Source organism: Streptomyces sp. NPDC057249, assembly GCF_042669245.1.
Taxonomy (GTDB): Bacteria; Actinomycetota; Actinomycetes; order Streptomycetales; family Streptomycetaceae; genus Streptomyces.
Window position 1 is genome coordinate 1 of record NZ_JBHUXS010000032.1, and the last position, 54,081, is coordinate 54,081.

Consider the following 54,081-nt stretch of genomic DNA (forward strand, 5'->3'; position numbering starts at 1 on the left):
CCTCATCGCTGCGCGATGAGCAAGCGAAGCGCCGCGCTTCGCTTGGCGCGCCCCGTCCGCTTCGCTCCAGGGGCTGTGGGGCCGGCTCGCTTCGCTCCCCGGTCCGCGCAGAGCGCGGGCGTTCCCTCCGCTTCGCTGCGTGAACGCAGTGAACGGGCCTCGCTTCGCGATGCCCTGATGGGCGGCCACTTCGTGGCCGCCCATCAGGGGTTCCGCTTCGCTCCACCCCCGACCCTTCCGGCTTCGCCTCCAGGGCCAGAAAAAGGCCCGCTGCCGCGGGCCTTGCTGGCTATGAGGGTGAGTGTGGCGGCTCCCTGGGTATGTGACGGGTCGTGATCACACCCGTCCGTGTATCCCCGGGGCGGGTCTTCCCCTTCCCTGCACCATCTTTCTCTAGCCGATGCCTTCGGCGTTCACAACAGTTGTCAGGTACCGCATCGAATCCGGTGAGCACCCGACCAGCACCACGGCATCACCATCGCGACACTCGGCCACCTGCCAGCCGTACTGCACCAACCTCGAATCCGTACGATTCTTCGACCGGACTCGAACCAGCTCCCACTGCTCTACGGGAAGCGGACTGCGATGAAGATCCCTGAACTCCGTCGGAGTGACATGAAGCGTGGAACCCTCAGCCCAGAGGTGAACCAACGCCTCATCCCGGCAGTACGAACGGTCACCCAGCACACAGGCCACGAAACCCACCTCCGCCCCCTCCGCGAAGCCCCGAGCCTTCTTCCTGGCCTTACGCCTCCCATCACCCCAGCCCAGCGCACCACCGACAACAAGATCTAGCAAGAAACCGAACACACGCCACCCCCGACAACCCAACCTTCCCACCGCAATCCAAACAGGAGCAGGCAAAGAGCACACCCCTTCCGAGGGACGGCTCATAGCCCGGTCCGGCTCTCAACGCGAAGGATGGCTCCGGTCGCGTGCGGATTGCCGATGCCCCGCGGATCGATTGGCTACCAGGAGGCACACCCATACAAGGACATGCGTGCCAGCCACCACGACCTGACCGGTTCCGGCGCCGTAACCCACCCTCCATGCAAGTAACCCCACGCTGATGCCCAGCATCGGCCAGTAGACCCATCGAGCCCACCGCCGGCCTGGCCTGGACCACTCAAGTGGGTTACGAAAATCAGAGCTCTGTCTCATAGTCACCTCCCTCATCAAGGCACGTTCCCCCTGCCGCCCCGAGCACCCCCCTCCTCCTCCCGACCGCTCATCCGCAGCCACCATGCGAGTTGGCTTAGCGGGAGGACCGAGGCCGCGTATGCGAGTGCCGACTGACTTCAGAGCGGCTTCGTGTGCTTCATTCATGAGACGAGATTAGCTATGGACTCACAGCACCCCAGCGCTCATCGCTCCGGAAGTGGGGTTGTCGCGGATCAGTGAAACTGCGCAGTACTCAAACCAGTCTGCGTAGCGCACCCCTGCTCCCGGTCTTTGTAGACGGCGAGGTGGGCGAGCTTGTCGTCGATGGCTTCGCTGTCGAGCTGTTCTTCGAGCCCTTGGACCCACGGTGCGCAGGACGAGGGCCCGCTACCGCGGGGAGGAAGTATGGGGGTCGAACTGCTCCGCATCGGCAGCGGCAAGAATCATGTCGGCTACCACCTGGCCGCCCACCTCGCCCTCCACCAGTACTTCACCGCGAACAGCCGGCCCGTACCCCGCTTCCTCATGCTCGACCAGCCGACCCAGCCCTACTACCCCTCCGACATGGCCAAAGCCCGAGGACGGCTCGAAGACCTCGCCCTGGACGAAGACCGCGAGACGGTCACCCGCCTCTTCCAGCTCATGCGCCAGGTCGTCGCCGAACTCGCCCCCGACTTCCAGATCATCGTCAGCGACCACGCCGACCTGCCCCACACCTGGTACCAGGCATCCGTCCGCTACAACTGGCGCAACGGCGAAAAACTCATCCCCACCACCCAGGGCGGCGTCGTTCAGTGCGTCTGTCCGGTTTGATCACATCATGCTGAGATTGGGCAGGGCTGGTTGGCCTCGCGAGCGTGGTGGCGGAGGCTGGCGGTACTGCTGATGTGTTGGTTCAGGTCGGGGCTCCTTCAGCCAGGATGCGCAGTCAATGCCCAGGCGGAACGCCGGTCCCGCGGGGTGTGACAGACGGACTATGAGACAGTCGCGGCACGGCTCACCGATCGTCACCGAGAAGAGGGACTCATGGGAACGTTGCCCGTTGTCACTGACCACGATGAGTCTGATGCCTTGGTTGTCAGGACCGACTACCGCGACGACCAAGCGTGGCAGGACGTGGTGGCGGCACTGATGGAGCCTTGGGGAGACAGGCAGTACGAGGCTCAGGTCCACTTCATCAACGATCCGGCCTGGGGGGAGGCGACCATCGACGAGGTGCTGACTGCGGTCAGCAGTGACGAGAAACTGTCCGTTGTCTTCATTGCCGACCGGGTATGCATGCAGGCCGAACTCCACCCGCTGCTGGCGGTCACCACGCTGACGCGGGAGGACTGCGTCGACGATGAGGACTATGACCGACTGACCGAGTACGGACGTGAGTTCCGCGCCGCCCCCGCAGGGGTCCACCAGGTCTACGCGAACCTGAGTATCGCCAACCTGGGCTTCGAGGAGTTCGCGGCATGGGCCCAGGATGATCCCGAAGGGGTCTTCCGGCCCTTCTGAACGGAGCGAAACTCACGACTACGTCGCTCAGACAAGTGAATCTGGGCTGATGGGGCTTCAGCAGCCTGGGCAGGGCCATGAGGTTCTCGCCAGGGCTGAGGCGGAGACAGGCACGCCTTCTGGTGATCATGAGGTGTCGAGTCCCTGATCACCACAGCGGAAGACCGTGTCTGCCCGCTCATCTTCGCTCATCCCGAGCCCTCTGGGGCAACTCACCGACGCCGCGCCGACCGCCCCCGATGATCTCCCCAGTCTGTTGACGTGCCTGGCTCAGGTGCCCGACCCTCGCCGGGACGAGGGCCGGCGCCACCCACTCGCCTTCGTCCTGTCCCTGGCCGCGTGTGCGGTCCTGGCAGGAGCGAAGTCCCTGACCGCGATCGCGGAGTGGGCAGCCGACGCCCCGCCACACGTCCTGGCCCGGCTCGGCGGTCCGTGCCGGGAGCCGGACCGAGGCCCCGTCGCCCCGGCCGAGGCTACAGTGCGCCGTGTTCTCCAGCGCATCGACGGAGACGCGCTGGATACGGCCGTCGGAAGTTGGCTCGCCGGGCGCGAACGCACAGCCGGACAGGAGAACGAGGACAGCGACCAGCCCTTGCCCTCCCTCGCGGTGGACGGCAAGACCGTGCGTGGTGCCCGCCGCACCGACCGCACCCAGGTCCACTTGCTCGCCGCGATGACGCAGACCGGCCTGGTCACTGCCCAGCGCGAGGTGGACGGCAAGACCAACGAGATCACCGTCTTCCAGCCCCTGCTAGCCCCGCTCGACCTGCACGGCACGGTCGTCACCTTCGACGCCCTTCACTCCCAGACCGCCCACGCACGCTTCCTCGTCGAGGACAAGCACGCCCACTACATCGCACTGATCAAGGGCAACCACCCCACCCTGCACCGGTGGCTGAAGGTCCTGCCATGGCGGGAAGTACCACTACAGGACAAGGCCCGGGCCACCGCACACGGCCGCGACGAGATCCGCCGGACCAAGGCCGCCACCGTGACGGGGATCCCGTTAAAGCAGGTTGAGCGCTTGCTCAATTACGAGAGAAAGAGTGATAACAGCCACGAAAGATCCCCCTGCCCAACTGGCTGCCACAATACGACTTGCGGCCAGATTCAACGCGATTCGGTGTGCCGCTTGGGCTACAGAGACTCCTAGAAGAAGAGAAATTACAACGCTCATTACCGGAACGGCCACAACTGCTACAGCGGCATCCACGATCTCAGTCCCCTTGCTGTGATGTATGGACGCTTCTATGCGCCCTACACGTTAGACGGCCGACGGAGAAATATATTTCCACCCCTCATGGAGCTATAGATCTCCGCGCACTCAGATGCGGCGACCTGGTGGAATTTTCGATGTGGTGCAGCGCCCGGTGGTCAGGAGAAGGAGGGAAATAAATCTTGGAGCTGTGCGTCAGAGAGTTGGGGGCCAGAGCCGGCCGATGGTGCTTGATCTTCGAACGAGGCTGCATCGGTAAGCCGTCCACACCTGGATCGAGGTTGAAGCCGTGGCGCTTCGGTCCCTGTGTAGCTTGATGCACCACCAGCTCGACCAGCCGACAGTCCATGGCGCTGCCCCCGGTGCCCTGGGGGAGAAAGAAGTGAGGGCGTAGCGCGTCCTACTACATGAGGACATCGCAACACCTCGCCCGCGGCTACGAAAGGATCTAGGAAGGCAATGGAACGAAGTCCCACGAACCCAGGTGTGGGCAGCAAGGCGGCCTCTACCACGAGCCGTCTGAGTCCTGTGCTTGAGGCGGAGCTGGAGAGGCTGCTCAGAGAGATCAGGCCTAGCCTGGTCCGCACGGTTTTCCGGATTAGTCATGATCACTGCCTGGCCGAAGATATGGCTCAGGAAGGATGTATCGCGGTAATCCAGGCTTTCCGTTCAGGCGAGAACCTCCGTAGTCCGATAGCCTATGCGACTACAGCAACCAGAAATGCGTTAAATTCGTATTTCCGATTGCTTCGCACCAAGATGGAAAAGCCTGCCGAGGAGTTTCCCGAGTTCGTGTCACCGTGGCCTCACAGTCGGGATGAGTACAATCCTGCAGCTTCATTGGAGTATCTCGAAATGCTCGCCGCAGTTGAAAAGGCAATCGGTAACGATCGTCAGTTCTTCGTATGGGAGCACACCCATGTGTGGGGATTCACCGGGGTCGAGATTGCCGAGAAGCTGAAGATCTCGACCGCAACGGTCAGCAAGGATCTTACGAAAGCAACCAAGAAGGCTTCCAAGATCCCGAAGTAGTAAGTGGGTTGCTATCCACGTCTCGGGATCACGGTCTCTGCTGGACCAGCTGTGCCCGTGATCCTCGGGTCGGGACACGCAGTCCCGGGCCCTGCGCGTCTAGCGGGGTCAGGAAGGAGCACCACATGAAACCGTGCCGAAGACTCTATTAGCGCGGCTCAGGTGCCGGGGCAAGAAGCTGAAACTTCGCCCCGGCATCTGGACCGATTACATCCGTTCGAAGGAAGAAAGGACATGACTGTGTACGAAAGTACTCCTGCGGCGTCACCTCATGGGCGGTTGCTTGCCCACTTGCATGAGGGCGACTCTCTTTTGGCTGACGCCCAGGGTGACAACTCCCCCAGGTGGGAGAACCTGTACCGCAGGGCGGTGACCGCCGCGGATACCAGAGATCTCGAAATTCACGAAACGGATGTCGCGGGTCGAATCTCATCTCACGCCGCTCTCGGTGCGGCTCTGGGTATTCCTCTCGTTTTCCTGACGCTAGTCCTCAGCTTTTTGCTGGGGCCCTTGGCGGGTGGCATCGTTTGTGCCGTTGTGGCTGCGGGGGTAGCTGCAACGGCAATGGCCTGGTTGCGGTCAGGGGGGAACAAGGCCACTACGGGGGATAGGCGCTTGCCGATCGGTCCCAGGCGTACGGCAGAGGCCAGACACTGATGTACGGGTAGTTGTGGTCCCGCCGTTCGGGGGTTTCGGCGGGACCACAAGCTCGTCATCGGGTGCCAGAAGGGCGGGTGTCAGAGGCGCTGGGGCGGTGGTTCGTCCGACCGGCGTCGCTCCTACCCCGAGGACGCTGGCCACGCCCCAGCACCGCGAGCACCCGCGGGTACGGAGGCTGGGCCATGCACGGCGACCTGGTCGCATTCCACGTCCGTGAGGCCCAGCGGGCTGTCGAGACGTGGCTCGCCTGCCGCCGCGAAGGAGGGCTCGACGAACTCGTCGAACCGGAAGTCACCGCCAGGGCGTCGACGATGCCGTGAGTGCGGGCGGCGCGGATGTCGTGGACAGCGCCCGGCAGGGCAGCCGAGGCCCGCAGCAGCCGCCCGAACGGGTCGGCGATGACCTGTACGTTCATCCCGTGCCTCTTGTGTTTCCCGGAGTAGTACGGGCGGTCGGCGGCGACGCGGTCGATCGGCAGCAGCGTCCCGTCAAGGCCGGCGCCACCGCGTACCGAGTTGCTGGGGCCGGGCCGTCAGCAGACGGCCCAGGAACCGAAGGGTCGAGCTGGACAGCTCCAGCCCCGATGGGTAGACAAGCACAAGCAGCTCCAGGCGGACAGGTTGCTCTTGGTCGACAACCCGTCTAGCAGGGGCTTCATCTCTCTGTCAGCCCAACTGGCCACACGTGTCGGAAAGTTAGAGATTGCTCCGTGTTCGATGCCTATAGGAATTAGGAATGAGGAAAGCATGCGCGACGGAGGGCCCGTTCCGAACAGCATGCTTGTATCCGGAATTACAGTATTCGTGCTCAACTTGCTGGTTTTGGATGGAATAGGCTCTCTTCTCGTGTTCGGGTGGGAGTTCGCAGGAGCGGCGACGAATTGCGGTCCGCGTATCGGTGTGCCGTGTCCAGCCGGCACCGGCTACGCTCTGGCGGCGCCGTGGGTGGCGCTGTTCGGGGGTCTGGCACTGCTCAGCCACGCGTGGCGGGAGGGCGTTCGCGGGCCACTGCCAGCTGCTGTGGCACCTGTTGTTCTGGGCGCCGTCCTAGGAACCCGCTTTCTTTGGTCCGCGGTGTTCGTTGCCGACACGATCCAGAGCCGGGTGGTCATGGCCGTCATAGGCCTGTTGAGCGCCTTGCTGCTTGGCGTGCTGTACGGGCGTTGGCTGTTCCGCGCTTGGGGTACGGACTTGTTGCTGTGGTGCGTACGGCTCGACCGGGACGGCACGGTGGCGGCATCGGGGCCCGATCAGGTGCGCGCACGTAACGTTCTTCTCGCCCTGAGTCTGACGGGCGCGGCACTCGGCTGCTGCGCCGGGGCGGCATTGGTCTGACACGCGAGTCCGGTCCCTGTATCCCACCAGCAGGTTGGAAAGAGCCCAGTAGCTCGCGGTCCGGCCCTCGAGAGCTCGAATGCAAATGGGTGGCCAGCACCCGGATTCGAACCGGGGTTTCCGCATCGGGGCGAACCCGAGTGCGGTGTCCTTGGCCGCTGGACGATGCGTAGCCAAAGGCAGCGTACGTGCCCTCAGGCCGGAGAACACACTCGTTTTCGCAGACCGTGCCACGCTCCCACCCGCCACACGGCGGAGCAGCGAGCGAGCCTCGCCGAGGTCGTCCGGCCGGCGGGCTCAAGCTCCCTTGCGCTCTGCTGCTGCGGGCCGGCCGACGGCACCGGGCCCCCTGTCGCGGATCGCGGCACGGGACCCGGTGGCCCGGTGGGCGCGCCGTACTCACGGGTCGAAGCCTTGCTCGCGGTCAGCTCCGGACGCAGGAGTGGAGGCAGCCGTCCGGGCCGTCGGCCCGGCCGTGGTGCAGGTCGGTCAGGCCCTTGCGCAGCGCCATGGTGACGTGGCCGGGCGTGCCTCGCCGATCGTCCAGTCGCCGTCCCGGTCGCGTACCCGGCCAGCCGGCGTGATCACGGCGGCGGTGCCACAGGCGAACACCTCGGTGATGGTGCCCGAGGCGCACTCCGCACGCCACTGCTCCAGCGAGATCCGCTCCTCGTCTGCCCGGTACCCGAGCCGGCGGGCCAGGGTGGTGCGCCGGTACGCGAGTTGCTGGGCGAGCGGGCTCTGCGGGTCGTCGGCGTCGCCCGGCAGTTCGTGCTGCCAGAGGGTGTGGTCGGTGTACTGGACCGGCAGCGGTTCCCCGTCCGGTGCTGCTCCGGCGCCGGTGCGGGCGGTGTAGGCGGTGTAGGCGGTGGCCAGGTCGCGGACCAGCGGGCCCAGGGACCAGCCGTCGGTGGCGATGTGGTGCATGACCAGCAGCACCTGGTCCTGCGGGCCGACCTGGTACAGGTGGGGTGAGGTTGCAGGCGTCGGCGAGCGCGTGTCGCAGGGCTGCGGCGTCGGGATCGCCGTGCAGTCGCAGCGCGTAGGACAGGTTGTAGGCCGAGCTCCGTCCCTCGATCTGCTCGTGGAACCACAGACGGGCCTGGGCGTAGGACAGGGGGATCACGGGCTCTTCTCCTCGGCACACGGAACCTGACGTCGCGTCATGTGCGTTGCAGGGCCGCCGGGCGGCGGCGGCGTAGCGCCGGGCGGGCCGGCAGGAGGATGCCTGCGGCCACGGTCGCGACGACGATCAGGATGATGGCCCCGGCCTGGACCAGCGGCAGGTAGGGCAGCGATCCGGTGACGGACAGGCTGAACGCGGTGAGGGGGATCAGGGCGGCGAGCGCGCCGACCACCAGGCCGGTGACGATCACGATCGCCGCCTCGGCCCGCAGCATGCGCCGGACCTGGCCGCGTCCCGCGCCCACCAGCCGGAGCAGGACCAGTTCCTGGCGGCGTCCGATGACGATCAGCACCAGGGTGCTGAGGACGGCGATGACGGTGAACCCGCCGACGACGGCGACGGCCACGGTGCTGAGTACCTGGTTCACGCCCCGGTCCTCGGACTGGAGGTGCTCCGGGCTCGGGTGCGCGGTCACCCGTACGCCGAGCACGGCACCGGAGAGCGCCTTGTCCACCGCCTCGCGCACGGCCTTCCGGTCGGCGTCCGGGGCGACCCGGGCGAGGATGCGGGTGTCCAGCGGCGTGGTCACGTGGTGGGCCAGTGCCTCGCGGGCGAACAGGAAGTCGCCGAGGGCGAGGGACCGTTCGTAGACGGCCACCACCCGCAGGGAGGTGGTGACGCCGTCCCCGTAGCGGAGCCGGACCTTGGAGCCGACCCCGGCGTCCAGCGAATCGGCCCGGGCCGCGCCGATCGCGACGGTGCCCTCGCGCAGGTCCCGCAGGGAGCCGGAGGTGACGTCGGGGTCGAGCGTGGCGGGCAGGGCGCCGGGCGTGACGCCCACCACCGGGAGGCGTTCCAGGACGGGGTCGCCGGCTTCCTTGCCGGCGAGGACGACCGTGCTGTGGAGCGCGCCGGTGGCGGCCTCGACGCCCGGCACGGCGGCCACCCGGCGGGCGGCCCCGGCGGGCAGTCCGGCGGCCTCGGTGGTCACGACGAGGTTCGCGCGCATCGCTTGCCGCGCCTGGGCGCTGCCCTCGTGGTCCATGGTGGCGCCCGCCGCGAGCTGGACGCCCACGAAGGCGACGACCAGGACGACCGGGGTGATGGCCGCCCCCAGCCGGCGTGAGTTCGCGGTGGTGGAGGCGGCGGCGAGGTAGCCCCCGGCGCCGCAGAGCCGCCGGGCGGCCGGTGCGAGCAGGCGCATGGCGCCCCGGGCGATCCAGGGGCCGAGGAGCGCGCAGGCGATCACCAGGGCGAGGGCCGCGCTGCTCGCCGCCATGGCCGCGAGCTCGCCCGACTGCAAGGCCGCGGTGCCCGCGGAGCTGAGGCCGGCGAAGAGCACGACGAGGCCGGTCACGGTGCGGCCCCGGCCGGGCTGCCCCGGTTCGCCCTGGGCCTCGCCGAGCGCCTGGGCGGGTCGGATCTTGGCGATGCGCCCGCAGGCCAGGGCGGCCGCGACCCGGGCCACGACCAGGGTCAGCACGGCCGTCAGGGCCGGGGTCGCGAACATCCAGGGCAGGACGGGGAGGTCGAGTCCGACGGGGACGGCGCCGCGGTCGCGCAGCATCCACAGCAGCATCAGGAAGACCGGGGCCGCGCCCACGGCGCCGACCACGGCCGCCGTGGTGGCGATGCCGGTCACCTCCCGTCCGACCGTCGCCCGCAGCTGCCGGGGGGTCGCCCCGACCGCGCGCAGCAGTGCCAGCTCGGGGGCCCGTTGGTGGACGGCCTGGGTGACCGTGCCGGCCACCACGAGCACGGCGATCATGAGGACGGTCGCGCACAGCATGGCCAGCAGGTTGAGCAGGCCGGCCCGGCTCGGTGCCGCGTCCAGGAACTCCGCCCGGCCGCGCCCGTCGCCGGTCAGGACCCGTAGCAGGGAGCTGTCCTGCGGGTCCCGGCTGCCGGCGACGGCGTCCCGCGCCGGATGTGCGCCGGCCAGGGCCTCGCGCAGGGCGGGGTGGAGCTCGTGCACGCTCACGCCGTCGTCGGCGACCACGCCGATCGCGTCGACGGTGCCGGGGTGGCCGGACAGCCGGACGGCTTCGTCCTCGGTGAAGAAGACCGTGCCCTGGTGGGCGAGCCCCGTGCCGTCGGCCTCGCCCTTCGGGGCGACGATGCCGGAGACGACGTACTCGGCGGGTGCGCCGAGCGTCTGGAGCCGGAGCCGGTCGCCGGGGCGTACGTCCGCGCGTGCGGCCAGATCGCCGTCGACCGCCACCTGGCGGGCCCCTGCGGGCGTCTTGCCGGCGCGCAGGGTGAACGGGGCGAGTGCCGCCGCCGGCCAGCCGTGGCCGTATACGGGCGCGGTCCCGGAGTCGCTGTCCGGTCCGGGCACGCGCCGGCCGTCGGGGCGGGCGAGCGTGACCGGGAAGCTGCGGTCCGGGACGGCGGCGCGCACGCCGGGCACGTCGGCGAGCCGGTCCACGACGTCGGCCGGGACGCGGACGCGTTCGGTGAGCGACTGGGTGACGGTGGTCATCGGGTCGCCCCAGGGTTTGGCCCGGTAGCGGGTGGTCTGGTCGGCGGCGACGACGGCGGTGGTCGCGGCGTACCGCTCGACGTGGGCGTGGCCCACGAACGCCGACAGGGTGGCCAGGGCGAAGCTGCCGAGGAGGAGCGCGGTGAGCACCAGGGCGGCGAAGACGGCGGCCCACGCCTTGCGGTGCAGCCGGATGGAACGGCGGGCGAGGAAGCGGGCGGTGCGCCGGTCGCGCCCGCCCGGCTCGCCGTGCCGCTTCCGGGGCGTGGTGCGGCCGGCGGGCGGCCGGGTGTCGAGGGCCACGGTCACCGCTCCCCGAGCGCGGCGAGCTGCCGGGCCACGGTCTCCGGTTCGGGGCGGTCCTCGCGGGCGACGACGCGTCCGGCCTCGATGAAGACCGCCTCGTCGGTCCAGGCGGCGGCCTGCGGGTCGTGGGTCACCATCACCACGGTGTGGCCCGACCCGTCCACGGCCTCGCGCAGCAGCCGCAGCACCTCTCGGGCGGTGACCGGGTCGAGCGCCCCGGTCGGTTCGTCGGCGAAGATGACGGCGGGGTCGGTGACCAGGGCGCGGGCGATGGCCACGCGCTGCTGCTGGCCGCCCGACAGCCGGAGCGGGGAGTCGTCCGCGCGGTCGCCGAGACCGACGGCGGCCAGCACCTTCAGGGCGCGCTCGCGCACGGCGGGGTCCTGGGGGTCCATGCCGCGCAGCAGCAGCGGCAGGGCGGTGTTCTCGCCGACGGTGAGCGACGGTACGAGGTTGAGGGACTGGAAGACGAAGCCGATCCGGTCCCTGCGCAGCCGGGTGAGTGATGCCTCGGACAGCCCGGAGAGGTCGGTGCCCCCGACCCGTACCGTGCCGGAGGTGGGCTGGTCGAGCCCGGCGGCGCACTGGAGGAAGGTGGTCTTGCCGGAGCCGGAGCGGCCCATGACGGCCAGGAAGCGGCCCGGTGGCACTTCCATGCTCACGTTGTCCAGCGCGTGGAAGTCCCGCCCGCCGCGCCGGTAGCGCCGGGTGACGGATTCGAGGGTGAGCGCGCCGGTGCCCGCCGCGTCCGCTTGCGCGGGCCCGGGGGTCCGTTTTCTGATGCGCAGTGCCATTGGTTCGCCTTCCGGGTCGTGCTCCTGCCCCGTCTCTGTGGCGACGGTAGGGCCGCGACCAGGGTCGGCACGATGGAGCGTTCACCCGTGTACGGGTTCAGTCAGCACCACCCGGCTTTCGGGTGGTTGAGTCCACTGACCGGGGGCCCTGCCGCCGACTACGGTGCCTTCATGGCGTACCTCTCCTGCCAGTTCCAGCGGTCCTGGCAGGCTTCCTGCCATCTGTTCTTCGGGCTGCCGGTGGCCATGGCCGCGTTTCTGGGCTGCTTCGCGGTTCCCACCGGGGTGTTCTTCACGCTGTTCCTCATCGGGGCGCCGGCGTGGCCGGAGATCGTGCGCATCCTGCGCCGGTTCGCCGGTTACGAACGGGTGCGTGCCGGTGGGTGGCTGGGGAAGCCGATTACGGAGCTGTATCTGCCGCTGGACGGCTCGCCGAGCGACCGGGTGCGCCTGGCGCTCACCGACCCGGGCACCTGGCGTGACGCGCTCTGGCTGCTGTACGCGACCGTCAGCGTCCTCGGCTTCAGCGCGGTCGTGCTGGTGCTGTGGCCGGTGGCGCTGCTCGTCGACGGTACGGCGGCCGTGTTCGGCCGCCGCCCCCGTGTGCTGCCGGTGTTCGAGGACCTGGCGGACGCCCAGGCCCGGTGGACCGCCGCGCTGCTGAAGCCGTCGCCATCGGTGAAACTCGGCCAACGTGTCGCGGAGCTCTCCGAGTCCCGGGCCGGGGCCATGGAGTCGCACAGCGCCGAGCTGCGCCGTATCGAACGCGACCTGCACGACGGGGTGCAGGCCCAGCTCGTGGCACTCTCCATGCGGGTCGGGCTGGCGCGCCAGCAGGTCAGGAGCGACCCGGACGCGGCGACGCGGTGGCTGGCCGAGGCGCAGGAGGAGATCGACGCCACGCTCGCGGCGCTGCGGGGCATCGTGCGTACGGTGCATCCCCCGGTTCTCACCGACCGCGGCCTGGCCGGGGCGGTGCGCGCGCTCGCGGTCTCCGCGGACATCCCGGTGGAGATGAACCTGGCGGCCGTGGAGAACGGCCACCGGCTGCCGGCGGCCGTGGAGGCCGCGGTCTATTTCGTGATCGCGGAGTGTCTGACGAACATCCGCAAGCACAGTGGGGCGTCCCATGCCTCAGTACGCTTCACCAGGGCCGACGGGTCCCTTCAGGTCGTCGTTGCCGACAACGGGCGCGGCGGGGCCGGGGAACGCGGCGGAAGCGGGCTGCTCGGTATACGCCGCCGGGTCGCGGCGCTCGACGGCACGACCGAGATCACCAGCCCTCCCGGGGGGCCGACGAGGATGAGGGTGGAGCTGCCATGCGGATCCTGATCGCGGAGGACAACGCGTTGCTCCGGGAGGGGATGACGCTGTTGCTGACGCACAACGGCCATGAGGTGGTGGCGGCGTGTGTGTCGGGGCCGGAGATCATGCCGATGCTGCGCCGTACCCGGCCGGACGCGGCGGTCCTGGACGTGCGGCTGCCGCCGAGCTTCCGCGACGAGGGTCTGCGCGCGGCGGTCGCGGCCCGGCAGGAGTTCCCGGACCTGCCCGTCCTCGTACTGTCGCAGTACGTCGAACAGGCTTACGCGGCGGAGCTGCTGGCGCTGGGCGCGCGCGGGATCGGTTATCTGCTCAAGGACCGGGTGGGCCGGGTCGAGCAGTTCCTGGAGGCGCTGGAGCGCATCGTCGAGGGGGGCACGGCGCTGGACCCTGAGGTGGTCAACGAGATCATCCAGCAGCGGGCGTCGACGCGGTCGCTGGACGGGCTGACGGCTCGTGAGCAGGAGGTGCTGGAGCTGATGGCCCAGGGGCTGGCCAACGCGGCGATCGCCGAGAAGCTGTTCGTCACGGAGCGGGCCGTCAGCAAACACATCCGGGGGATCTTCGACAAGTTGAACCTGCCGGCGGAGGGCACCAGCGTCCACCGTCGTGTGCTCGCGGTCCTCGCGTACCTGGGCAACGACATCTCCGGTGAGACGTCGCGCTAGGGGTGTCCGCATGTGACAGGGCGTCCGGGACGAGTGTCCCGGCTGCCCTCGGGGGGGTACGGGCTCCGCGGCGTGGGGGGCGGCTCGCGGGGTGCCGGACTTCCCAGCTCTGTGGTGGTGGCGTCAGCCGAAGTCGCCGATGTCGGTGCACGTCGTGCGCAGCGCCTTCAGCCGGCCGTTCTGCGCCGACACGTACTCCGAGACCGACCCGGGCTCGAGGTCCTCGTCGGCGGCGGACCGCAGTTCCTTCGCGGTCTTCTCCGCGGCGTCGCGCAGTTCGTCGTCGGATGCCTTCTCGGCGATCTCGTCGATCCTGTCGGCCCGGTCCCGTACGTCCTTGCGGGCCTCGTCCGCGCTCGACGGGTGCGGGTCGAAGAGCGCGACGTCGAGGATGTCGAGGCACAGGTCGCCCCGGTCCAGCGCGTCCTGCGCGGAATCACAGGCGGTGAGTCCGAGGGCGGCCGGCACGGCGATGATCCCGCCGGCCAGGAGCCCGGTCCACCTCCGGTGCCGTGCCGATGAGCGCGTCCGCATGCCCGGTGACGACTTCGTACGGGTTTCTCTCCCTGAGTGATCTGTCAGCTCGCGGACCGGCGCCGGCGGACGACCGCCCAGATCACCGCGATCGCGTCGAGGGCGAAGCCCGCGCTCATCACGGCGGTGTAGGCCCCGTCGTCCACGGCGTGCGAGACCACGGACGTGAGCATGGCGCCCACGAAGAACACCAGCAGGGGCGGCACGTACCACGCTCCCCTGGCCTTCCGGGAGGAGCGGTCCTGGTCGTAGTCGGTCGAACGTGCCATGAGAGAACTCCTGCTTCGCTCCGTGCTCGTCACGCGGTCCCCCGCGCCGTCCCCTCCATGCTGCCGGGCCGGGGGGTGCGGGTCAGTACACCGTGCACCCGGACCGGGGTGAAGCCTGCACCACCATCCGGGGAGCCGGGGTGGCGTGCGAGGCCGTCATGTCCGCGGAACTTCTTCCGGGCGGCGGGCGGTGCCGGGGTACGCGCGCGCCGAGGCGTCCGCGTGGGCGAGCCGGCGCAGGGCGCTGAACATCGCCTCGCCCATCACCGTGCCCACGACCACGCGCTCCACCAGGTCCTCGCGCGCCGCCGGCCGCCCGAAGTGACCGAAATCGGCGCGGGCGACCTGCTCGGCCGCCGCCGCGTAGTCGTCCAGGAGTACGGCGAAGTCCCCGTGGCCCGCCGCGCGCAGGGCGACGAGCACACCGGCCAGCGCCTCGCCCGCCGGCCCGTCCGCCTCCGCCCGCCAGCCCAGCCGCCACACCAGCCGGGCCACCTCGGCGCGGGCCTCGTCCAGCTCCGGTCCGGCTCCGGCCGGACGGGGCGGGGCGAGGCGGTCCCGGGCGGTGCGGAGCACGTCGTCGAGCGGCCGGTCCGGGTCGTCCACCGCCCGCAGCACGTCCCCGATGGCCGCCAGGGACAGCTTGCCGATGTCGAGGAGGGCCCGGACCAGGCGGAGCCGGTGTTCGTGGGAGGTGTCGTAGCTGGCCCGTGTGGGGCTGGTGAGCCGGCCCGCGGGCAGCAGGCCCAGCCGGATGTAGAACTTGACCGTCGCCACGGGTACTCCGGACCTGCGGCACAGCTCGCCTAGGCGCACCGGGGTCGTCCTTCCTGGGCGGAGTGACGTTCCGCCGCGTGGGGCGGGCCGGACACGGCCGGCTCCCCGCGCCGGATTCCCGACGGCTCTCGCCGGTGCGCAGACGCTAACGAGCGGGCACGCGGCCCACCACTCCCACATTGCCCGGTCGCGCGGCGGCGGACGATCAGCTCGCCGGGGGGCGGGTGCCGGGGGGCGAGGAAGGAGAGTGGCTCCATCAGCCGGCGGCGTGCGGTGCGGCAGGCGGCACGGCGGGGCGGACGCACGACGGACCGGATCGAGCGGCTGGTGCCGGCCGATCCGGTCCGGGGCCGGCGGTGGGGTGGCTACCGCCGGACGTCGAGCGGTCGCGCGGGTGGGGCGATCCCGGTCGCGGTCACCTCGGGTGGGTGCGGATGAGGTCGACGGCCTCGGGGATTCCCATGTAGGGCAGGCGGATCTCGGCCATGTCGTCGGTCCAGCGTTCGGCCAGCTCGTAGCGCTGCTTGGGGGTGGTCTCCAGCAGTTTGCAGCCGGGGAAGACCTGGTAGCCGTCGAGGAGGGCGGCGTGCTGGAACATGCCTTCCTGGAAGAGCTCCTCCCGTTCGAGGACGAACTCCTCCGAGGGGAGTTCGTCCCACAGGGCCCGGCCGCGGCGGATCAGTTCGATCAGGCGGGGGCGGTAGGAGGGGTTGCGCCGGAGATGGTCGCGGACGATGGAGCTGCCGACGGTCAGGTGGCGGATCTCGTCGATGGAGGCGCCGCGGGCGATCTCGGAAGCGGCGGGGTCGAGCAGGGTCCATTTGCGTTCGCTGAGTTCGGCGGCGGGGGCGAGGACGCCCTCGATGACGATGGTGAAGACGGCGACCGCGCCGATGAAGTCGCCTTCGTCGCGGACGACCGTGGTGGCGAATTCGGCGATCGGGTTGAGGACACGGTTGGTGTAGTCCTCGCCCTGGCTGGAGATGAAGCCGAGGAGATCCTGTTCGGGGATGCCGAGGTCGACCAGGTGTTTGCGGAAGATCATGGCGTGCCGGGCCTCGTCGACGACCTGAGTGACGAAGAACTCCTGCTCGACGACGCCCGGGGCGCCGATGACGTAGTTCGACAGGACCTTGACCGCGCGGGATTCGGCGAGGGAGCGGTTGCCGAGTTCCAGGACGAGCGCCTCGCGCAGGGGGCCGTCGGCGCGCATGTAGTCGGGGGTGGCCGCGGTGTGGCCGCGTTCGGCGCGGCCGTCTCGCAGGGTGCCCTGGGCGACCGCGGAGAGCCAGTAGCCGAGGTCGCACTGCTCCGCGGTGAGGGTGAGTTCCTGCGCCCCGTCCAGGAGGTTGGGGGCCAGGTCCCAGTCGGCTTCGACGGGGACCTGCTCGGGCGTGGACGGCGTGTGGGTGGTCATGACACCTCGCTGTGAGAAGGGGCGGTCGCGGTGGCCCGGGGGACCGGCGCGGGGGTGAGGACACCCGTGTGCACGCCGCCGGCGAAGCTGAGCAGGGGGATGTCCGGGCGGTGGGCACCGCCGGTGACTTCGGCGAGGAGCAGGTCGTGGTCGCCGACCTGGTGCCAGCCCCATACCCGGCAGGACATGTGGGAGAGGCAGCCGTCCAGGAGAGGTGCGCCGCTGAGGGGGTCGGTGGTCCACTCGTACGGTGCGAACTGGGCGTCGCCCAGCGGACGGTGCGGGTCTGCGAAGTTGTGGGCGGTCTCGTTCTGCGCGGCGGACAGGACGTTGACGGAGAAACGGCCGGTCCGGCGGACCAGCCTGGCGAACGTCGAGGCGGGGCGCAGTCCCACGCCGAGGATGAGGGGGTCGCGCGAGAGGGTGGACACGGCGCTGGCCGTCGTGCCGTGCCTGAGGCCGTCGTGGTCGACGGTCAGGACAGTGACGCCGGAGGTGAGGCGGCGCATGGCCTGGCGGGCCTGGTCGGGGTGGGCGAAGTCGGTGGCGCGGGCCGGGCCGGGGCCGGCGGCTTCCGCTGCCGGGCGGCGGGGCGGGTCGGTCAGCCCGGTGCGGTGGCCGGTCATCGGCGGGCCCCGACGACGGTGGTGCCGTGGTCGTCCGGCAGGGGCAGCGGGACGGGCCCGTCGGTGGCCGCGCGGCGCTTCAGGAAGGCGGTGATCTCGTCGATCTGGGGGGTGGCGACCGGTTCGAAGGGCAGTCCGAACGGCTTGTAGAAGTTGCCGAAGACCCCGCGGTCGCCGAACACGTGGAACGCGAGGGCCAGCAGCGCCCATTCGGGACCGATGAGCCACATCCACAGGGCGGCCACGGCGCCGACGGTGATCAGGCTGTGCATCGTGTTGTACAGGACGTAGTACGCCTTGGGGATGCGGCCGTCCTTGCTGCGCCGGAAGGCGATCGCGCCGGGGATGTAGCCGACGAGGTCGATGTACAGGAACAGGGCGATCGCGTAGCCCCAGCGGATCTCGGTGAAGTGCAGGAGGATCAGGGCGATCGACACGGCGAAGGCGACCAGATACTCGGCGCGGTGGAGCGTGAAGGTGACGCGGGACTCGACCGGGTTCTTGATGTCCATGGAGGGCCTTCCGTCGGGCGGGGTCGGGTCAGGACAGTCGCAGCGGGCCGCCGGCGAAGTAGTCGGCCATCTCGGCCGCCACGCTGGCGCGGGAGGGCGGGTGGAAGGCCAGTGCGCGCACGGCGGACGCGAGGTAGGAGACCTCCGCCGAGCGGATGTAGGACATGCCGCCGAGGATTTCCACGGCCTGATCGACGGTGGCGGCCAGAAGGTCCTGCGAGGCGTAACGGGCGGTGAGGACGGCGGCGACGGCCTCGTCTCCGTCCACACCGTCCTCCAGGGCGCGGGCGGCGCCTTCGACCAGGCCGACCGCGGCGTCGAGGCGGATACCGAGGGCGGCACGGTCGGCGGGGGTGCCCCGGCCCGCGGTGATGACCCGGTCGACGAGGGCGGAGGCAGCGCCGGTGTACGCGGCGGTGGTGAGCAGTTCGAACCAGGTGAACCCGCCGGTCTGCAGGTCGTCGAGGCGGCCGTGGTCCTCGGGGGTGCTGATGATGGTGAGGTCTTCGGGCACCTCGACGTCGGTCAGGTGCACCTCGTCGCTCTGGGCGGCCGCCAGGACGGGGGTGGACCAGAAGGGGGTGATGGTGATGCCGGGCGAGGTGGCGGGGATCAGCATCAGTGACAGGCGGGAGGTTCCGTCCGGCTGGGTGAGCATGACGCTGGCGGTGAGCACGTCCATGGAGTGCGAGAGGCTGCAGGGCTTCTTCGAGCCGTTCACGCGGTAGCCGGTGGGCGTGTGTTCGGCGGTGATGGAGGGGGCCAGGATGTTCTGGTCCGTGCGGCCCTCGGCCCACCCGGAGGCGAGCAGGAGGTTCTTGGGGGCGACAGCGGAAAGCAGTTCCAGCTGTGCCGGGGTGAGGCGGGCGGTGATGCCGGCGAGGCGGAAGAGCATCGCGACGGTGAAGTGGTGCATCACGGTGGCCACGCCGAGGGACGGGGAGGCCGCGGCGATCGCGCGCTGGACCCGTACGGCGTCCAGGGCGCCGGCGGCCTGGCCTCCGTACGAGGTGGGGACGAGCAAGGAGGGGCCGTTGTAGGTGCGGTAGAGCTCCAGCACCGGACTGTCGGCACCCTCCCGTTCCATCAGGGGGATTTTCTCGATCGCCTCGAGAAGTCCTTTGTGGAATTTTTCGCAGACATCCCGCGCCGTCGCCAGGGAGCGCATGCCGTGTTCTCCTCGAACCAACTGGGAGTTCTCCTCGAAAGGCGAGGAATGACGTGTGGAATATTCGTCCAGAAGTGTGGCATCCGATGTCTGACCCTGCCCTGACACGACTCTGACCATGCATTGCCCGGAGCCGCGGGGCCTGCTTGGGGAACTGGCCCTGACCATTCGCTGACCGGTCGCTGACCGGGTGGGGTGGATGCTTGCGGGCCGCTTCGGGCGCGTGGGATAAGTGATGGAACTGTCGGCTGGAGAATGGACTTCACATGACCGGGGCAATCCTGGAGACGGACATTGCACTGGATGCCGTCCGCCGGTATGCGGATGCCGACAATCCGAGCGCCTATTTCGCTTTCAATGACGGCAACAGTTATTTCCGTCTGCCGGACGTGCCGGGCTTGATCGTGTACCGGCAGGTGGGCGGATACCTGGTGCAGTTCGGCGGCCCGTTCGCCCCGTTCGAGCCTTCGGGACCTACCGGGGCGCGGGAGCGGCTGCTGCGCGGTTTCGTGGCGTACGCCGAGAGCCAGGGCCGGCGGATCGTCTCCGTCCAGGTGCAGTCCGGCGACGCCCAGCTGTTCGTGGACCACGGGTTCACGGTGAACCAGATGGGCTCCTCGTACGCCGTGGACCTGGCGGAGTTCACCTTGGCCGGGACCCGGTTCATGCAGCTCCGCAACAAGATCAAGCGGGCTCTGCGGGCCGGCCTGGCGGTCGAGGAGGTGCCGTACGACGAGTGGGCGGAGCGGGTCGAGAAGCTGGACGCCGCGTGGCTGACCACCAAGGGCGAGGGCGTGAAGCCGCTGGAGTTCCTGGTCGGCCAGACCGGCGGGCGCCATCAGGACCTGCGCCGGCTGTTCGTGGCGCGGCGCGGCGACGAGCTGGTGGGGTACGTGTCGTACGCGCCGGTGTACGGGTCGCGCGCCGGGTGGATGCACGACCTGAGCCGGCGGGTGCCGGACGCTCCGCCGGGGGTGATGGAGGCGGTGAACAAGGGGGCGATCGACGTGTTCCGGCAGGAGAAGGTGGGCTGGCTGCACTTCGGCTTCACGCCGTTCACCTCGCTGACGGCGCCGCAGTTCCCGGGGCACAGCAAGGCGTTCCACTGGTTCATGGAGTACCTGTGGGAGCACGGGGCGCACATCTACCCGGCGCGGACGCAGCTGGACTACAAGCTGAAGTGGGCGCCTCAGGTGGTGCTGCCGGAGTACGTGGCGTTCCAGGGCGCGGCGAGCCTCCCGGCGCTGGTGCACGTCTTCAGGGCGTGCAACGCGGTGTGAGGCGGCCATGGTAACGAGAGCGGGAGGGAGGTGAGCGCGATGGCGGAGTCTGCGGAGATCGAGGCGCAGGGGCAGCGGGTCGTGGAACTGTTCCAGGCGTGCGCGGCCGCCCCGGACGACCCGGCGGCCGCGGAGCGGGCGGACGCGAGTCTGGCCGTGCTGGACGCGCTGCTCGGCGAGGCGCCGTAGGGCGGCGGGCCGATCAGGGCCGCGGCCCTCACCCGGATTCGGGTGAGGGCCGCGGTGCTGTGTGCCGACGGACCACGGTTCAGCCCGTGGTGACCGGGGTGCGGCGGTCGGCGGCCAGCGCCAGTTCCAGCCGCTCGTCGAGGTGACGGGCGGAGGAGTTGACGCGCCACAGGGCGCCGCGCGCGATGCCGCGCCGCATGTAGTCGGAGCCCGCGCTGGGGATGACGACGTTGTGGAACCAGCCCGAGGCGTGCTGGGAGTCGATGGTGATGTGCAGTCGGTGGTAGGTGATGCCGACTTCCGGCAGGCCCAGGCGCTCCCAGGCGCTCACGACGTTGCGGAAGCGGTCCGGGGCGAGCCACTCCGTCATGCCGAGGAAGCCGACGGCCTCGGGGTACAGGTGGCGGTAGCGGCACAGCAGCACCGCTATGTTGCCGGAGTGCAGGTCGGTGGTGGTCATCGCCGCCTCGAGTTCCTCGGGCCGGACGTCGAACACCTCGTAGATCTTGTTGAAGAGGTGGGTGTGGACGGCCTCGGGGTCGCCGTTGCCCATCTCGTCCCAGTAGTTGTTGGCGATCTCCATCTTGCTGGCGCCGGCGGTGCCGATCTGCATCATCGCCAGGAAGTCGTCGAACCGGCCGTCGATCAGCGATTCCTGGATGACGTAGGTGCGCAGGTCGTCGCGCTGGGCGTCCCGGTTGATGAACTCGGTGTAGTACGGGTGCTTGTAGGCGCGGTGGCCGCGGACCATGCCCTTGAGCCAGGACAGGAACTGCTTGGGGTCCGCCGGGGCCTGGTCGAGGATGCCGGGCTCCAGGTGGGCGTCCTCGACGCCGATGGTGGCCCGTTCCAGCATGCGGGTGACTTCGTGGAGCAGGGCCGAGCCCTCCGCGGTGGGGTGGTCGGGGATCTGCATCACCGTCTGGTAGATGCGGGAGAGCAGCAGCTGCTGCGCGTAGCGGGCCCGGTCGGCGGGTCCGCCGGTGCCCGCGGCGGCGGCGTTGACGGCGGAGACCTCCGCGACGATGCGCTCGCGGTCGCCCCCCAGGGCCCGGTCGAACTCTTCTGCGGGTGCCGTCAGCCAGGACGTGATCTCGTCGACGATCGCCATGGGGTCGGTCGGAGCGCCTGTGGCTGTCGCCGTGGCGGCACTGTCATTGCTGAACACTGCTTCTCCAATGTCTGTCGGGAACCGGCGTCGATGCGCGTCGTGTCCACGTGAGCCGCCGCTCTCGGGCATGCGGATGAATGGATCCCCAATTACGGATCGGCCGTCATGCCAAAGACACGCGCATCCGGCTCGGGGGATTCGGATACGCGTGCCTTGGGATGAGCATCGGCGGAGAGGGCAGGATTCGAACCTGCGTGGGCGTTAACCCGTCCGACAACAAGTGCCGGACCCCATTCGGCCGCTTTGGGAACCTCTCCCGGCCTTTCGGTGACTTCAGCTTCGCACGAGTGCGCTGACACGCCCCTGATCGGACCCTGAGCACGGGCAGCGTCAGGAGCGTGTCAGAAGGCTGCGGGGATAGTGGCGTACGCAGCCGGCGTGCTCGGGAATAGACGCGCGGCCGGTTTCCCAGTGTCCTAGCGAGGAGAATTCCGGTGACCGCCGAGTCCGTGAAAATTCCCGTGTCGAGGCTCTACAACGACGAGAGCGGGGAATCGCACTTCGTCGACGAGATGCTGGAGGTGACGGCGATGAACTTCGCGCCGCCGGCTCCTTCGCTCCACGTCTCCGAGGGCGTGCCGGCCAAGCAGGCCGTCTACCTGTTCATCCCGAAGGGCTGGGTGGGCGACTTCCACCCGGCGCCGCGCCGTCAGATCATGACGCTGCTCAGCGGTTTGCTGGAGTGCGGCGTGAGCGACGGCGCTTGGCGTACCTTCTCGCCGGGCAACAGTCAGCTGGTGGAGGACACGGTGGGCAAGGGCCACGCGACGAAGGCCCTGGAGGACTGCGTCATGCTCGTCACGCAGCTGGACTAGGGGTTCACCCCTGACGCGGCGCCCTCCCCGGGCCGCGGCCGTACGCACGTGAAAGGGGCGCGGGCCCGTCGGCCCGCGCCCCTTCGGCATGCCGTGGTTCAGCCCTTGACGTACCCGAAGCTCTCGACGATCTGGCCGTTCGAGAGCCTGTGCACGTTGACGCCGCGGATGAAGTCGGCCGGTCCCTGGCCCCAGCGCAGGGTCCAGCGCACGACCGAACGCTCGCCGGCCACCCAGGTCTCCTCAACGGTGAAGTCGGCGTCGCCGTTGGAGGCGATCCCCGACCAGAAGGCCAGGCACTCGTCGTAACCGTTGTGCTTGGAGCCGCCGGGGGCCGGGCCGGAGTTCTCCAGCCGGCAGTCGGGTGCGATCAGGTCCTTCAGCAGCGCGGGGTCGTGCTTCTGGAAGGACTCGTTGAACTGTTCGATAACTTTGCGGGTCTGCTCGTCCGTCGTCATTTTCATCCTCATCTCGTCGCATCGGCATGGGGTGTATGAATCCCCGGGGCAAGTCATATCGGTAGGACCGCGTGCGCGTCCAAGCGAACACGGTGTCCCGTCAGTAGTAAGTCAGCGGAGGCTCCCTACCGTTGGGGCATGACCGATGCGGACAAGGCACCTCTCGACCTGGCCTATCGACAGGCCATCGAATATCTGGCGGGCCTCGCTGAACGTCCGGTGGGAGCCACTGCCGATGCCGAACAACTGCTGAAGACATTCGGCGGGCCCCTGCCCCCGGGCCCGGTTTCCGCGACCGAGACCGTCGAACTGCTGGGGCGGGCCGCGGCCGAGGGCGGAATCCCCACGGCGTCGGGCCCCCGCTACTTCGGATACGTCACCGGCGGCACCCTTCCGGTGGCCATCGCCGCCGACTGGCTGGTCTCGGCCTGGGACCAGACGGCCAGCCTCTACAACCTCTCCCCTGCGGTGATGGTGGCCGAGCACGTGGCGGCGACCTGGGTACTGGATCTGCTGGGTCTGCCGCAGGACGCCTCGGTCGGCTTCCCCACGGGCTGCACGATGGCCCACCTGACCTCGCTCGCCGCCGCCCGCCACAAGCTGCTGGCGGACGCCGGCTGGGACGTGGAGCGGGACGGCCTGACGGGGGCACCGCAGGTGCACATCGTCGCCGGCGCGCAGCACCACATGACGATCGACCTGGCCGCCCGGTACCTCGGGTTCGGTTCCGGGCGCATCCGCAATGTGCCGGTGGACGCCGAGGGCCGGATGATGCCCGCCGAACTGGAACGCGTCCTGGCCCGGCTGGACGGGCCGGTCATCGTCTGCGCGCAGGTCGGCGACGTCAACACCGGCGCGATCGACCCAGTCGGCGAGATCTGCGACATCGCACACCGCCACGACGCCTGGGTGCACGTGGACGGCGCCTTCGGGTTGTGGGCGGCGGCCAGCGCGGCCCTGCGGCCCCTGGTGGCGGGCGTGGAACGAGCCGACTCCTGGGCGCTGGACGCCCACAAGTGGCTGAACGTGCCGTACGACTGCGGCATCGTCGTCATCGCCCATCCCGAGGCGCACCGCGCCGCCATGCTCAACGAGCGGGCGGGCTACCTGCCCGCGGGCACCGAGGGCGAGCGGGACGCGATCGAGTGGGTGCCGGACTTCTCGCGGCGCGCCCGCAGCCTGCCCGTCTGGGCGGCGCTGCGGACCCTGGGACGCTCGGGCGTCGCCGAGATGGTGGAGCGCTGTTGCGCGCTGACCCACCGGTTCGCCGGGCAGCTGGCGGGCCTGGACGGGGTGGAGCTGCTCAACGAGGTGACCCTCAATCAGCTGCTGGTGCGCTTCGGTGACGACGACGAGGTGACGCGGTCGGTGATCGCGCGCATCCAGTCGAGCGGGGTCTGCTGGTTCGGCGGGACGGTCTGGGAGGGCCGTGCCGCGATGCGGGTGTCGGTGGTCAACTGGCGCACCGGCGAGGAGGACGTGGACCGCAGTGTGGCGGTGATCCGCGCGGCCCTGTCCGAGGTGGCCCGGGAGCGCGCGTCGGCGTCCGCCGTCTGACGCACGAGCCGGCCCCCCTCCCCCAGGTTCTGGGGAGGGGGGCCGGCTCGTGCGGTGAGGTCAGCGGGACGAGCCGAGCGGGCCGGTGGCCGGGACGATCATTCCGCTGGGCAGCCAGTCGGGGCCGGTGCCGCCGTGATGGGCTCCCGCCGCGCCCCCGGTGCCGGGGACGTACACGGTGGCGGCGGCGTACAGGCGCAGGGCGGAGGCGGGCGTGCCCCGGGCGGCCCGCCAGGCCGTGTAGCTCGCGGCGCTGGGGGTCTCACCGGGCAGCCAGGTGCCCAGGCCGGCCAGGTAGTCCTCGGCCTCCGGGGCCCGGGGGGCGTAGCTCAGCGGCAGCAGCTGGCCGGCGCTGGGCTTGAGCAGCGGGGCGTTGAGCAGCCAGGGGGCGAGGTACGTGCCTTCGGCGCGGGTCCGGCCGGAGGAGACGGCGCGTACGGCTGAGTCGGCTCCCTTCCAGCCGGCGACGACGACGAGCGGCAGGTTCCGGGTCGTCGGTTCGGCCACGGTCAGTCCGGCCCGGGCGGCGGCGGCGCGGACCTCCGCGGCGGCGGCCCGGCCGCGGGGGGAGGAGTCGGCGGTCAGGGCCAGCGCGTGGTGGCCGCGCCCGGCGAGGTAGTCGACGGTGGCGCGCAACGCGGACGCGTCGGCCGGGGTGAGGGTGTCGGAGGGGCAGCTGGTGAGGGGCACGGTGGGCAGGGCGGCGCCGCTGCCGGGGGCCGCGGTGGAGTGTTCACCGGAGTGGCCGGTGCCGGTTCGGGCGGCCGCCCGGGTGTCGGTGGCGAGGGCGCGCCCGAGTGCGTAGTGAGCGCATTCGGGGCCGTCGGGTCCGCCCACCGTGGCCGTCGGGCCGCGTTCGGCGCGGGTCGCCGCCTTGCCGGTGTCCACCGGCAGGCCCGCGGTGGCGCCGCCCGCGGAGACCCACAGGGTGCTGCGGCCGGCCGGCAGGTCGACCAGGGACCAGGTCAGGGTGGAGCCGGGGCGTGAGCGGCCGGGGGTGAGCCGGTCGGCGGCGGGGCCGGCGGCGCCGTCCTCGGCGCTCATCGCGACGAGGTTGGTGCCCGGGCGGCCCGGGACCACGAGGACGGGCACCTTCTTCTGGCCGACGCTCAGCGAGGTCAGCACCGGTGTGCCGGGCGGGATGTCCGGGCCGGTCTGCTGGGGCTGGGTGGCCGCGGCGGTCGCGGCCAGGACGGTGACGGCCACCGTCGCGCCGAAGTACGCCGCCATGGCGGTCCGGCCGCGCAGCAGGCGGCGCCACAGCAGGAGGGTGCCGAGCGCGAGGGCGGCGGCCAGGACGGCCGCCGCCGGGAGTATCGCGTGCATCACCGCAGGACGTCGTCACTGACGACGAACAGCACGCCGTGCGGCTGGCTGTCGCCGTAGTCGCCGTGCGGCCAGGAGGTGCGGTTGAAGCTGACGCACGGCTTGTGGGTGCGCTCGTCGCGGAAGGCGCGGTCCAGGCTCACCCGGCCGCGGTGGTCCAGGTCGAACATGCACACCCGGTGGTCGCCGCCGCCGCCGAAGGACCCGGAGACGAAGTAGTTGGCGACGGCGATGCGGCGGACCTTGGTGGTCTCGTGGTACGTGCCGTGCGCGGTCCGCTTGAAGTTGTCCATGGCCCCCCAGTGCGGGCCGCCGTCGGTGGTGTCACGGATCGGCACGGTGTCCACCAGGCTCGGGCAGTCCCGCTCGAACGCGCCCCGGTATGCCTCGGCGAGCCGGTCGACGGAGCACTTCGTACCGGTGCCGGCGGCCAGCAGCTTCTGGATGTCGAGGACGTACATCATGCCCGTGGTGGCCTTGTCGAGCGGCTGTCCGTAGGGCGTGGACTGGCCCATGACGGTGTGGAAGAGGAACCGGTCGTCGGGGCTGACGGCCAGCCAGCTGGAGTTGTCGCCGCCGCCGTTGACCTTGGAGCCGGGGTTCAGCGCCTGGTAGGCAGCGGTGTCGTCGAAGATCTCCCGCCACTTGGGGGCGGGGGCGGTGATGTCGGGCGTGTAGAAGACCGCACCGCCGGCCATGGACGAGACGAAGGCGCCCTTGTGGCCGGGCCGGTTCGTCAGGGCGGTCTCCATCACCACGCGGGACTCGCGGAAGAAGGGGCGCGATTCCAGCGCTCCGCGCGGACCGTCGGCGACCTTGCTGACCGAGGTCAGCTGCGGCTTGTTGCGGTCGGAGATGTCGAAGACGCGGACCGTCTGGCGGGCCAGGCTCTCCTCCAGCGGGGAATCGGGGGTCATGAAGTTGCGGGCCTCGGCGAAGTCGCTGGCCACCATGACGTTCAGGTCCTCGCGGACGGCGATGCCGTGCGGGTTGGCGCAGCTGGCGGCGGGGAGCGCGGGAACGTTGCCGCACTGCTCCGGGTTCTCGCCGTCCTCGGTGGCGGCCGGGATCTCTGCGAGGGTCCGGCCGTCCTTGCCGATGCGCACGATCTCGCCCGGGGAACCACCGGCGCCGTTGCCGACGCGTACCTCGCCGTTGGTGTAGGTGCAGGGCCCGGTGACGTTCGGGCCGCCCATGTAGGTGGCGTACGCGGTGCCGTCGCTGAGTACCTGGTACGCGTCGGGCAGGGTGCCGCAGGGCGTGTCCGCAGCCGTGTTGACGCCGACGATCTTCAGTTCGGGCAGGGCTTTGGCGTCGAAGACGAAGGTGGTGTCGGCCATGATGCCGCCGACGTAGATGCGGTCGCCCTTGTGCCAGGCGTACTGCACGTGGTGCGGTTCGTTGCCCTTGTTGGGGCCGACGGTGATGGTGTTCGCCACCTTCCCGTACGTCGACGAGCCGGGGGTGGCGTCGATGACGGTCAGGAAGTCGGGGGCGGGCTGCTGGGCGGGCCCCGCCCAGGCGATCAGCCACTCGCGGCCCTTGCCCCGCGCCGCCTTCGTCAGGTGGTTGGTGGCCGTGTAGGTGACGCCGTCGCTGCCCTGGATCGCCGATGTCGTTTCGACGGGGCTGTACGCGGCGGCGCCGGTGCCGTTCAGCAGAGCGGTGGCCATTCCCACCGCCAGCAGGAACGGCATCATGCGCCGGACCGGCCTGCTCCGCCGGAGTCCTTGAAGGATCATCTCTGCTCAAGCCCCTCGAAATGGAAAGAAAGGGAAAGGGAAGGGATGGTAATTGCCTGCCGCTGGTGGCAGGCACATATCCCCGCCGCACTATCGCATCACCTGGCTGACTCTCCGCTGACACGCCACTTACCGGGTCCTGACGGCAGGCCAAAAGACCGGCGTGGGACGGGATCGCGCAGCTCAGGGCCGGTCGCCGAACCTTCCCCGCCTGCCCATCAGCCACCTGTCAGCACCGCATCGGCGCACCTTCCGTATTCTTCCGGAGGGGTGCCGCAGAAATTCGCTTTCCTTTCTTCTGCATTTCCACCGGCAGGGCCTGCCGGAATCCGTCGCGGTGCCGCGGGCGCCGCTCACCGAAAAGGGTCTGCATGACGGTCTTCGCCACGGTGGGGAACCCCGCGAACGCGCGCGTGCTGAGCCATCTGGACTCGCTGGAGTCCGAGGCGGTGCACGTCTTCCGTGAGGTGGCGGGCGAGTTCGAGCGTCCGGTGGTCCTGTTCTCGGGCGGCAAGGACTCGATCCTGATGCTGCACCTGGCGCTGAAGGCGTTCGCGCCGGCGCCGGTGCCGTTCGCCCTGCTGCACGTGGACACCGGGCACAACTTCCCCGAGGTCCTGGCCTACCGCGACCGCGTGGTCGCCGAGCACGGACTGCGGCTGCACATCGCCTCCGTGCAGGAGTACATCGACGCCGGCACCCTGCGCGAGCGCCCCGACGGCACCCGCAACCCGCTCCAGACCGTGCCGCTGACCGAGGCCATCCAGCAGCACCGCTTCGACGCCGTCTTCGGCGGCGGCCGGCGCGACGAGGAGAAGGCCCGCGCCAAGGAACGCGTCTTCTCACTGCGCGACGAGTTCTCCCAGTGGGACCCGCGCCGCCAGCGCCCCGAACTCTGGCAGCTCTACAACGGCCGGCACGCCCCCGGCGAGCACGTCCGCGTCTTCCCGATCTCCAACTGGACCGAACTCGACGTCTGGCAGTACATCCAGCGCGAGGGCATCGACCTCCCGTCGATCTACTTCGCCCACGAACGCGAGGTCTTCAACCGCTCCGGCATGTGGCTGACCGCGGGCGACTGGGGCGGGCCCCGGGAGCACGAGGCCACCGAGACCCGCCAGGTCCGCTACCGCACGGTCGGCGACATGTCCTGCACCGGCGCCGTCGACTCCGACGCCACCACACTGGACGCCGTGATCAACGAGATCGCCGCCTCCCGGCTCACCGAACGCGGCGCCACCCGCGCCGACGACAAGATGTCCGAGGCCGCGATGGAAGACCGCAAGCGCGAGGGGTACTTCTGACCGCGTCCGCGCCGCTCCGCGTGCCCTCAGGGTGCGACCAGGTCCGGGACCGGCCAGTAGGGCTCGTCCTGGAGGAGCCGCGCGTCGTGGGTGAGGATGGCCTGCTCGTACTGGCTGAGGGCCGGGGAGGGTTCGACGCCCTGGGACTCGATGAGGTTGCGGCGGCACTGGCGGTAGACGCCGAGGGCGTCGAGCTGGCGGCCACACCGGTAGAGCGCGCGCATGAGAAGCATGCAGAACTGTTCGTGCACGGGATTCCGGAAGTACAGTTCTGCCAATTCCGGGAGAATTCGCTCGTGCCCACCGGCGCGGAGTTCAAGATCGTAGAGAAGGGTCAGCGCGGACGTACGCGCTTCGAGGTATCGCGCGGCGGCGGTCTGGCAGATGAGGCCGCCGGCCAGGCCGCCGAACATGGGGCCGCGCCAGTGCGAAAGGGCTTCACGGAGTTCGGTGATGTCCTTTTCCCGGTAGGCGTGGGGCCCGTGGCCCGCTCTGGCGTGGATGGCTTCGACGGCGTCGAGGAATAACGTCGCGTCGAGCTCCCAGCGGCCGACGGTGAACAGATAGCCGGAGGTACTGGTCACCACGCGAGAGGTGTCGCGGCCGGGTTCGAGGGCGGCGAGAGTGCGCCGTATCCTGCTGACCTGCGCCTGGAGTGCGTTCTCCACCTTGGCCGGCGGGGTGGTGCCCCAGAGTTCGGCGATGAGGGAGTCGACGGTCACCAGGTCTCCGCCGGAGACCAGGAGCGTGGCGAGCAAGGTCTGCTGCATGGCGCCGCCCAGCCGAACGGCGGAGCGGTTCTTCTTGATTTCGACGCAACCCAGGACCGAAAACAGCAACACAGAGCTTCTCCCCCGCAAATGGAAAGGTACGTGTCGTCGTGCTGGCTTCTGGCGTACCAAGGGGCACCGTGCGCGGCTCGTACCAGCGCTTCCCCTTGAAATGTCGGATAGTAAACTATCAGACATATAACACTTCTGGACCGATCAGTCTGGATCTTACTTCGCCAGATTTCGGTCTGTCAATGAAACCTCAAGCATGGAATAGATCAAATCCCAGGTCAAAAAAAGAAAAAAATACCCAGACGTCGGTAAATTCGACCTGTATTATGCCCGCCCTAAAGGCTGCACAGTACACGGATGGCGGATGCGGGGGAGCAAATAGTTCGCCGCCGTGTACTGCACAGCCGTCCGGAGGGCCGGGGCGGGGCCCCGGCCGGTTTTACGCGGCGGCCTTCTGCCGGTAGCGCGTTGCTCCCAGGAGGGCGACGAGCGTGACCACCAGGGTGATCGCGGTGACCGTCCACAGGCCGGCCCGGTACGGGGCGAGTCCGGTGCTGGAGGCCAGGGAGAAGACGGTGGCGGTGATGGCGATGACCACGCCGTTGCCGATCTGGGCGCCGGCGTTGAACAGACCCGAGGCCAGCCCCTGCTCGTCCGGTCCGGCGCTGCCGACCGCGGCGATGTTCAGCGCCGGGTAGACGGCGGCGAAGCCGAGGCCGCCGAGCAGCTGCTGGGCGATGAGCGTGACCAGCGGATCGACGCTGCCGATCAGCAGCGACCAGCCCAGGTAGCCGATGCTCAGCATGACCAGGCCGCCGGTGGCCACCGGCCAGGCACCGTACTTGGTGACCAGGGCCGCGCCGTAACGGGCGGTGCCGGCCGTGAGCACACCGCCGAGGAGGAAGGCGAGGCCGGCCTCCAGCGGCGACCAGCCGAGCTCGTCCTGGTAGTAGAGGGTCAGGACGAACTGGAAGGAGACGTAGGCGCCGAAGAAGAGCATGCACAGGTTGGCGCGGGAGAGCTGCGGGCGGGTGAAGATGGCCAGCGGGACCAGCGGTTCGGGGTGGTTGCGCTCGATGACCACGAACAGCGGGAACAGCACGGCGGCCGCCACCAGCGCGCCGATCGTCAGGGCGTCGCCCCAGCCGTGGCTCGCGGCCCGGCTCAGTCCGTAGACGAGGGCGACCGCGCCCGCGGTGACGGTGACCGAGCCGAAGATGTCCAGCTTGCCGCGGCGCCCGCTCTCCTGCCGTCCGGGCACGACGGACCAGGCGAGCAGGGCGACCAGCAGGCCGACCGCGGCGGGCAGGAAGAGGATGAGGCGCCAGTCGACGCCCGCCATCAGGCCGCCCAGCAGCAGGCCGAGCGAGTAGCCGGCGGAGGCCACGGCGAGGAAGGTGCCGAGCGCGCGGTTGCGGGCCTGCTCGTCGCGGAAGGCGTCGAGCAGGATGGCCATGGCGGCCGGTGCGGTGATGCCGGCGCTGACCCCCTTGAGGAGGCGCGCGACGACGAGCACGAGACCGTTGTCGGCCAGGCCCCCCAGGCAGCTGGCGACGACGAACACCAGGAGCCAGCCGATCAGCAGCTTCTTGCGGTTGAAGAGGTCGGCCAGCCGGCCGCCCAGCAGCAGGAAGCCACCGAAGCCCAGGGCGTAGGCGGAGACGACCCATTGCAGGGAGGACGCCGACATCCCCAGGTCCTCCTGGACCAGCGGCAGCGCCGGCCCCATGCTCGCGATGTCCATCGCGTCGAGGAACTGGACCGCGCACACGACGAGGAGGAGCAGCGGAAGGCTCTTGACCGCGGGCGGGGCCGCGGCTGCCTCCCCCGCCCCCGGCACGGGCGGTGAAGTGGAAGTGGAGGCCTCGGTCATGATCACAGACTCCGATCGGAACGGCGTCGAGGGGACGGCTTCGGGAGCGGCATGAATAATGGACCGATCAGTCCCGGACTGATCGGTCCATTTCTAGCGCCCATGAGAGCCCCTGTCAAACGTATGCTGGGAGAGATGCGGGCTAGGGGAAGGAGAACGCAACGATGGCGCGAAAACCGGCACCGGGGACGAGACGCAGAATCCTCACCGCCGCGTCCCGGCTGTTCAGCCAGCAGGGGGTGCGGGCCGTAGGCATGCAGCAGCTCATCGACGAGACCGGGGTCGGCAAGAGCCTCCTGTATCGGGAGTTCGCCAGCAAGGACGAACTGGTGGCCGCCTGGATCCGGGACAGTGACGAGGAGTGGTGGAAGACCGCCGCGGAGGTGACCGGCCCCTATCAGGGCGACCCGGTCGGCCAGATCCTGGCACTGCTGGGCTTCTTCTACGAGAGCGTCCAGTCACCGGACTACTACGGCTGCATCTACTACAACACTTCCTCGGAGTTCCGCGATCCTCAGTACCCCGGGCGCGTGGAGGCGGTGCACCACCTGCGCCGCCTGCGCGACTGGCTGCGGGACATGGGCATCCTCGCGGGAGCGAGTGACGCCGAGGACATGGCCGACGCACTGATGCTCGTCATCGGCGGCCTGCTCAACAACGGCGAGGTGCTGGGCGCTGACGGCCCGGCCCGGATGGCGCTGCCCACCGCGGAACTGGTGCTGCGTCAGTACTGCTCCGTTCCGGTGGGCGCGGTGTCCGCCTGACTCGCACCGTCAGCAGACCGGCCCCGCGGCGCTGGGACGCCGCGGGGCCGGAGTACGCGGCACGTCACTGTGCCTGGGCCACCTTCTCGGGGCGTGCGTCGCGGATGGCGACGCCGTGTTCCTCGTATCCGTCGTTGTAGACGAACGACGTGGGCAGCCGGTCGTGGAACTGGTAGTCGTAGCGAATCCGTCCGTCGTCACCGAGGACGATGACGTCCTGGCCCGCCATCTCCATCTCCCCGGTCGCGCCCGAGACCATCACCCAGTTGAGGCGGACCACGTTGTGGTGCCCGACCGCGTTGTGCGAGGAGCGGAAGGTGTAGCCCATCGGACCGTAGATCTCCTGGGTGTAGGCGAGCTGGTCGATGATCGCCTGATGACCGCGGATCGGGTCCTTGCGGTAGAAGAGGTAGGTGGCGTCCGGCTCGTAGAGCCGCTCCACCCCGGCCCGGCGGCGCTCGGGGTCGGTCTCGTTCCACAGCGCCACATAGGCGTCGAGGAGCGCGTTGGGCGTGGACACCGGTACGGCTGCGGGTGTGGCTGGCATCGGTCGGTCCTCCCTGGTCAGCGGGGCTCCGCGTGGCGCAGCAGCAGCTGCGCCAGGTCCGCGGTGACGGCCCCGGTGTGGGCGTGCAGGTAGAAGTGGCCGCCGGGATACGTACGGCATCCCAGGTAGTCGGGCGTGCGGTCGGCCCAGGCGCGCAGGGCCTCGGGGGCGAGGAGCGGGTCGTCGCGGCCGGTGTAGGCGGCCAGCGGACAGGTGACGGCGGCGCGGTCGTCGGTGTGGTCGGCGCACACCGCCACGTCCGCGCGCAGGGTGCGGACGGTCTCGTCCAGCAGCCGGGGATCGGCCGCGACTCCGGCGGGGAGGGAGTCCAGCCGGCCGGTGAGGGCGAGGGGGTCGGAGGGGAACGGCTCACCGGTGTGGAAGCCGTGCGGGGACCAGCCGGAGACGGCGAGCAGGGCCGGCGCGGGGACGCCGGTCCGGGCCAGTTCCACCGTGACCCGGTAGGCGAGCAACGCGCCCATGGAGTGTCCGAACAGCGCGTACGGACGCTCGTCGAGATCGGCGGCCAGTACCTCGGCCAGGTCACCCACGAGCGGCGCGAGCCGGGTGTACGGCTCCTCCCCGCGGCGGTCCTGACGCCCCGGGAGCTGCACCGCCTGGCAGGTGACCGTGTCCGGGAACAGGGCGGGCCAGTCGCGGTACGCGGTGGCCGCGCCACCGCTGTGGTGCAGCAGGAACAGCCGGATCTCCGCGTCCGGCCCGGCCTCGGGCGGGTGCAGCCAGCGGTGCACGGCCGCTCTAGCCCGCCGCCCGGGGCTGCGCGTCGGCCGCGTGGCGTTCGCGCAGCACCCGGCGCAGCACCTTGCCGGTGGGGTTGCGGGGCAGTTCGGTGACCGTCTCGTACCCGGTGGGGACCTTGAAGCCCGCGATGCGGCCGTTCAGGAACCGCAGGAAGTCCCGGGGCACGGCCGTCGCGCCGGACCGCAGCACCACCGCGGCCCTGACCGCCTCGCCCCAATGGGCGTCGGGGACGCCGTACACCGCCACGTCCTCGACGGCCGGGTGGGCCCGCAGCGCATTCTCGACCTCGGTGGGATAGATGTTCTGACCGGCGACGATGATGGTGTCGTTGACCCGGTCGACAAGGTAGAGGTAGCCGTCCTCGTCGAGGTATCCCATGTCGCCCATGGCGAGCCAGTCGCCGGTGACGGCCTGTGCGGTGGCGTCGGGCAGCTGCCAGTAGCCCAGGAATCGGGCCGGGGTGCGGGCGCTGACGCGGCCGGTGCGGCCGGGGGGCAGGACATTGCCGTGGTCGTCGAGGATACGGATCTCGTTGCCCGGCAGCGCCCGGCCGGCGGAGGCCAGCACGGTGCTCTCGGGGGTGTGGTCCTGGGGCGCGAGGCAGGTCAGGAAGCTTCCGGCCTCGGCCGAGGAGTAGCCCTGGGCGAGCTCGCATCCGAGGACGTCGATACAGGTCAGCAGCAGCTCGCGGTCGATGGGCGAGCCGCTGTACACCACTTTGCGCAGGGAGCGGAAGGTGTCCTTGGTGGTGTGGTGCTCGGCGAGCATCATGCGCAGCATCGCGGGCGCGGCCCACATGGTGGTGATGGCGTGGCGCTCGATGAGGCGTGCGGCCTCGTCGGCGATGAAGCGGCGCATGATGACGGTGGTCGCGCCGGCGTTGAAGGAGTGCATGAACCAGCCGAAGCCCGCGGTGTGCAGACCGGGGAAGCAGCTCAGGCCGCGGTCGGTGGTACGCCAGTCGATCCAGTCGACTCCGGCTCGGCGGGTGTCGGCGATGAGGGTGAAGAACGTGCGCTGGGCGAGGACCACGCCCTTGGGGAGGCCGGTGGTGCCACTGGTGTAGAGCTGGGCGACCGGGTCGTCGAAGCCGGTGACGGGCGGCAGGTCGGTGTCGGGCCGGCCTGCCTTCCAGGCGAGCAGGCCGCCCGCGACGTGGCTGTCGCTGTCCAGGTCGACCAGCTGCCGCAGCTGCGGCAGGGCATGGCTCACCTTGTCGACGGTGGGTCTGAATTCCCTTTCCACGAAGAGCAGTTCGGCCTGCGAGTCGCCCAGGACGTGCTCGACCTCGGTGGGGGTCAGCCGCCAGTTGATGGGTACCAGGACCGCGCCGCTCTTGGCGCAGCCCAGCGCCAGGTCGTAGTAGTGCTCGGACTCCTGGCCGAGGTATCCGACCCGGGAGCCGGGGCCCAGGCCGGCGGCGAGCAGGGCGTGCGCGGTGCGGTTGCTCTCCCGGTGCAGCTGCGCGTAGGTGAGGGTGCGGTCCTCGCAGACGACCGCGGGCTGATCGGGCCGGGTGCGGGCGTGCAGCGCGGCACGCGCGGCGAGCGTCGGCGTGGTGCTGAGGTCCATCAGGTCCCCTCGTCCGGTGGGAAACGGGTGCGGTACGGGGATGCGCTGTACGGGTGTCGGTCGGCGGGCGGGCGGCAGCGGGGATGGGCGCCGGTGGGAACGGCGGATCAGGCGGGGGTGGGGTGGGCGGCGGTCAGCAGGGCCGCGAGGTGGCCGGCGAGTTCGCGCACCGAGGGGTGGTCGAAGACGACGGTGGCGTCCAGTGCCAGGCCCAGCTGGTCCTGGAGCCGGTTCTTGATCGCGATCGCCGTCAGCGAGTCCACGCCCAGTTCCAGGAAGGTGGCGGAGGCGTCCACATCGCGCCGGTCCGTGATCGACAGCGCGTCGGCGGTGAGTGCGCGCAGCAGCTCGACGAGTGCCGTGTGCCGCGCGCCGGGCTCCGCGTGCACCAGGGCGTGGATGTCGACGGATACGGCCACCGGACGGGCGGGAGCGCCGCCGGGGCGGCCGGCGGAGGGGGCGGGGCGGGAGGGCAGCGGGGTGAACGTCATTCCGGTCAGCTCCATGACCGGCTCCCCGTCCGGGTGCGGGCCGGTGGGGGTACAGGTTGCGTCGAGGAGGACGACGTCCAGGTCGAACGCGGCAGACCGGGTGCCGCCCCGGTGGATGCGCAGGAGTGAGCGCAGGTGCTCGCCGCGGGGCTTCTTGAAGGCGCGCAGCCGGGCGATGCGGGTGGCGATGTACGACCGGCCGTCGTCGGCGAAGGCGGCCAGGCCGTGGGTGGCGGCGTCGAGGACGGGCGGGGGCAGGTGTTCGGCGCGGGAGGTGCCGGAGTTGGAGAGCGCGGTGACGGCGAAGTCGTCACCGTATGCGCGGACCTCGGTCACCCGGCTGAACTGCGGTCCGTAGTCCAGTCCCGCCCGGGCGTACGCGGCGTGCACTTCCTCGCCGGTGAGGACCTGGCGTGGTGCCGGGCCGCCGGGGCGGGCGGTGTCGGTGTGCGCGAGGCGGTCCAGCAGCTCGCGTCCGGTCCCGGTGAGTGCTCCGGCGGCCGGCGCGGTGCCCGGGGCGGCGATCACGGCGTCGGCGTGCAGGGTCGGCGGCGCGGTGTCGTCGTCGGCGGGCCGGCTGCGGACCTCGACGGTGAAGGAGCCGTCCGCCGCCGCGGTGGCCCGGGTGAGCAGCAGGGCGGGCCGGTCGGTCAGGAAGAGCGCCTCGTGGAAGCGGATGTCCTCGAGGGCGCGCCGGGTCTCGCCGGTGAGTTCGTCCTGGAGGGCCAGCAGCAGTTCCAGGTAGGCCGAGGCGGGGAGGAAGGCCCGGCCGGCGGCGGTGTGGTCGGCGAGGTAGCCGGGGTGGCCGGCGCTGATGCGGGCGGTGAAGGTCCGTACGCCGGCTGCCGGTGCCCCGTCGGGGGCGGCGGGGCGGCCGAGCAGGGGATGGGCGCCGTCGGCGGCGGTGCGGGGGCCGGGGCGGGCCGGCAGCCGGTAGGGGCGGCTGTCGAAGGCGTAGGGGGGCAGCTCGATCCGCCGGCCGGGCCGGTCCTCGTACACCTGGGGCCAGGCGATGTTCAGTCCGGCCGTGTACGCCCCGGCCAGCGCGGTGGTGAGCCGGACGCCGGTCTCGTCCTTGGGGCTCAGGCAGCTCAGCCAGCGGTGCCGGGCCGGGTCGACGCACTGGCGGGCCAGCGAGGTCAGGGCGCTGGAGGGGCCGACTTCCAGGAAGACGTGGCGGCCCCGGGCATCGATGGTGCGTACCCCTTCGGCGAACGCGACGGTCTCGTTGACGTGCCGGATCCAGTAGTCGGGGGTGGCGAGTTCGGTGTACGTGGCGATCCGGCCGGTGAGGTTGGAGACGATCGGCAGCCGCGGCTCGTGGAACTCGACGGCCGCCAGCGCCTTGCCGAGCTCTTCGGAGACATCGGCCATGAGGGGCGAGTGGAAGGCGGCGGCGACCCGCAGCGGGGTGACGTTCCAGCCCCGCTCGCGCAGTACGGCCACGGCCGCGTCGAGGGCGTCGGCGGCGCCGGAGACGACGCACTGCTGGGGAGCGTTGTCGGCGGCGACCGCCAGGTCGGGCCAGGCGGCGAGCAGCGGTGCGACCTCCTCGGCGGGCGCCGCCACCGCGGCCATGCCGCCGGGGCGGGGCACCGACTCGATGAGGGCGGCCCGGGCGGTGAGGAAGGCGATCCCGTCGTCGAGGGTGAACAGCCCGGCCACGGTGGCGGCGACGATCTCGCCGACGCTGTGGCCGATCAGCACGCTGGGCCTGATCCCCCAGGACAGCCACAGCTGGGCGAGGGAGTACTCCAGGGTGAACAGCGCGGCGTGGGTGTACGGGGTGCGGGCGAGCACCTCGGCGGCGTCGGGCGCCTCGCCGAACATGACCGCCGCCACGGATCTGCCCAGCCGGGCGGTGAACAGGGCGTCGCACGCGTCGACATGACGCCGGAACAGCGCGTTGGAGGCGTAGAGGGAGCGGCCCATTCCGGTGTACTGGGCGCCGGAGCCGGTGAAGAGGAGGGCGACCTTGCGATAGGGGCCCGCCCCCGGGGTGCCGGTCTCGTCGCCGGGGTCCTGCGGCTCGGCCCAGGCACGCAGCCTGGCGGCGAGCTGCTCGGTGTCGGTGACGGCGGCGGCGTGACGGTGCCGGAAGTGCGAACGGCCGGTGGCCCGGGTGCGGCACAGATCCGCGAGAGCGGTGCCGGGGTGGTCGGTGAGGAAGCGGAGGTGGCGTTCGGCCTGCATACGGAGAGCGGGAGGCGTCTTCGCGGAGAGCGTGAAGACGTGCCCGGCCCGGTCGTCGGTCCGGGCGTCCTGCGTCCGGTCGGCGGGTCCGGTCGTGTCCTGCTCGGTCAGTTCCGCGGGCAGGGCGGCGGGCGGTTCCTCCAGGACGGCGACCGCGATGGCCCCGGCGACGCCGAAGCCGTTGACCGCGGCGCGGCGGACGGGCGCCTGCCACGGCCGGGTGGTGTCGGGGACGGACAGGGGGTAGCTGTCCCAGGGGATGCGTCCGGAGAGGTCGCGCCAGCGGTGCGGGTAGAACACGCCCGCCCGCATCTGGGCGATGACCTTGATGACGGCGCCCAGCCCGGCGGCGGGTTCCATGTGCCCGATGTTGGCCTTGAGGGAGCCGACGGTCAGTGGGGCGTCGGGGCTGTGGGAGGCGCCGAAGACACCGTTGATCGAGCCGATCTCGATGGGGTCTCCCAGCGGGGTGCCGGTGCCGTGCGCCTCCACGTACTGGATGTCGCCCGGTTCCAGGCGGGCGTTGGCCAGGGCCGCGCGCATGACGGCCTCCTGGGCGGTGCCGTTGGGTGCGCTCAGCCCCGCGCTCTCCCCGTCCTGGCCGATGGCGGTGCCGCGGACCAGGGCCAGAACGGTGTCCCCGTCCATGAGCGCGTCGGAGAGCCGCTTGAGCACGAGAGCGCCGCAGCCCTCGGCGCGGGCGTATCCGTCGGCACTGTCGTCGAAGGTCTTGCAGTGGCCGTCCGGGGCGAGGAACTGCCCGTGGGAGAGGATGACGAACGAACGGGGACTGTGCAGCGCGTTCGTGGCGGCGCACAGCGCGATGGAGCATTCACGGCGGCGCAGCCCCTCGACCGCGAGGTGCAGAGCGGTGAGCGAGGAGGCGCAGGCGGTGTCCGTGGTCAGGCTGGGCCCGCGCCAGCCCAGGAAGTAGGAGAGCCGGCCCGACATCGAGTACCCGCCGGCCCCGGTGGTGAGAGCGCCGTCGAGCTGTTCGTCGGCGAGTTGCTCCAGCTCCAGCGCGAAGTCGAGCGGGGACGCACCGACGTAGACACCGCCGTCCCCGTGGCGCAGGACGGCGGGGTCGATGCCGGCGTTCTCCAGGGCCTCCCAGGAAGTCTCCAGCAGCAGCCGCTGTGCCGGGTCTATATAGGGGGCCTGCTTGGGCGGGATGTTGAAGAACTGGGCATCGAATCTGTCGACCGAATCCAGAAATCCACCGGCCGTCGCGGTGATCAAGGACTCGTCGACTTCTCCGGCCCAGCGGTCGACGGGCAACGGGCCAATACCGGAGCGCCCCTCCCGTAAGAAGGCGTCGAGTTCGTCGATCGACCCGTTGCCACCGGGCAGCCGCATTCCGACCCCGACCACCGCGACCGGCTCGTGCTTTTCCAGAAGGAGCTGTCCCAGAATTCTGTGCTGCTGGCGCAGGGTTTCCTGAGCCGCCTCGAACTGCCGACGCATTTCCTGGTCCACTCCGGGTCCCTCCGACACGACGACAACCCGCACCTTTCTGCCGATCAGGGCTTTCTAGGATTTCGATGTCCGGCCGTGCGGACGCCCGGGAGCCCGGGCCCGCGGCGTGGAGCGCCACCGGACCCGCTGGTGGGACCGCGGTCAGCGATCCAGGTCCTGCGCATCGAAGAGGCCGGTCAGCACTTCGGCGGCCAGGTACTGCAGCAGTTGCTCGACGGTCGGCCGGTTGAACAGCGCGGTGCTGCTGATCCCCACCCCCAGCAACTCCTCCAGACGCTGCTTGACGATGGTGAGCATCAGCGAGGTCATGCCCAGCTCGAAGAACGTCTCATCGAGCGGGAATTCCTCGTCCTCCGTCATGAGGAGAACCGTACGGAATTCCGCAGTGACGATGGCCTCCAGGGCCGACCAGCGCTCCGCACGGGAAATCGACTGCAGCTGTTCGGCGATCGGAGCCACTAGAATCACCTTTCTGTCATTGAATGCGATTAGAACATAGGCAACTTGACGACCTGCTGACACGGTCCTGACCGAATCCGGGCCCGGGCATGTTCAGGAAGCTGTCAGTTCAGCGTCAGGACAGGCGTGGGAACCTCGTGCACAGGAGCGCGTTCAAGATCCGCATCGGAGGGTGACGACATGGGCAGCATCACGAGGACCACACGGGAGGAACTACGCACCAACGGCTACTCATTGGTGCCGGCCGGGCAATTCGTCCTGGCCCCTGAATTGCAGCCCCTGGTGAAGGACCTGGCCGACGAGTGGGAACGGCTGGAGGGTGACCAGTACCTGATGAACGGCGCCCGCTTCCGCGAGCGCCGCTACGACCGCTTCTACTTCCTGCCCCGCACCGGCGAGATCCGGTTGCGCCCGCACCGCCCCTACTACCAGTCCCCGGGGGCCAACGACTACGCGGGCGGCATCCAGCGCGAGGTGGCCCCGCTGAGCTCCGCCACCCTCGCCAATCCGCTGCTCACCCGGCTGATGCGGGACGACTTCGCGCACTTCCCCCTGGCCGAGGACGACACCCGGCTGGACGAGCCCTGGGACGTCCAGTGCCACCAGTTCCGCATCGTCAGCAGCTCCGGCGAGATCGGGGAGCCGACGCCCGAAGGGCCGCACCGCGACGAAGTCGACTACGGCGTGATCCACCTGATGGGGCGGGCCAACACCGAGGGCGGCGAGTCGCAGGTCTTCACCCCGCACAAGGACCTGGTCACCGAGTTCACCCTCACCGAGCAGATGGACACCATGTTCTGGGCGGACGAGCAGATCCTCCACGCCGTACGCCCCACCCGGGCGGCGGACGGCAGCAAGCCCGCCACGCGCGACGTACTGATCATGGGCTACAAGCACACCCCCGGGCTCCAGCGCATCGAACAGATCTAGCGGCGTTCTTCACCACAGCCCGATCCGTCGGCGACAGGGGCAGAATCCGGGACAGACCCGGCGTGGAAGCCGTCGGTTGTTCTTCCAGCGTGCTGAATCGGCGGCACCGCCCGCCGGGAAGCCCCGGCACCCCTAACGTTCGCCGCGTATCCCCCACTCCTCCCAGGGAAGGCGGCACGCCTTGGCGCAGATACCCGCCACAGTCGATTCTGCACGGAAGAGATCCGCGTCCACCGGACGCCCCGCCCCGTCCTTCTTCTTCAACGGACATGCGCCCCGGCGACGGATGCTGGTCCTCGTCTTCGGCGCCGTTGTCGGTTTCGGCCTGACGGTGGTGTGGTCGGCGAAGTTCGTCGACCAGACCATCGGCGACACGGTCGCGGACACACTGCTCGGCCACACCGCCAAGGGCACCCCGATCGCGAGCGCCTTGGCGGGCATCTTCTTCGCCCTGGTCACGGGCGTCGCCGGGACGTTCACCGCGTGCAACATCGCGGTGTTCAGCGCGCTGGCACCGCTGACCGGCGGCCGGGCCGGCTCCCGCCGCGGCCGGATGGCCGCCGGGCTCCGACCGCTGGGGCACCTCGCCGCCGGAGCGGTCGTGGTGTCCGCCCTGTACGGTGCGGTGGTCGCGATCACCGGCACGAGCATGGCCCAGTTCGACGAGAGCAGCCAGGGCAACGGCCTCTCGGGGCGGCTCGTCCAGGCCATGGTGGTCTTCGGAGTCATCGGTGCCGTGATGACGTACCTCGGCCTCGCCGCTCTGGGCTTCGTACGCGACCCGCTGGCGAAGGTGTCGCAGAAACACCCCGCCGTGCCCATGCTGTTCATGGGCGGACTGATCGGGGCCTTCCTCGTCGGACGCCCCTTCCCGCTCTTCCGCCAGTTGTTCCGGGATGCCGCCGAGAGCCACAACGTGCTGTACGGGGCGGCGGCCTTCGTGTTCCAGAGTCTGGGGAACATCCTGGTCATGGCGGTGCTGTTCCTGCTCGTGACCGGCTTCCTCGGCGACCGGCTGCACCGGTGGATGACGAGTTCACCGAACCGCACCGCCGCGCTCATGGCGGTGGGATTCATCACGGCGGGCGTCTTCCTGCTCCTGTACTGGGACGTGCGGATTCTGGCGCGCCGTGACCTGATCTGGTACCCGATCGCGCCTTGGGCGGCCTGAGCCGCCTCGCGGGCGGTGGCCCGGCCGGCGAGTGCACCGGCCGGACCACCACCGCCAGCGCCCGGTCACGGTCCGGCCCCCGCGTAGGCGACGAGCATCCGCTCGCGCGGCAGCAGCTGAACGCCCCTCCGCGGGGCGACGGAGCCGAGCAGGCGGTGCGCGTAGGCCGCGGACACCAGGGTCATGTGGTGGTGCCACCCCGGATAGGACCGGCCCTCGAAGTCGAGCAGGCCGACGTGCTCCTCCATGTCCCGTACCGCCGTCGCCGCGCGGGGCAGCGTCGCCGCCAGACCGAGCACGTCCTCGGTGGAGGTCTCCAGCATGTTGGTGAGCCACAGCTGCGCGGGGCGGCCCTTCGCACTGTTGCGCACCACAAGCAGCCGGTAGGTGCGCAGGGCCGCGCCAGGGCCCGGGTCGGGCACGCGCACTAAGCAGGACGTCACGGTACCGGCGCCGAAGTCACCGGGCGCGGCGACCTCCTCGGTGCGGACCTGGAAGCCGGGCTCGCGCTCATGGAGGCTGTAGGCCGGCACGACCGGTCCGATGAACGAGGCGTTGACGGGGCAATGGGCCATCCGGCCACCGCCGCCCGGCACGATCCTGAGCTTCCCCGGAACGGAGACGACGAACGAACGCCCGCTCCCGTCGAGCCGGCCGATCAGCCCGCTCGCCCCGGACGAGCCCTCCAGGTCCGCCACCACGGGCAGCAGCCGCGACCGGGCACCCGTGGCGCCCTGGCCGGTGAGCTCCAGCGCGTGCGTCGCGAAGGGCCAGGCCCGCGCCGTCTCCGGGATGCGGGTGCGTGCGCGGCGGATCGGGTCCTCGGTCCACGCCCGGGGAAGGAGCAGGCTCCAGTTCACGGGGACGGCGGCGTCATCGGATGCCAGAAAGGCTCCGACCCCCACCTGGCAGGTCACCGAGCGCCCGGTGGAGGGCAGATGGCGGCGGTGCACTCCGCAGGAGTGCTGTCCGCGCTTGCGCAGGATGACCTGGTCGATCACCAACGCCCGCAGGGGCAGTCGCCGCTCGACCCAGCGGGCCAGCTCCTCCCGGACGGGCATCCAGTCCCACGGACTCGCGTTGACGAACTGCTGGAGCGACTGGGAGGCTGTGGGAGATCCCGAGACCGTTTCGGCGATGCGCCGTACCGACTTCTTTCCCGGTGTATTGAGCAGGCCCTCCAGGTAAATGTGCGCCCAACGGCGTTGGTCGGCCCTCGGCAGGTGATCGAACAGCCCTCTGGCGAACGCGGGCAGTGATGCCTGTGCGAGAGTCGTGGCGGGCGTCTCCATGCATCTCCCCCATCCTTGCAAGAGCAAGCGTTACTGGTCCGGGTCGAGCCGGCTGCGGTGGTCGGGTCCAGCGGTTTCGGTGTCACGTGGGATATGCGTGGGCACCGGGCGAACGCGAGTCGCAACCAAGCACGACACACCGAATCGCCATGCCGCCTTGATCGAGCCCCGCTACCGGGATGTAAAAATAAGAGGGGCACCCTCATTTTTTTCTACAGGGGCAACTGTTCCCACTCCACCACCCCGGTACACACCAAGCACCGCACAGAAGTACGTGACTCGCAAAAGCGTGCGAGCCGGAGGACATCCGGTAATGACGCCACGACTTCTGCGAACCGCTGCAAAATCGGGCAACTTCGCCTGCCCGCAGACCTGTTGACGCGAACCCCCACCTCTGAGCGTCCACCAACAAGGACCTACCTGGAGAGACTATGGTGAAACAGGACAGAGCTTTACGGACGCGCACTGCCATCATCCGGGCCGCAGCTGTCGAATTCGGCCAGAGCGGCTATGCCGGCACATCGCTCGCCCGAATCAGCAAGACCGCAGGCGTATCCATGGGTTCACTGGGCTTTCACTTCGTGACAAAGGCCGAGATGGCCGATGCGATCCAAGAAGAAGGCGGACATCTCATCCGGGCCGTCGTGGAGCAGGTGATCGTGCGGACGGCGCCACCGCTCACCCGGGTCGCCGACCTCGCGCTCGACCTCGTCCGGCTCCTGGAGACGGAACCCTCGGTCCGCGCCACCGCCCGTCTCGCCCGGGAACGGACCGCCCCGTCGTCATGGCCGAGCAGTTGGCTGCCGGCCGTCCAGGGCCTCCTCGACGAAGCCCACACGGCCGACCAGCTCCGCAACAGCACGCCACCCGGGGACGTCTCCTGCCTGGTGGAATACCTCATCAACGGTGCCGAGGCGCATCTGCACGCAAGACCGGAGACCGAGCATGGATACGAAGGGATCGTGAAGCAGCTCGAACGTGTCTGGAACGTGGCCCTGACGGGCGTGTCGGCGGAACGGTCAGCCTGAACGGCACCGGCGGACGGGTACGCGTACCTGATCGCCCTGGCTGATATCCGCCGTAGGCGCGGGCGGCCTTCGGCTGAGTGCAATCGGATCGGGAACACTCAGCGCTCAGCGCGAAGGCCGCAGCGTCCACGGGTTATGCCGCCGCCTTCTGTGCGGATCAGGTCTCCACCGGGCTGATCGGCACCAGGGAAGGCGGCGTCGGGCTCTTGGCCGGCCCTCGCAGCGCGTTCCACAGCACCCGCGCGATGAACGCGGGCTTCTGCAGCGACTCGGGGCGGTCGATCAGCCCCGCGGTGCGCATGTACGCGGCGGCGACCTTCTTGTCGCGGGTCGCGGCTATCTGGACCAGCCGGAGGAACTTCTGCGCCGCCCTGACCTGCGGCGTACGCCTGCCCTCGACCCCGGGAAAACTCAGGTCCATGATGTTGGTCATCTCCCATGCCTGGTCGACGACGTTCTTCGCCAGGTCCTGGAAGTACAGCAAGGGCTGCGGGGCCGCTCCGGTGTGCAGATGCCCCCGCAGGATCAGCGCCGACAGCGCGGCGACCGTCATGCCCTGCGCGTAGACCGGGTTGAAGCAGGTCACCGCGTCTCCGACGACGACCAGGCCGTCGGGGAAACGCTGGAGGTTCTCGTACCGGCGGCGCAGCGTGGTCGGGAAGCGGAAGGCGACCGGCTCGTCCAGCGGCTCGGCGTGCTGGAGCGTTTCCCAGATCTCCGGCGCGGCGAGCGTCCTGACGAAGTCGTAGAAGCCCTGCTGGTCGGTCGGCGGGTGATCGCCGAGGATGCCGTACGCCGTCAGCTCGACGCGGCCGCCGTCGGTCTTGGTGAAGATCGCCCCGCGCGGCAGCTTGGCGTTGGCCACCGGGTTGATCGACAGATCCTGCCCGTACGGGTCGGCCTTGAGCCGGTAGTGCTGGGTGACGTAGCCGAGGCCGACCTTCTTGCTCTCCTCCTCGACCGTTCCGTAGCCCAGCTCCTGCAGCCACACCGGGGTACGCGAGCCCCGGCCGGTGGCGTCGACGACCAGGTCGGCCTCGATGGTGTGCTCGTGCTCGTGGCCGTGTGTCAGTACCCGCGCGCCGACGACGGTGCGCCCGTCCGGGGTGGTCGCCAGGCCGAGGATGTCGTGCTCCTCCACGAACACCACGTTCGGCATCGCCGCGGTGCGCCGGCGGATGTGCTTCTCCAGCATCGGGCGGCTGGCCGCCACGCAGGTCAGCCCCGCCTCGTCCTGCTCGATGCGCACGCCGTTGAAGTACCAGCGCACATTGCCGCAGAGGTCGCCGGTGGGCACCCCGTCGGCGAAGATCTCCTGGGTGATCCCGGGGTAGAACTCCTCCATGACCAGCTGGCCCCGGGCCAGCAGACCGTTGATGTGCTTGCCCTGCGGGCAGCTGCGCCGTGGCCCGTCGACGTCGAGCAGCACGTCGCGGTCGACGATCTGCACCTCGTCGTAGGCGTCGGCGAGCACCCTGGCCGCGAACAGGCCCGCGATGCTGCCACCCAGTACCACCGCGCGGGATTTTGTAGCGTCACTCACGGATTCTCCAAGTGGGTATGTCACGTTGCCAGCCGTCCGGCACATCGTTCCGCCGTGCCGGACGCACCTGCATCTCCGGGGTTGCCAGGAGACCGTGCCGGGCCGGACGGGGCTCCGCGGCGGGCCCCGGACAGCACTTTGAGACATGCGTGGGCCGGGGACCGGGGCGGGCGGGCGCCTCGCCGCCGGCGCCGGCAACCTCGGAGACGACACCGCGATCACCGAGCTCCTAGCATCAGGGCGATTCCGGCCCGTCGTGAGGGGCGTGCGGCTCGCCGCACGGGGCCTGGGGCCGCCGTGCCGGTGGCAGCCGGCCCCGGACGGCAGATCCCCCCTTCCCCAGGAGGTGTTCCGTGTCCGACATCGAAGTACCGACCCGGCAGGAGATCGTTCGCCGGGTGGCGGAGCTGGCGCCGCTGCTGCGCGGGCACGCCGCCTGGAACGAGGAGAACCGGCGCGTCCACGACGAGTCGATCGAGGCGCTGGCCGACGCCGGCGTCTTCAAGCTGCGTGTTCCGGCCCGCTACGGCGGTTTCGAGGCGGACAGCGCGACCATGGTCGACGTCGCCACGGAGCTGGGCCGCGCGGACGGTTCGACGGCCTGGGTGGCCTCGGTCTACTGGATTCCCGGCTGGATGGCCGGGCTGTTCCCCGACGAGGTCCAGGACGAGGTCTTCGCCCGCCCGGACGCCCGGGTGTGCGGCACCCTGAGTCCGTCGGCGACCGCCACCCCCGCCAAGGGCGGTGTCGTCGTGAACGGGAAGTGGGGCTTCCAGAGCGGTTCGCAGCACGCGCACTGGCAGGAGATCATCGCGATCCTGGTGCCGCCGGAGGGCCAGCCCTATCCGATCGTCGCGCTGGTCCCGATGAGCGACCTGCTGATCGTGGACGACTGGCACACCTCGGGGCTGAAGGGCACCGGCAGCGTCAGCACCGTGGCGCAGGACGTGTTCATCCCCGCCGAGCGCATCCTGCCGCTGCCGGCGGTCCTGGAGGCCCAGTCCGCGTCCAAGCTGAACGGCGACTCACTCCTCTACCGCGCACCGCTGCTCCCGGTGGCCTCGGCCTCCGCGGTGGGACCGCTGGTCGGCATGGCCCGCGGCGCGATGGACGCCTTCGTCAAGCGGCTGCCCGACCGCAAGATCACGTACACCGCTTACGAGAAGCAGTCCGAGGCACCGCTCACCCATCTGCAGATCGCCGAAGCCGCGATGAAGATCGACGAGGCGGCGTTCCACGCGCACCGGCTGTCGAGCACGCTCGACGCGAAATGCGCCGAGGGCTCCGCATGGGACATCACCGAACGCGCGCTGGCCCGCGCCGACCTCGGCGCGACCGGCCGGCTGGCCAAGGAGGCGGCGGACATCCTCGGCACCGCCAGCGGTGGTTCCTCGATCTACACCAGTGTGCCGATCCAGCGCTACGTCCGGGACCTGAACGCGGTCACGCTCCACGCGCTGATGCACCCGAACACGAACGCGGAGCTGTACGGACGCGTGCTGTGCGGCCTCGACCCGAACACCGCCTACATCTGAGGAGTGAGCACATGAGCACGGACACCAACACCGCGCCCGGCGCCGGCACCACCGAGGCGGACATGGCGGCCATCGCCGCACTGACCCAGAAGGTGATCGCCGCCTGGGCCTACAACGACGCCGAGTCCTTCGCGAACCTCTTCGTCGAGGAGGGCACGATGATCCTGCCCGGCATGTACGCCAAGGGCCGTGACGCGATCCACGCCTATCTGGCCGAGTCCTTCGCCGGGCAGTACAAGGGCACCCAGGTCACCGGGCGTCCGCTCGACCTGCGCCTGCTCAGCGCGGACTCCGGCATCCTCCTCACCGAGGGCGGGGTGCTGCCGGCCGGCCACACCGAGGTGCCGGACGAGCAGTCGATCCGGGCGTCCTGGGTGGTCGTCAGGCGCGACGGGCAGTGGCGGCTCGCCGCCTACCAGAACAGCCACGCACGGTTGCAGCTGCCCGCTCCGGGCGGGGCCGCGTAGGGCCTGCGCGGCGGCACCGGGGACCGCAGCGAGCTGGGGGGCAGGGACCGGGCGACCCGGTCCCTGCCCCCCAGGTATCGGAGCGGCCGGCATCAGAGCTTGAGCATCTCCTTGGCGACCTCGTCGGCGGACGCGGCGGGGATCGCCGTCGCCGCGTCCTCGAGTACCAGCAGGCGCGCGCCGGGGATGTCGTGCGCGAGCGCCTCGCCGCAGCCGACCGGGAAGAACCGGTTGCGGCGGCCGTGCACCACGAGGGTGGGCAGCGCGAGTTCGGACAGGCGCTCGCGCCAGCGCGGCCGGCAGTCCAGGTGGGCGAAGACGGTTCCGATCTGGTTGGCCATCTGGACCGGGCGCGACGTACCGGGTGTGCGGTCGAAGATCCGCCCGGCGGTGGCCCGTGCCTCGTCGGCGTCGTCGCCGAAGACCTCGGCCGCGGCGGTCGCCCACTGCACCACCGAGCCGCGGTCGGACCAGTCGGGCTTCGGAAGCTCGAAGCGTTCCCTCATCGCCGCCTGGTCGTGGTCCGGCAGGTCGTCGTCGACCGGGCCCGGCGCGACACTCCGCGTCCCGGCGAGCGTCAGGGCCGAGAACGCCTCCGGGTGGTCGAGGGCGGCCACCTGGGCGACCATCCCGCTGACGCCGATGCCGGCCAGATGCGCGGGGCGGTCGTCGAGGCCCCGGGCGAGCGCGGCCGCGTCGGCGGCCAGGTCCCGGAGCGTGTACGCGGGGGCGTCGGGGGCGGCCGTCGTCGACGCGCCCGCGTCGCGCAGGTCGTAGCGGACGACGTGGCGGCCGCCGAGCGCGAGCGCCTCGCAGAGGGCGTCGGGCCACGACAGCATGGTCGTACCGCCCGCGAGCAGTACCAGGGGCTGTGTGTCGTCACCGAAGTGCTCGACGCCGAGCGTGACGCCTTCGGGGGTCTGGAACGTGTCTACTGTCGAATGCATCGTCAACCTCCAGGACAGCTGATGCCGACGGCATCAGCTGTCCATCAATGTAGGGATTCTCCACCGCGGGAAGACGGTCCGCCGACGAGGTGTCTCCTCTTGGCCGGCGCACCGTCCTCGGCCTACGCGGCCGCCGGCTCCGGTGCCGGCCCCCCTTCCGAGGGCTCCGCCGGTGCCTGACGGGGCATCAGCGTGACGAACGGGATGCTGAGGGCGGTGGCGGCCAGGACGACGATGAGCGTGACCGTCATCGCGTGGCCGTATCCGGAGGCCGCGTACCCGAAGAAGATCGACGAGACAGCGGCCGAGCCGATCGCCGTGGAGAGCTGCTGCATCGAGGTGAGCGAGCCGCTCGCGCTCCCCGCTTCCTCAGGCTTCGCGTCACCGAGGGCGATCGTCGGAATGGTGGTGTAGCACAGGCCGGTGCCGATGCCGATGACCAGGAACGCCGGGGCCAGGGCCCACAGGCTGACCTGCGTTCCGTACTGGTTGACGAGCAGCAGGAGCCAGCCGCTGCCGACGATGCTGACGCCCAGGCCGATGAAGACGAGCACCCGGCCGAGCTTGGTGACCAGGCCGCCCATGGCGGCGAACGTGGCGATGATGAGCCCCGCGGTGAGCGGCACCATGTTGAACGCGGCCGTCCGCGGGCTGGCGTGCAGCCCTTCCTGCATGAACAGCGACAGCACGAAGAACAGGCCGGTGCCGGCGATGAACGAGACGAGTCCCACGAGCATCCCGGAGGTGAAACCCCGGTTCTTCAGGAGCGAGGGCACGATGAGCGGGCTGGCCGCGGTGCGCTGGCGGTAGGCGAAGGCCGCGAAGAGCAGCACGCCGGCGACGATCGAGGCCACGGCGCCGGTCTTCCAGCCGTTGGTCGAGCCCTCGATCAGGCCGTACATCATCCCCAGCATGGCCAGTCCGAGGAGGCCGGAGGCCCATCCGTCGATGACGGTGGCCCGGTCGCCGTCGTCACGCGGCAGGAGCCGGAAGGCCGCGATCAGCGCGACGAGGCCGAGGACGATCGTGAGGAGGAAGATCGGGCGCCAGCTCAGGCCGAACATGTCCGCGTCAATAATAACGCCGGCGAGGACCGGGCCGAGCACGGCGGAGACGCCGAGGACCGGGCCGAACAGGCCGAACGCCTTGGCGATCATGTCGGGGGTGAACACCTTCGTCATGATCGCCATGCCCTGCGGGATGAGCAGAGCCCCGAACGCGCCCTGGGCGACCCGGGCGATGATGATCAGGACCGGATCGGGGGCGAACCCGGCCAGTGCCGAGGCCAGGGTGAATCCTCCGAGGCCGATCAGGAAGAGCCTGCGCTGGCCGAACTTGTCGCCCAGCCGTCCGCCGATCAGCAGGAGTACGCCCATCGCCAGCATGTAGGCGGGGCCCAGCCACTTGATCAGGCTCACCCCGCCGTCGAGGTCGGTGGCGATGGTGGGGGCCGCGATATTGGTGACGGTCCCGTCGATCACGTCGAGGGCGTCGACAACGATGACCAGTGCCAGGATCGCCCACATCCGGCGGCGGGAAATCGATGCGGCGTCAGCTTCAGGCTTGTTTAAACTAGTCAAGACAACGTCCTTCTCGGTTCTTTCAAGGGGGGCGCCCGTCCCGGGCGCGCACAGCATGGACGAACGCTACCGGCGCGCGCACCCCCGCCCGGGGATGTTCACGAGTCCGGCTCGTTCGATGACCGATTTTCGACTTCGTCGAGCACCGCGGCCGCCAGTTCCGGGGTCACCGCGTCGGGTCGTTCCGCGGGCGGTGGGAGCACCGTACGGCACCGCTCCGGGGTGCTTCCGGGCAGTACGAAGCCGGGTTCGTCGGTCAGCACCGTGACCGGGACCGCGCCGGAGGGCACGGGCACCGGCTGGTCGTTGCGGCAGGCCAGCAGGAACGCGAGCCAGGTGCGGTACGACACCAGCAGTTCGGAGAAGGCCAGGGGCGCCTTGCTGAGGCCGAGCCGCTTCGCCACCGCCGCCAGATCCTCGCTCATGAGCCGCTCCATGGCGGCCACGCAGGTGAGGGGATCGCCGTCGAGGTCGGGGGAGGGCCGGCGGACGGCACCCAGCTTGCCCTGGAACTCGGCGAAGATCTCGGTGACGTGGTCCGTGTCGGGCCAGGTCGGCCGCACCAGGACGGCGGTGACATCGCACTCCCCGGCCAGCCGGTCGGCGATCCGCAGGGACAGGGCCGCAGAGCTGCAGTGGGCCACGACGAAGACGGGCCGGCCGGACGCACCGGAGGACGTGTCGGCGAGGAACGCGGCGGCGGCCTCGTCGGCCAGGTCCGGCAGGGTGGCGTACAGCCGGTCGCCGGACAGCGCACCGCGCGGGTCGACCTGATGGACCGAGTGGCGGGCCGCCGCGTCAGCGACCAGCGTGCTGAGCCGCGACGCCGCGGACAGGGGCTGGAAGTCGGAGACCAGGATGGCCGCCTCCTCCCCCGAGCTGAGCCGACTGCACAGGGGCTGCGTACCGACGACGGCCTGCATGGATGCTTCCTTCCCGGTTCAGACGCTGGATTCCTGCTTCGGCAGTGGCGCATCGGGGGACTTCAGGGACGCGAGCAGCAGTTCCCGGTAGTCGTCGACCATCGCGACGATGGTCGGCAGGTCGAAGTCGAGGCTGTTGTACTTCACGACACCCACCACGTCCCCGTCCGGGTGCAGGTCCAGGTCCCACAGGTTGCCGTCCGGGATCTCCGAGACGTCGACGAGCGAGTTCAGGCGCCGGCGGAGCGCGGAGATGCGGAGGCCGCCGATCTCGTCGGTCTCCTCCGGCGGGTACTGCGAGATCTGGAAGGCGGAGACGACGCTGCTCACGTTCATGATCGGGCCCGCCATCAGTTCCGGTTCGGACTTGGCGATGATCTCGCCGAACGGAAGTTCGTAGGAGTACGCCTCAAGCAACGACGCCCGGGTCCGGCGGACGAGATCGGCGAAGCTCGCGCAGCCGGCCACATCGGTCCGGATCGGCAGAAAGTTGAACAACGTCCCCACGGTGTCCTCGAACCCGGGCTCGGTGCGGCCTGACGTGATGACGGGAGAGACGATGTCGGTCACACCTGTCCTGCGGTGCAGGAACAGGTTGAAGCAGGCGAACAGCACCATGAACGGCGAGCTGTGCAGGGACTTGGCGAGGGCCGTGGTGGCGCCGGCCAGTTCCGCGTCGAACACGAACCGGTACACCGAGTAGACCGGCGGGACGTCCAGCCGCCGCGGCCGGTCCGTGGGGAGGATGAGCATTTCTCCGCCGGACAGCGTGTCCTTCCAGTACTCGCGCGCGAGGGTGGCGGCCTCGCTGTCGCGGGCCTCCTGCTGCCAGTAGGCGTACTCACCGAGCTGGCGGGCCACCGTCAGGCCGGGGGAAGGCAGTCCCCGGCGCGTCGCGTAGTAGGTGGTGAAGTCGCGCATGAGCACCTGCATGGACCAGCCGTCGCTGGCCAGGTGGTTGGTGATGATGACGAACACCGCGTCGTTCTCGTCGAACCGCGCCAGGGTCGCCCGCAGCAGCGGCAGCTCCTTGGCGCCGAGCCTGGCGTCCCGGTCGATCTCGTCCAGGAACGTGTGCGCCAGCAGCTCGCGGTCCGCCTCGCTCTCCGTCGCCGGCAGGTCGACGACGGAGAGCGGCGCCGGGCAGGGCGGGGAGACGACCGCGTACGGGGCGCCCTGGTCCCTGATGATGGTCGTGCGGAGCGCCTCGTGCCGGGCGACGACGTCGTCCAGAGCGAGCTGTACGGTCGCCGCGTCCAGCGGCCCTCGGACGCGCCAGCCGGCCAGGACGACGCCTCGCGGGCCGAATACGCCGAGGTCGTCACCCCGGTCGAAGGCGCACATGAACTCCTCGTTGGCCGACAGCGGGCGCCGCGCGGACGCGTCGACAGCCGTCCGTTCCTTCAGTGGATCAGACACGGCAACCTCATTCCCATGAGCTCGGTCCAGCCGGTTGTTCGTCGGGGTCTACTGCTGGGTCCGCGCGGCGAGGGCCGCCGCCCCCGCGGACGGGCCGCGGTCCCACTTCTGCGCCGGCCGGTCGGTCATCGCCCGGACCAGTTCGACGAAGTCGGAGCCCCAGCCGTCCACCGTCTCGGCGTCCACGGAGCCGGGTTCGTACTCGATGACGCAGCGGAAGTCGCCGCCCGGGACGACGAGGAAGGTCCAGATGATGACGCCGCGGCGGAACGAGGCGGCCTCCTCCTCGGGCAGGGACACCGGCTCGACGCTGGTCGTGAAATCGGTGTCCTGGTTGTCCGCCGGTGCGCTGACGTAGTTGAAGCCGGCCGGCAGCACCATCGGATCGGCGGGCGGATTCATCAGGGTCGGGTACATGCCGAGAAGCGCCTCGGTGGGCAGCTGGTGCTGCTGCGCCTCCACGCTCGCCCGGCGGGCGCGCAGCAGGAGGTCCCGGAAGGTCTCGCAGTCGTCGAACTCCATCCGGACGGGGACCAGGTTGGCGAAGAACCCGATGGTGTCGAAGTACTCCTTGGCGGGCCGGCCGCTGTTCACGGTCATCAGCGTGATGTCGGTCTGGCCGGTCAGCCTCTCCATCAGCACCATGTAGGCCGCCAGGCAGACGTGCCAGATGCCGCACCGGTTCCGGGCCGCGCCCTCGGTGATCTCGGCGAGGGTCTCGGAATCGATCACGAAGTTCCGTACGGCGCAGCGCTCCGACTGGTTCGCGGGGTCGTAGGGCCGGTCCGCCGGCATGGTGGACATCGTGGCGCCGGCCAGCTTGTCCTTCCAGTAACGGCGGGACTCCGCCGCCTTCTCGCTCTGCAGGAACTCCTGCTCCCAGGCGGCGAAGCCGCTGAACGGGACCGGGGCCGGCAGCGTGTGCGGCACCCCCGTCACCCTGGCCCGGTAGCAGGCCGCGATCTCGGTGCGCAGGACGCCGACCGACCAGCCGTCACTGTAGAGGTGGTGGCTCAGGAGGGTGAGCACGGCGTCCCGGTCGTCGAACCGGTGCAGGACCGCGCGCAGCGAAGGTGTGTCCAGGAAGTCCATCGACTCCTCGTTCACCTCGCGGAGCAGTTCGGCGGCGATCTCGTCGCGGGAGCGCCCGGGGGCCTCGGGGATGTCGCGCACGGTGAGCGGGACCGGCATCGGCGGCAGCACTTCCAGTGAGCCGGTCATGCCGCCCTCGTCGTAGTGGACCCGGCTGCGGAGGGACTCCTGCCGTGCCACCACGTCGTCGAGCGCGCCCTTGAGGGCGTCGAGGTCCAGTTCGCCCTTGATACGCAGCACATGGGCGCAGACGTGCTTCGGCGAGCGCTGCAGGCCCATCGGGTCCCTCTGCCGGGAACTCAGCGGATACATGTCCACGGTGACACTCCAGAATCTGTCGGGTGAGGGGTGACGGCCGGTGATCGGTTCGTGCCCGGCGGCGGGTCTTCAGACCTCGGTGGTGAGGGTGTCCAGGAGCCGGTCGAGTTCCGCGACGGTGGGCGCGTCGAAGATCTCGTTGATCGATATCTCCACCCCCACCGCCG

The 54,081-nt window shown here is 70.2% G+C and carries 47 protein-coding genes, 2 tRNA genes and 2 pseudogenes; 19 read left to right on the forward strand and 32 right to left on the reverse strand.

Annotation, left to right across the window (positions count from 1 at the left end; all coding sequences use genetic code 11):
- The first annotated feature begins 1,566 nt into the window (after positions 1-1,566).
- From ACFUJY_RS34025 to ACFUJY_RS34045, 5 genes are all read left to right on the forward strand, one after another.
- A complete protein-coding gene (locus ACFUJY_RS34025) occupies positions 1,567-1,974 on the forward strand; it encodes a DUF3732 domain-containing protein (RefSeq protein ID WP_383306856.1) in 408 nt (135 codons plus the stop codon).
- Between the two features lie 213 nt (positions 1,975-2,187).
- The gene (locus tag ACFUJY_RS34030) at positions 2,188-2,664 is read left to right on the forward strand and encodes a DUF6924 domain-containing protein (RefSeq protein ID WP_383306858.1); all 477 of its coding nucleotides are present in this window, start codon (positions 2,188-2,190) and stop codon (positions 2,662-2,664) included.
- A gap of 166 nt (positions 2,665-2,830) precedes the next feature.
- Positions 2,831-3,817, forward strand: a complete 987-nt coding sequence (locus ACFUJY_RS34035) for an ISAs1 family transposase (RefSeq protein WP_383306860.1) — start codon at positions 2,831-2,833, stop codon at positions 3,815-3,817.
- 549 nt (positions 3,818-4,366) lie between these two features.
- Positions 4,367-4,912: an RNA polymerase sigma factor gene (locus tag ACFUJY_RS34040; RefSeq protein WP_383306862.1), complete on the forward strand. Its 546-nt coding sequence runs from the start codon at positions 4,367-4,369 to the stop codon at positions 4,910-4,912.
- A gap of 842 nt (positions 4,913-5,754) precedes the next feature.
- Positions 5,755-5,892, forward strand: a complete 138-nt coding sequence (locus ACFUJY_RS34045; RefSeq protein ID WP_383306945.1) for a hypothetical protein — start codon at positions 5,755-5,757, stop codon at positions 5,890-5,892.
- On the opposite strand, the pseudogene ACFUJY_RS34050 reads toward ACFUJY_RS34045, so the two are convergent.
- Positions 5,871-6,171, reverse strand: a pseudogene (locus ACFUJY_RS34050) (transposase family protein); the annotation flags it as partial. The gene ACFUJY_RS34045 and the pseudogene ACFUJY_RS34050 sit on opposite strands and share 22 nt — an antisense overlap.
- Positions 6,172-6,375: 204 nt before the next feature.
- On the opposite strand from ACFUJY_RS34050, the gene ACFUJY_RS34055 reads away from it, so the two are divergent.
- Positions 6,376-6,906: a hypothetical protein gene (locus ACFUJY_RS34055; protein ID WP_383306864.1), complete on the forward strand. Its 531-nt coding sequence runs from the start codon at positions 6,376-6,378 to the stop codon at positions 6,904-6,906.
- A gap of 90 nt (positions 6,907-6,996) precedes the next feature.
- Here ACFUJY_RS34055 and ACFUJY_RS34060 read toward each other — a convergent pair.
- The 5 genes and pseudogenes from ACFUJY_RS34060 to ACFUJY_RS34080 form a co-directional block, all read right to left on the reverse strand.
- Positions 6,997-7,081: transfer RNA gene (locus tag ACFUJY_RS34060), tRNA-OTHER, on the reverse strand.
- 314 nt (positions 7,082-7,395) lie between these two features.
- Positions 7,396-7,833: a hypothetical protein gene (locus tag ACFUJY_RS34065; protein ID WP_383306866.1), complete on the reverse strand. Its 438-nt coding sequence runs from the start codon at positions 7,831-7,833 to the stop codon at positions 7,396-7,398.
- Between the two features lie 118 nt (positions 7,834-7,951).
- Positions 7,952-8,053, reverse strand: a pseudogene (locus ACFUJY_RS34070) (hypothetical protein); the annotation flags it as partial.
- A gap of 16 nt (positions 8,054-8,069) precedes the next feature.
- On the reverse strand, positions 8,070-10,823 hold the full coding sequence (locus tag ACFUJY_RS34075; protein WP_383306868.1) for an FtsX-like permease family protein: 2,754 nt from the start codon (positions 10,821-10,823) through the stop codon (positions 8,070-8,072).
- Positions 10,820-11,614 (reverse strand): ABC transporter ATP-binding protein, encoded by a 795-nt coding sequence (locus ACFUJY_RS34080; protein ID WP_383306870.1) that lies wholly within the window; start codon positions 11,612-11,614, stop codon positions 10,820-10,822. Before ACFUJY_RS34080 ends, ACFUJY_RS34075 begins: the two co-directional genes overlap by 4 nt.
- A 171-nt stretch (positions 11,615-11,785) precedes the next feature.
- Here ACFUJY_RS34080 and ACFUJY_RS34085 point away from each other — a divergent pair, with 171 nt between their 5' ends.
- Positions 11,786-12,946, forward strand: coding sequence for a sensor histidine kinase (locus ACFUJY_RS34085; RefSeq protein ID WP_383306872.1), 1,161 nt, complete (start codon positions 11,786-11,788; stop codon positions 12,944-12,946).
- Positions 12,934-13,605: a response regulator gene (locus tag ACFUJY_RS34090; protein WP_383306874.1), complete on the forward strand. Its 672-nt coding sequence runs from the start codon at positions 12,934-12,936 to the stop codon at positions 13,603-13,605. The genes ACFUJY_RS34085 and ACFUJY_RS34090 overlap by 13 nt, the downstream gene beginning before the upstream one ends.
- A gap of 123 nt (positions 13,606-13,728) precedes the next feature.
- On the opposite strand, the gene ACFUJY_RS34095 is transcribed toward ACFUJY_RS34090, so the two are convergent.
- From ACFUJY_RS34095 to ACFUJY_RS34125, 7 genes are all read right to left on the reverse strand, one after another.
- Positions 13,729-14,139 carry a hypothetical protein gene (locus ACFUJY_RS34095; RefSeq protein WP_383306876.1) on the reverse strand — a complete coding sequence of 137 codons (411 nt, stop codon included), beginning with the start codon at positions 14,137-14,139 and terminating at the stop codon, positions 13,729-13,731.
- A 44-nt stretch (positions 14,140-14,183) separates the two neighbouring features.
- A complete protein-coding gene (locus ACFUJY_RS34100) occupies positions 14,184-14,408 on the reverse strand; it encodes a hypothetical protein (protein WP_383306878.1) in 225 nt (74 codons plus the stop codon).
- A gap of 156 nt (positions 14,409-14,564) precedes the next feature.
- Entirely contained in the window at positions 14,565-15,185 is a 621-nt protein-coding gene (locus ACFUJY_RS34105) for a MerR family transcriptional regulator (protein ID WP_383306879.1), read from the reverse strand.
- Positions 15,186-15,600: 415 nt separating this feature from the next.
- Positions 15,601-16,602 carry a VlmB-like protein gene (locus ACFUJY_RS34110; RefSeq protein ID WP_383306881.1) on the reverse strand — a complete coding sequence of 334 codons (1,002 nt, stop codon included), beginning with the start codon at positions 16,600-16,602 and terminating at the stop codon, positions 15,601-15,603.
- Positions 16,599-17,228 (reverse strand): flavin reductase family protein, encoded by a 630-nt coding sequence (locus ACFUJY_RS34115; RefSeq protein WP_383306883.1) that lies wholly within the window; start codon positions 17,226-17,228, stop codon positions 16,599-16,601. Before ACFUJY_RS34115 ends, ACFUJY_RS34110 begins: the two co-directional genes overlap by 4 nt.
- Positions 17,225-17,740, reverse strand: coding sequence for a hypothetical protein (locus tag ACFUJY_RS34120; RefSeq protein ID WP_383306885.1), 516 nt, complete (start codon positions 17,738-17,740; stop codon positions 17,225-17,227). The genes ACFUJY_RS34115 and ACFUJY_RS34120 overlap by 4 nt, the downstream gene beginning before the upstream one ends.
- A 28-nt stretch (positions 17,741-17,768) precedes the next feature.
- Positions 17,769-18,827 (reverse strand): acyl-CoA dehydrogenase, encoded by a 1,059-nt coding sequence (locus ACFUJY_RS34125; protein WP_383306886.1) that lies wholly within the window; start codon positions 18,825-18,827, stop codon positions 17,769-17,771.
- Positions 18,828-19,174: 347 nt separating this feature from the next.
- Between ACFUJY_RS34125 and ACFUJY_RS34130 the strand changes: the two genes are divergently transcribed.
- Positions 19,175-20,188 (forward strand): bifunctional lysylphosphatidylglycerol flippase/synthetase MprF, encoded by a 1,014-nt coding sequence (locus ACFUJY_RS34130; RefSeq protein WP_383306888.1) that lies wholly within the window; start codon positions 19,175-19,177, stop codon positions 20,186-20,188.
- Positions 20,189-20,227: 39 nt separating this feature from the next.
- Entirely contained in the window at positions 20,228-20,377 is a 150-nt protein-coding gene (locus tag ACFUJY_RS34135) for a hypothetical protein (protein WP_383306890.1), read from the forward strand.
- A gap of 79 nt (positions 20,378-20,456) precedes the next feature.
- On the opposite strand, the gene ACFUJY_RS34140 is transcribed toward ACFUJY_RS34135, so the two are convergent.
- Both ACFUJY_RS34140 and ACFUJY_RS34145 read right to left on the reverse strand, forming a co-directional pair.
- Positions 20,457-21,488: an iron-containing redox enzyme family protein gene (locus ACFUJY_RS34140; RefSeq protein WP_383306892.1), complete on the reverse strand. Its 1,032-nt coding sequence runs from the start codon at positions 21,486-21,488 to the stop codon at positions 20,457-20,459.
- A 229-nt stretch (positions 21,489-21,717) separates the two neighbouring features.
- Positions 21,718-21,805: transfer RNA gene (locus ACFUJY_RS34145), tRNA-Thr, on the reverse strand.
- A gap of 177 nt (positions 21,806-21,982) precedes the next feature.
- Here ACFUJY_RS34145 and ACFUJY_RS34150 point away from each other — a divergent pair.
- Positions 21,983-22,363, forward strand: a complete 381-nt coding sequence (locus ACFUJY_RS34150) for a hypothetical protein (RefSeq protein WP_383306894.1) — start codon at positions 21,983-21,985, stop codon at positions 22,361-22,363.
- Between the two features lie 98 nt (positions 22,364-22,461).
- Here ACFUJY_RS34150 and ACFUJY_RS34155 read toward each other — a convergent pair whose 3' ends face one another.
- Complete coding sequence (locus ACFUJY_RS34155; RefSeq protein ID WP_383306896.1) at positions 22,462-22,821, reverse strand: nuclear transport factor 2 family protein; 360 nt, start codon at positions 22,819-22,821, stop codon at positions 22,462-22,464.
- Between the two features lie 138 nt (positions 22,822-22,959).
- On the opposite strand from ACFUJY_RS34155, the gene ACFUJY_RS34160 reads away from it, so the two are divergent.
- Entirely contained in the window at positions 22,960-24,378 is a 1,419-nt protein-coding gene (locus ACFUJY_RS34160) for a pyridoxal phosphate-dependent decarboxylase family protein (RefSeq protein ID WP_383306898.1), read from the forward strand.
- Between the two features lie 60 nt (positions 24,379-24,438).
- On the opposite strand, the gene ACFUJY_RS34165 is transcribed toward ACFUJY_RS34160, so the two are convergent.
- On the reverse strand, positions 24,439-25,704 hold the full coding sequence (locus ACFUJY_RS34165) for a hypothetical protein (protein ID WP_383306900.1): 1,266 nt from the start codon (positions 25,702-25,704) through the stop codon (positions 24,439-24,441).
- Positions 25,704-27,446 carry a hypothetical protein gene (locus ACFUJY_RS34170; protein ID WP_383306902.1) on the reverse strand — a complete coding sequence of 581 codons (1,743 nt, stop codon included), beginning with the start codon at positions 27,444-27,446 and terminating at the stop codon, positions 25,704-25,706. The genes ACFUJY_RS34165 and ACFUJY_RS34170 overlap by 1 nt, the downstream gene beginning before the upstream one ends.
- A gap of 371 nt (positions 27,447-27,817) precedes the next feature.
- On the opposite strand from ACFUJY_RS34170, the gene cysD reads away from it, so the two are divergent.
- Positions 27,818-28,750, forward strand: a complete 933-nt coding sequence (gene cysD, locus ACFUJY_RS34175) for a sulfate adenylyltransferase subunit CysD (RefSeq protein WP_383306904.1) — start codon at positions 27,818-27,820, stop codon at positions 28,748-28,750.
- A 26-nt stretch (positions 28,751-28,776) separates the two neighbouring features.
- Here the strand turns inward: cysD and ACFUJY_RS34180 are convergent, their stop codons facing one another.
- Together ACFUJY_RS34180 and ACFUJY_RS34185 are read right to left on the reverse strand one after the other, a co-directional pair.
- Complete coding sequence (locus tag ACFUJY_RS34180) at positions 28,777-29,592, reverse strand: BTAD domain-containing putative transcriptional regulator (protein ID WP_383306906.1); 816 nt, start codon at positions 29,590-29,592, stop codon at positions 28,777-28,779.
- A gap of 379 nt (positions 29,593-29,971) precedes the next feature.
- Positions 29,972-31,405 (reverse strand): MFS transporter, encoded by a 1,434-nt coding sequence (locus ACFUJY_RS34185; protein ID WP_383306908.1) that lies wholly within the window; start codon positions 31,403-31,405, stop codon positions 29,972-29,974.
- Positions 31,406-31,569: 164 nt separating this feature from the next.
- Here ACFUJY_RS34185 and ACFUJY_RS34190 point away from each other — a divergent pair, with 164 nt between their 5' ends.
- Entirely contained in the window at positions 31,570-32,169 is a 600-nt protein-coding gene (locus ACFUJY_RS34190) for a TetR/AcrR family transcriptional regulator (protein ID WP_383306910.1), read from the forward strand.
- 64 nt (positions 32,170-32,233) lie between these two features.
- Here ACFUJY_RS34190 and ACFUJY_RS34195 read toward each other — a convergent pair whose 3' ends face one another.
- The 5 genes from ACFUJY_RS34195 to ACFUJY_RS34215 all read right to left on the reverse strand — a co-directional run bounded on the left by ACFUJY_RS34195 (position 32,234) and on the right by ACFUJY_RS34215 (position 39,669).
- Positions 32,234-32,716 carry a nuclear transport factor 2 family protein gene (locus tag ACFUJY_RS34195; protein ID WP_383306911.1) on the reverse strand — a complete coding sequence of 161 codons (483 nt, stop codon included), beginning with the start codon at positions 32,714-32,716 and terminating at the stop codon, positions 32,234-32,236.
- Positions 32,717-32,733: 17 nt separating this feature from the next.
- Positions 32,734-33,468 (reverse strand): thioesterase II family protein, encoded by a 735-nt coding sequence (locus tag ACFUJY_RS34200; RefSeq protein ID WP_383306913.1) that lies wholly within the window; start codon positions 33,466-33,468, stop codon positions 32,734-32,736.
- Positions 33,469-33,475: 7 nt separating this feature from the next.
- On the reverse strand, positions 33,476-35,050 hold the full coding sequence (locus ACFUJY_RS34205) for a long-chain-fatty-acid--CoA ligase (RefSeq protein ID WP_383306915.1): 1,575 nt from the start codon (positions 35,048-35,050) through the stop codon (positions 33,476-33,478).
- Positions 35,051-35,157: 107 nt separating this feature from the next.
- On the reverse strand, positions 35,158-39,228 hold the full coding sequence (locus ACFUJY_RS34210) for a type I polyketide synthase (protein WP_383306917.1): 4,071 nt from the start codon (positions 39,226-39,228) through the stop codon (positions 35,158-35,160).
- 123 nt (positions 39,229-39,351) lie between these two features.
- Positions 39,352-39,669: an acyl carrier protein gene (locus tag ACFUJY_RS34215; protein WP_383306919.1), complete on the reverse strand. Its 318-nt coding sequence runs from the start codon at positions 39,667-39,669 to the stop codon at positions 39,352-39,354.
- 180 nt (positions 39,670-39,849) lie between these two features.
- On the opposite strand from ACFUJY_RS34215, the gene ACFUJY_RS34220 reads away from it, so the two are divergent.
- Both ACFUJY_RS34220 and ACFUJY_RS34225 read left to right on the forward strand, forming a co-directional pair.
- Entirely contained in the window at positions 39,850-40,599 is a 750-nt protein-coding gene (locus ACFUJY_RS34220; protein WP_383306921.1) for a 2OG-Fe dioxygenase family protein, read from the forward strand.
- 286 nt (positions 40,600-40,885) lie between these two features.
- Positions 40,886-41,770 (forward strand): hypothetical protein, encoded by an 885-nt coding sequence (locus ACFUJY_RS34225; protein ID WP_383306923.1) that lies wholly within the window; start codon positions 40,886-40,888, stop codon positions 41,768-41,770.
- Positions 41,771-41,835: 65 nt separating this feature from the next.
- On the opposite strand, the gene ACFUJY_RS34230 is transcribed toward ACFUJY_RS34225, so the two are convergent.
- Positions 41,836-43,062, reverse strand: a complete 1,227-nt coding sequence (locus ACFUJY_RS34230) for an IS701 family transposase (protein ID WP_383306925.1) — start codon at positions 43,060-43,062, stop codon at positions 41,836-41,838.
- 431 nt (positions 43,063-43,493) lie between these two features.
- Here ACFUJY_RS34230 and ACFUJY_RS34235 point away from each other — a divergent pair, with 431 nt between their 5' ends.
- On the forward strand, positions 43,494-44,090 hold the full coding sequence (locus ACFUJY_RS34235; protein ID WP_383306927.1) for a TetR family transcriptional regulator: 597 nt from the start codon (positions 43,494-43,496) through the stop codon (positions 44,088-44,090).
- A 157-nt stretch (positions 44,091-44,247) separates the two neighbouring features.
- On the opposite strand, the gene ACFUJY_RS34240 is transcribed toward ACFUJY_RS34235, so the two are convergent.
- On the reverse strand, positions 44,248-45,633 hold the full coding sequence (locus ACFUJY_RS34240) for an FAD-dependent oxidoreductase (protein ID WP_383306929.1): 1,386 nt from the start codon (positions 45,631-45,633) through the stop codon (positions 44,248-44,250).
- A gap of 353 nt (positions 45,634-45,986) precedes the next feature.
- On the opposite strand from ACFUJY_RS34240, the gene ACFUJY_RS34245 reads away from it, so the two are divergent.
- Positions 45,987-47,168: an acyl-CoA dehydrogenase family protein gene (locus ACFUJY_RS34245; RefSeq protein ID WP_383306931.1), complete on the forward strand. Its 1,182-nt coding sequence runs from the start codon at positions 45,987-45,989 to the stop codon at positions 47,166-47,168.
- Between the two features lie 11 nt (positions 47,169-47,179).
- On the forward strand, positions 47,180-47,635 hold the full coding sequence (locus ACFUJY_RS34250) for an SgcJ/EcaC family oxidoreductase (RefSeq protein ID WP_383306933.1): 456 nt from the start codon (positions 47,180-47,182) through the stop codon (positions 47,633-47,635).
- Between the two features lie 92 nt (positions 47,636-47,727).
- Here ACFUJY_RS34250 and ACFUJY_RS34255 read toward each other — a convergent pair whose 3' ends face one another.
- The 5 genes from ACFUJY_RS34255 to ACFUJY_RS34275 form a co-directional block, all read right to left on the reverse strand.
- A complete protein-coding gene (locus tag ACFUJY_RS34255; RefSeq protein WP_383306935.1) occupies positions 47,728-48,582 on the reverse strand; it encodes an alpha/beta fold hydrolase in 855 nt (284 codons plus the stop codon).
- A gap of 122 nt (positions 48,583-48,704) precedes the next feature.
- Positions 48,705-50,162, reverse strand: coding sequence for an MFS transporter (locus ACFUJY_RS34260; protein ID WP_383306937.1), 1,458 nt, complete (start codon positions 50,160-50,162; stop codon positions 48,705-48,707).
- A 98-nt stretch (positions 50,163-50,260) separates the two neighbouring features.
- Entirely contained in the window at positions 50,261-51,085 is an 825-nt protein-coding gene (locus ACFUJY_RS34265) for an alpha/beta fold hydrolase (RefSeq protein WP_383306939.1), read from the reverse strand.
- A gap of 18 nt (positions 51,086-51,103) precedes the next feature.
- Positions 51,104-52,504 carry a condensation domain-containing protein gene (locus ACFUJY_RS34270; protein WP_383306941.1) on the reverse strand — a complete coding sequence of 467 codons (1,401 nt, stop codon included), beginning with the start codon at positions 52,502-52,504 and terminating at the stop codon, positions 51,104-51,106.
- A gap of 48 nt (positions 52,505-52,552) precedes the next feature.
- The gene (locus tag ACFUJY_RS34275; RefSeq protein WP_383306943.1) at positions 52,553-53,908 is read right to left on the reverse strand and encodes a condensation domain-containing protein; all 1,356 of its coding nucleotides are present in this window, start codon (positions 53,906-53,908) and stop codon (positions 52,553-52,555) included.
- Positions 53,909-54,081: the final 173 nt, after the last annotated feature.

What these genes read in the sequence shown, in the direction of transcription:
- ACFUJY_RS34220 (WP_383306921.1), top strand. Translation starts at nt 39,850, where the DNA reads ATGGGCAGCATCACGAGGACCACACGGGAGGAACTACGCACCAACGGC.
- ACFUJY_RS34160 (WP_383306898.1), top strand. Translation starts at nt 22,960, where the DNA reads ATGACCGATGCGGACAAGGCACCTCTCGACCTGGCCTATCGACAGGCC.
- ACFUJY_RS34065 (WP_383306866.1), bottom strand. Translation starts at nt 7,833, where the DNA reads ATGCACCACATCGCCACCGACGGCTGGTCCCTGGGCCCGCTGGTCCGC.
- ACFUJY_RS34120 (WP_383306885.1), bottom strand. Translation starts at nt 17,740, where the DNA reads ATGGACATCAAGAACCCGGTCGAGTCCCGCGTCACCTTCACGCTCCAC.
- ACFUJY_RS34085 (WP_383306872.1), top strand. Translation starts at nt 11,786, where the DNA reads ATGGCGTACCTCTCCTGCCAGTTCCAGCGGTCCTGGCAGGCTTCCTGC.
- ACFUJY_RS34170 (WP_383306902.1), bottom strand. Translation starts at nt 27,446, where the DNA reads ATGATCCTTCAAGGACTCCGGCGGAGCAGGCCGGTCCGGCGCATGATG.
- cysD (WP_383306904.1), top strand. Translation starts at nt 27,818, where the DNA reads ATGACGGTCTTCGCCACGGTGGGGAACCCCGCGAACGCGCGCGTGCTG.
- ACFUJY_RS34255 (WP_383306935.1), bottom strand. Translation starts at nt 48,582, where the DNA reads ATGCATTCGACAGTAGACACGTTCCAGACCCCCGAAGGCGTCACGCTC.
- ACFUJY_RS34135 (WP_383306890.1), top strand. Translation starts at nt 20,228, where the DNA reads ATGGCGGAGTCTGCGGAGATCGAGGCGCAGGGGCAGCGGGTCGTGGAA.
- ACFUJY_RS34090 (WP_383306874.1), top strand. Translation starts at nt 12,934, where the DNA reads ATGCGGATCCTGATCGCGGAGGACAACGCGTTGCTCCGGGAGGGGATG.
- ACFUJY_RS34185 (WP_383306908.1), bottom strand. Translation starts at nt 31,405, where the DNA reads ATGACCGAGGCCTCCACTTCCACTTCACCGCCCGTGCCGGGGGCGGGG.
- ACFUJY_RS34125 (WP_383306886.1), bottom strand. Translation starts at nt 18,827, where the DNA reads ATGGAACGGGAGGGTGCCGACAGTCCGGTGCTGGAGCTCTACCGCACC.
- ACFUJY_RS34030 (WP_383306858.1), top strand. Translation starts at nt 2,188, where the DNA reads ATGGGAACGTTGCCCGTTGTCACTGACCACGATGAGTCTGATGCCTTG.
- ACFUJY_RS34025 (WP_383306856.1), top strand. Translation starts at nt 1,567, where the DNA reads ATGGGGGTCGAACTGCTCCGCATCGGCAGCGGCAAGAATCATGTCGGC.
- ACFUJY_RS34045 (WP_383306945.1), top strand. Translation starts at nt 5,755, where the DNA reads ATGCACGGCGACCTGGTCGCATTCCACGTCCGTGAGGCCCAGCGGGCT.
- ACFUJY_RS34115 (WP_383306883.1), bottom strand. Translation starts at nt 17,228, where the DNA reads ATGACCGGCCACCGCACCGGGCTGACCGACCCGCCCCGCCGCCCGGCA.
- ACFUJY_RS34140 (WP_383306892.1), bottom strand. Translation starts at nt 21,488, where the DNA reads ATGGCGATCGTCGACGAGATCACGTCCTGGCTGACGGCACCCGCAGAA.
- ACFUJY_RS34195 (WP_383306911.1), bottom strand. Translation starts at nt 32,716, where the DNA reads ATGCCAGCCACACCCGCAGCCGTACCGGTGTCCACGCCCAACGCGCTC.
- ACFUJY_RS34190 (WP_383306910.1), top strand. Translation starts at nt 31,570, where the DNA reads ATGGCGCGAAAACCGGCACCGGGGACGAGACGCAGAATCCTCACCGCC.
- ACFUJY_RS34100 (WP_383306878.1), bottom strand. Translation starts at nt 14,408, where the DNA reads ATGGCACGTTCGACCGACTACGACCAGGACCGCTCCTCCCGGAAGGCC.
- ACFUJY_RS34235 (WP_383306927.1), top strand. Translation starts at nt 43,494, where the DNA reads ATGGTGAAACAGGACAGAGCTTTACGGACGCGCACTGCCATCATCCGG.
- ACFUJY_RS34165 (WP_383306900.1), bottom strand. Translation starts at nt 25,704, where the DNA reads ATGCACGCGATACTCCCGGCGGCGGCCGTCCTGGCCGCCGCCCTCGCG.
- ACFUJY_RS34230 (WP_383306925.1), bottom strand. Translation starts at nt 43,062, where the DNA reads ATGGAGACGCCCGCCACGACTCTCGCACAGGCATCACTGCCCGCGTTC.
- ACFUJY_RS34080 (WP_383306870.1), bottom strand. Translation starts at nt 11,614, where the DNA reads ATGGCACTGCGCATCAGAAAACGGACCCCCGGGCCCGCGCAAGCGGAC.
- ACFUJY_RS34110 (WP_383306881.1), bottom strand. Translation starts at nt 16,602, where the DNA reads ATGACCACCCACACGCCGTCCACGCCCGAGCAGGTCCCCGTCGAAGCC.
- ACFUJY_RS34275 (WP_383306943.1), bottom strand. Translation starts at nt 53,908, where the DNA reads ATGTATCCGCTGAGTTCCCGGCAGAGGGACCCGATGGGCCTGCAGCGC.
- ACFUJY_RS34155 (WP_383306896.1), bottom strand. Translation starts at nt 22,821, where the DNA reads ATGACGACGGACGAGCAGACCCGCAAAGTTATCGAACAGTTCAACGAG.
- ACFUJY_RS34130 (WP_383306888.1), top strand. Translation starts at nt 19,175, where the DNA reads ATGACCGGGGCAATCCTGGAGACGGACATTGCACTGGATGCCGTCCGC.
- ACFUJY_RS34250 (WP_383306933.1), top strand. Translation starts at nt 47,180, where the DNA reads ATGAGCACGGACACCAACACCGCGCCCGGCGCCGGCACCACCGAGGCG.
- ACFUJY_RS34265 (WP_383306939.1), bottom strand. Translation starts at nt 51,085, where the DNA reads ATGCAGGCCGTCGTCGGTACGCAGCCCCTGTGCAGTCGGCTCAGCTCG.
- ACFUJY_RS34205 (WP_383306915.1), bottom strand. Translation starts at nt 35,050, where the DNA reads ATGGACCTCAGCACCACGCCGACGCTCGCCGCGCGTGCCGCGCTGCAC.
- ACFUJY_RS34225 (WP_383306923.1), top strand. Translation starts at nt 40,886, where the DNA reads ATGCTGGTCCTCGTCTTCGGCGCCGTTGTCGGTTTCGGCCTGACGGTG.
- ACFUJY_RS34095 (WP_383306876.1), bottom strand. Translation starts at nt 14,139, where the DNA reads ATGCGGACGCGCTCATCGGCACGGCACCGGAGGTGGACCGGGCTCCTG.